This is a genomic window from Fibrobacter sp. UBA3718, assembly GCF_002371935.1.
Classification (GTDB): domain Bacteria; phylum Fibrobacterota; class Fibrobacteria; order Fibrobacterales; family Fibrobacteraceae; genus Fibrobacter.
On the sequence record NZ_DFHR01000022.1, the window covers coordinates 213,567 to 271,237 of the forward strand.

Genomic DNA, 57,671 nt, shown 5'->3' on the forward strand with positions numbered 1-57,671 from the left:
GTTGACCACGGCAAGACCACCCTGGTGGACCAGCTCCTCAAGCAGTGTGGAACCTTCCACGAAGGCGAAGAAGTCAACGAACGCGTGATGGACAGCGACAACCTGGAACGCGAACGCGGCATCACCATCCTCAGCAAGAACACGAGCGTCATGTACAAGGGCTACCGCGTGAACATCGTCGATACCCCGGGGCACGCCGACTTCGGTGGCCAGGTGGAACGCGTTCTCGGTACGGTGGACGGCGTTCTGCTGGTCGTAGACGCATTCGAAGGCCCGATGGCCCAGACCCGCTTCGTGACGCAGAAGGCTCTCGAGCTCGGACTCATCCCCATCGTGGTGGTGAACAAGATCGACCGCGACGGCTGCAACCCGCACGGCGCCCTCGACAAGGTGTTCGACCTCTTCTGCGAGCTCGACGCCAACGAAGAACAGCTCGACTTCGACAAGGTGTTCGGCTCCGGTCGCAAGGGCATCTGCAAGGCCGAGATGGAAGACCCGGACGGCGACTTCAGCATCCTCATGGACAAGATTATCGAGCGCATTCCGGCCCCGAAGGGCGACCCGGCAGCGGAACCGCTCCTGCAGATTGCATCGCTCGAATACTCGACCTTCCTTGGCCGCCTGGCCGTGGGCCGCGTGCAGCAGGGCGTGCTCAAGCCGAACCAGACCTACGCACAGGCCTTTACCGACGGCACCGTGAAGACTGTCCGCCCGCAGAAGATCCTGCGCTACGAAGGCCTCACCCCGAAGCCGGTCGACGAAGCCGGTCCGGGCGAAATCGTGCTTATCGCAGGCCTCGACACGTTCGATATCGGCGATACCATCAGCGCCGCGAACAACCCGAAGCACCTGCCGCGCATCCATATCGACCCGCCGACCATCTCCATGGTTTTCACCGTGAACACCTCGCCCCTCGCCGGCAAGTACGGTGGCAAGTTCATGACGGGTAACCAGCTCCAGGAACGTCTGGAACGCGCCCACATGGCAGACCCCGCCCTCCTCGTCGAGAAGGTCGACGGCGCCTCCACGTTCAAGGTCTCGGGCCGCGGTATTTTGCACCTCACGATTCTCGTCGAGAACATGCGCCGCGAACTTTACGAATTCACCATCGGATCTCCGCAGGTGATTTTCCACAACGACGAGAACGGCAAGCTCCTCGAACCGGTCGAAGACTTCAAGGTCGAAGTCCCGAGCGAATTCAGCGGCGCCTGCATCCAGGAAATCCAGCAGCGCAAGGGCGAAATGGTGAACATGGTCACCGACGATAACGACCGCGTGACGCTCGAGTTCATCGTGCCTTCCCGTGGCCTTATCGGTATCCGCCCGAAGCTCCTCTCGCTCTCGAAGGGTTACGCCGTTACGCAGTCCTTCTTCAAGGAATACCAGCCGTACAAGGGCGAAATCCCGACCCGCATCAACGGCGTGCTTATCGCGAAGGAACCGGGCGAAGCAGCAAGCTACGCGCTTTCGAACCTGGAAGACCGCGGCTACCTCATCATCGGACCGGGTGCGGAAGTTTATCCGGGCATGATTGTGGGCGAACACAACCGCGACGTCGATATCATCGTGAACGTCACGAAGGGCAAGCACCTCACCAACATGCGTTCCAAGTCCGCTGACGACATGATCCAGCTGACCCCGTACCGCCGCATGACTTTGGAAGAATGCGTCACCTTCATCAACGAAGACGAATGCATCGAAGTGACGCCGGAAATCCTCCGCCTCCGTAAGACCGAGCTCGACCCGATCAAGCGCAAGCAGATGTCGAAGCGCCCCGCTGAAGACGACGATTAATAACGAAAGAGGCCCCGCACTGCGGGGCCCTTTTTCTTAACTACACCAAAAACCCGAGACGCCCTTCCCCGCTCTGGAGGAATTCGTCCATGTAATTTTTTGCTATCTGGCATGCTTCCGGCAGGTCGTGCCCTAGCGCCACATTCGATAAGATTGCCGAAGAGAGCACGCAGCCCGTGCCATGTTTTCCCTTGCCGGGGAGCCGCGGGCTCGTAAACTTGTACTGTTTGTCTCCGTACCACAGCGTATCGACAGCTTCTTTCCCTTTCGCATGCCCGCCCTTCAGGAGTACTGCGAAATCCTTGCCCAACTCGACATACCCGCGCGAAGCCGCAAGCCCCAGGCCCAGGTACGCAAATTCGTCCTGGTTCGGGGTCACAAGGTCAATCGACTTCATTACAGGCAGGAACTCGTCCAGTTCCGCATCGCGCATAAAGTGGAACCCCGCACTCGCCGAAGCAATCGGGTCCCACACGATAAACGCGTCTGGAGATTCTTTACGGACAAATTCAACAATCCGCTTCAGGATTTTTGCCTTTTCCACGAGCCCGATTTTCACGTACTTGAACTTGTGCTTTTTATAGAGCGTCGCAAGTTGTGCCTCGATGCGGTCCCAGATGACCCAGCCCGGGGCGATAAACTCTTCCTCGTTCTGTTCGGTTAGGGCCGTGCACACCGCCTGGCCGTACACGCCGAAATGCGCCATCGTCTTGATGTCGGCAACAAAGCCCGCACCGGCGCTTCCGTCGAAGCCCGCCACAGTAAGCGCATGTATCAGTTTATCAGCCATGACCAACCCCCTAGACCATGTAATACCCTATCAAACCCGCGGTCAAAAGGCAAATCAGCACCACTGCAGGCAAAATCGGCTTGCGCATGGATTTCGCACCGAGCGCAAAAACGAGGGCCCCCTTGGTGAGCGTATTGGCAAGGCTTGCGAACAAAAGCGCAAGCACGAGTTCACGCACGCCGAGTCCCGACTTCAGGTTCATGTCGATAACGGAAAACGCCACCGCGTCCATCTCGGCGGCACCCCCCAGGAAGCTGCACGCAAGGAGCGCCCCCGAACCCAGGTAGACGCGAGCCGCATTCGCGACAAACATCACGCAGGTGAACACGATGCCGAATTTGATGGCGGGCAAAAGCTTGAACGGGTTCGAAAAATCCGTACTCTTCTGCCTGTGGTTGCGTGATTCCCGAATCTTGAGATAAAGCGCATACCCGAGCGCGGGCACCACCGGCAAAAGCAACGGCAGCAGCAAGGGCTTTGCCAACGCACCGCTCAAAAAGATGCAGATAAGGTAGAGGCGCACATACATCACCGCCCAGCTGAGCACGATGCCGAGCGTAAAGTCCGAAGCGTAATCCTCGTTCTCGCGGCTGCGGCCCGCAAGGTTGAGTGTAAGCGCGGTACTGCTCGCAAGCCCGCCCAGGAGTCCGGTAAGCCAGATTCCCTTGCCCGGCCCCACGACCTTGATGAGCACGTAGCCCACGAACCCGATGCCCGAGATAAACACGACGAACAGCCAGATCGTATGCGGGTTCAGCACCTCGAGTCCCGGCGGGCCGTAAGCCTGGTTCGGCAGGAACGGCAAAATCAAAGCCGAAATCACTGCGAACTTGACCGTTGCGAGGACATCCTCCTTCGAAAGTTTCTGCGCGAAAGCATGTAGCTGTTCCTTCGCCGACAGCACCCAGAGCATCACGACCATGATGATACAGGATTCAAGCAGGCGGCCGTACCAGCAGATTCCGCCGAGCAGGTAGACGATGACCAGAGCAACACTCGTCGTGATGCCGTCGCCCCCCACCGGAGTATCGCCCAGGCGCGCATCCGGACGACGGTGGCCTATCGCAAACGACACATGCATCGCCATCAGGAGCATGCCCACCACCACGAACCCCGTGATGAACGGAGCCGCGCCACCCATCTGGTCGGAGAGGAGGGCAGCCATGGCCCCCGCAAGCCCCACGAGCGTAAACGTACGCACGCCGGCCGGATGCCGATCCGACTGGTCCGAATACGTATGTTCGCGCTGCATGCCGATAATGAGACCCAAGCCTATCGCAGCCGCCAAACGGTAGAAGATGTTAAAGTCAAGCATAACAGTAATTTACACTCTACATCGCCCAAAGGGATCAAAAACCAGGCAACAGAATGTTCGCCTTTGGAGTATTAGCCCCAAATCAGCCCTACTTGTGGTCGATTCCGGGGGGCGTCGTGAGGTAATAGATGACACACGGGATTACCACGCCAAACACGGTCACCCCCGCGGTCAGGTACACGAACCACTCCCTAACGGCAATGTCGGGCGGGACGAGGAATGTCTTGACCAGCGCGAACGCCACGATTACCAAAAGGCCGGGAATAAGGAACGACATCAGCTTGTTCATACCTTAAAAATAGCACAATTTTGCCACAAAAAGCGACAAAATGCAGGATTAGCCGATAAAATGAAAAAAAATCTGGGCGAAGATAACTTTTTTATTAAAAAAAGCTTATTTTTCAAGCAAGAGAAAATATATGTTTTCAACGATTCTACCAAGGAGTATTCACATGAATCTGAAAAAATTAGCCATGATTGCCATCGCTGGGACGATGGCATTCGGACTTGCCGCCTGTACCGAAGACTCAGGCACGAACGGCAGCATCGACAACGGAAACCACGGCAGCCTCCGCGACCGGGACGGTGACGACAACACTCCTAGCACAGTCGGCCCCAACGGCTATGACTACAAGGATAGCCGCAGCTACCGCGACTACACAGCCGACCTAACCGTCGGAAGCGTGAAGCACTCCGTCGTGCGCATCGGCGACCAGCTCTGGATGGGCGAAAACCTCAACGACCCAAGCGCAGGCCACTGCTACAACGACGACGAGGATTACTGCAAGCGTTTCGGAAGGCTCTACAGCTGGGCAGAGGCGATGAACCTTGACAATCGCTATAATTATGAGGACGCCACCCTCAAGATCAAGAACAAGCACCAGGGCATCTGCCCCGAGGGCTGGCGCATCCCCACCTCGAACGACTTCAAAAAAATGCTAGACTTCATCTTCTATGACTACGACCACGGCGATATCGCCCAGGACAACGGATTCGACGAGAATGATGACATCTCGGGCATCCAGTTGAAATCGACGAACTTCGACGCCTATGACGACGTGCTTTGGAATTCCAAGAATGGAGTCCCGGGCGAAGACACCTACGGTTTCTACGGTATCGGCACAGGCTATGGAGACACCTATCTCGGAGAGGACGACTACGGCGATACCGTCTACACCTATGAATATTCCGGAATCGCTGAATTTACGAAATTCTGGACGGCTACTCCCGTCGACGGAGCCGATGGCGCCGAAGTGTTCATCCTCACGTTCGAAGACAGAACCATGTCCTCCTCTTGGGAATACAAGGAAGACCTTTACCCCGTCCGCTGCATGAAGGACTTCTAACCCGGGCCCCACAAGCATCTTTCAAAGGTTCCGCCCGCGCGGGGCCTTTTTTATTTTGTAACTTTATACTTGTAAAAATTTAACCCCAATTCATGGAATCTACTATGAGCATCAAAGATTACCTCGCCGGCGCAAAACAGGCCGGTTCCGTCCAGAAGCTGATGACCCCGGGCCTCGCCGTGGAATTTATCCAGCCCTGGTACACCCCGCTTTCTACGACCCCTTCTACCACGGGTATTGCTGTCGGCGGTATCGGCTCGACATTCACCGCCACGCCTGCTGGCACCACTCCCGTGATGAACGTGATGCCGGGTGTGCAGGTCCGCACCGAGAAGCCCTCCGACCTCCGCTTCAACAACTTCTTCTTCCGCGAATCCGTGATTGGCGCGAAGGCCGCGCTTGAAATCGGCGACTTCGCCGGCTTCACGCAGATGCTCGCCAAGTACCCGCTCGTAGACGCGAAGGGCGAAGCACTCTTCAGCGCAGCAGAACTTGCCAACCAAAAGAAGGCCGAGGCCAAGCTCAACAAGGCCATCGCCGAAAAGGATTTCTTCAAGAACAACGCAGCCGCATTTGAACGCTGGCACATCGAATGGAGCGACCGCACCGCCGCCCTCCTGAACAAGGCCGGTGCCGAACTCAACCGCAGCGCCGTCATTGACTTCTTCAACGGTGTCGTTGGCGAAAAGGTTGTGCGTCAGGGCGCACTCACCGCCGCGTGGGCAAACGACAATGTATTCCTGGGCCAGGCCGGTTACGATGCCGCCAAGATGCAGTACGCCGCCCTCTATCCGGTGAGCGAAACCAAGTACGAAGGCAAGGGCATCTCGATTACCAAGACCCAGTCCAGCTACGTGACCCCGGGTGACGAACGCCTCTCCAGCCTCCCCGTGAACGCGACCGTGTTCACTCTCGAAAATACCACCAAGGAAACCCGCGAAATCACGATTGTGCAGGTGCAGGACTGCATCGCCGGCTACATGGCCAAGAAGGACCGCCAGGGCGTTCAGGATTCGAGCTTTGTGCTCGTGCCCGCCGCACGCTTCCCGAAGGGCGTCAAGTTTGAGAAGCAGGCCAAGGACGGTCGCGAAGTCCGCGGTCTCGAATTCTACAACGAAAAGCCGCTCGCCGAAAGCGACTTCAACGGTTGCATGGGCGTGTCCGTCGCCTGGAACAAGAAGGATAACCTGAACGTTTCCGTGAAGCCGATGTTCTACCAGGATGACGCAGCCTCCGTGCTGAAGGGCGCTCTCCGCAGCGGCCGCGTTTGCGAAGCCTGGGTCAAGAACGTTTACAGCGGCCGCGAAACGATGGCCGGTGCCGTTGCCGTTACCGCGGTTCTCAAGCCGAAGCAGAAAGTCAGCTTCCAGTTCAACCTGGTGCTCGACTTCCCCGAAATCAAGCTGAACAAGCTTACTTCCGCCAAGAAGTACACCGCCTTCTTCCCCGAAGCTTATGGCCGCGTGGGCGCCATCCTCGAAGAAGCCCTCGCCGCCGACAAGAACTTTGACGCTCGCCTCAAGGCATTCGAAGCCCTCGTTCCGAAGAAGGCCGTGGCCAAGCTCTACAAGACTGCCGCCAAGCAGGACGAATTCAAGAGCCTCGCCCTCAACACGCTCAGTTTCCTCGCCGAAGCCACCGTGTGGGACAAGGACGACCGTTTCCTGGTTCGTGAATGCGCCGACTATCCGTTCTTCAACTCGCTGGACGTTTACTTCTACGGCAGCTTCAGCCTGATGGCCCTGATGCCGCGCCTCGACGGCGTGGTGATGAAGCGCTTCGGTGATGCGATTCTCGCCGTGAACGACAACCGTCGCCGTCACCACGAATACGTGAACCACCCGTTCGCCGACCTCCCGGATTCGAAACTGGAAGGCCCGCGCGCCGTGCGTGGCGCCGTAATTCACGACCTCGGAAGCCCCTTCGACGCCGAACCCGATGCCTACGACTGGCACAACGTGAAGGAATGGAAGGATCTCGCTCCGAAGTACGTGCTGATGGTTCTCCGTCATTATGTGAAGACGCAGGATATCGAAAACCTGAAGGACTGCAAAGAAGCCGTCTACGCCGCCATGCAGTACCTCGAAAAGATGGTGAACGAAGGTGAAAACTTCCCGCTCACCCACGGTACCGACGACACCTTCGACAACCTCTCCAGCCACGGCATTTCCGTGTACTGCGGTAGCCTCTGGATTGCAGGCCTCCGCGCCGCCGCCAAGATTGCCGAAATCCTCGGCGATAAGGCTCAGGCCGACACCTGGAACGCCAAGGCCGACGCCGCCAACAAGGAATTCGATGAAGCATTGTGGGACGAAGCCGAAGGCTACTACCACTTCTTCGTGACTCCGATGGAAGCGAAGGATGTGGTTGCAGACAAGCTCCCGCAACTGGCCGACGCCATCAAGGACACGCTCGTTATCGACGGCACCAACGTGAAGGCCGCCCTCAAGACCATCAACGAATGGCTCAACTCGGGCGAAATCCCGAGCGACGTGGAACTTTCGAAGAACGAACTTCGCGGCCTCAAGAAGGCTTGGCTCACCGCCCAGTGCAAGGACGCCTTTACCGCCAGCTGGAATGCAAAGATTGCAAACGACTGCGACGATGTATTTGCCGACACGATGCTCGCCGACACCTACCTCCGTCTGCTCGGCCTCAAGCCCATCAGCGACGAGAAGAAGGCGAAGGCAAACCTGCTCCGCATATTCAACACGAACTACAAGGCCAACAGCCCGCTCATCGGTGCCGCAAACCTTGTGCGCAAGGACGGCTCACCGCTCGACGAATTCAACTTCCAGGCTCACGACGTGTGGATCGGTATCCAGTACAGCATCATGTGCGCCATGATGCACCACGGCCTCGAAAAGCAGGCTGCCGACATGGGCGATTCCATGATCCGCAACCTCTACGAAGAAGCCCGCATCCCGTTTGCCGCACCGGAAGGATTCAACGGTTCCTGCCGCCTGCACCCGGAAGCTCTGGTGAAGGCCTTCGGCCTCAGCGCTACCGCCGCCGACAAGATGCACAAGGAACTCCTGAAGAAGGGCGCCCTGCTTGCAGACTCCCGCATCAGCCCGAAGCTCCCGCGCAACCTGCCCGCCTTTGTGAAGGCATTCGGCAGCATCGCGAAGGCCAACAAGGTTGAAGCAAGCGCACTGTTCATGCTGCTCCACAGCACGGCACTCAAGTACACCGCCGGTAAGTACTTTAGGCCGGGTATGGTGTTCGCCTTGCTTTACTAGTGTTTAGCTTCAGAGATGAGCTCGCACGCGAACAAGGACTTGGCCTTCGGCCTCGATTGTTTGTTTAGTGGTTTGTCTCTTCTGCATGATTACAGCAGCAAGCTCCGTTTTTTTCGGATATAAAAAAGAGGTGTCCCGAGCGGGACACCTCTTTTTATTCATTTCTACTCGAACACTTTCTTTTTGCGCTGGTCACGACCAATCAGCACGAGGCTCACGACCACACCGGCGAGCAGTGCCACCGAGGTGAAAATCCATGCGGTAGAATGTCCGCAGGTTACCTGGAAGAACAGCACCGAGAGACTCCAGCCGATAACCGTCTGGAGCACCATCATGAGCGTTCCGTAAAAGCGGCCAAGCTCGCGGAAGGCAGTCCCCATGGCAGCAAGGCACGGCACATAGAGCAAGATGAACAGCAGGTAGGCCAGCACCTGGAAACGCCCGAGATTGAAATGCGCCTGCATCGTCTTGTACGCGCCTTCATTTCCGGCACTTTCGGATTCATCAATCGCATCCTTGACGCCCAGCGGGTTTGCAATCGAGGTGAAGACTTCTACCAGGTTCGCCGGGACACTCACGAGAGCATCTTTCACCGTAGATTTCAGGCTAAAGCCTTCGTCCGCGGCGGTTTCTTCCGGAGCCGAGTCGCCCGAGCCCTCGATGGCATACAGCGAGTTGAGCGTTCCGACAATCGCTTCCTTCGCAAAAAGCCCCGTAAAGAGCGCAACAGATGCGGGCCAGTTGTCGCGTTCGACACCGAAGGGCTCGAACACCGGCGTAATCACCGTCCCCACGGCACTCAGCACCGACTTTTCGTTATTGTCGTTACCGAAACTTCCGTCAGTACCGACAGAGCCCATAAAGCCAAGCACCGTCACCATAATGAGCACGACCTTACCCGCGCGGAAAACGAATTCCTTGAGGCGGAGCCATGCGTGGCGGAAAAGGTTGCGCACCTTGGGCAAATGGTAAGGCGGCAGTTCCATGATAAACGTTGATTCCTTGCCCATGAAAACCGTATGGCGCAAGAGCAGGCCGTAAATCAGAGCAATCACGATGCCCGTCAGGTAAATTCCGAACACGAGCGTCCCTGCGCTTTCGCCGAAGAACGCCGCACCGAACAGCGCATACACCGGAAGGCGCGCGCCGCAGCTCATGAACGGCACCAGGAACAAAGTAAGGAACCTTTCGCGCTTGTTTTCGAGCGTACGCGTGCCCATGAGCGCCGGCACCGAGCAGCCAAAGCCCACAATCATCGGCACGAACGCCTTGCCCGGGAGCCCGAGGAATCGCATAAAGCGATCCGCCACGAACGCCGCACGCGACATATAGCCGGAATCCTCGAGGAACGAAAGGCAAAGGAACATGAAGAAGATGACCGGAATGAACGTCGACACCGTTTGGATGCCCGTACCGATGCCGTTCGCCAAGAGCGCCACGACAACGCCCGGCGCGCCAACCTTCGTCAGGAGTTCCGTCATGCCGTCCACGAAAATTCCACCGAACAAAATGTCGAAGAAATCAATAAACGCGCTACCGACTTTCACCGCAAACCAGAACACCAGATACATGGCAATAAGGAAAAGCGGAATTCCCAAGATGCGGTTCAAGAAGAGTTTGTCGAGCTTGTCAGTTCGCGTGCGCTTGGTAGTATTGTCGCGGATGACCGCCTTCGCGATGTCGCGTGCGTAGGAGTAGCGTGAATCGGCCAGCGCAAATTCCACCTCTTCGCCCAAATCCTCCTCAATCTTGTCGTGCGGAATTTCGACACCGAGTTCGTCGGCAAGTTCCAGCACGCGTCCGCTATGCTCCAGGTATTGCACCGCCGTCCAGCGCGGGCTTGCGCCGAGCTTGTCGGCTACGGGCTTGAGCGGCACAGAAATTTCTTCAATCAGCTTTTCCAGGACTTCGGAATGCTTGACCGCCTTCGGGAGCGGGAGTTCGCGGCTATTGTGCAGTAGCTTGTGCAAGTCGTTCACGAATCCTTCGCAGCTCTTGGGCGAAACCGCCGTGAGGCCAATCGCCGTCACGCCGAGGATTTCTTCGAGCTTGTGCAGGTCCACATGGATGCCGCGGCTCGCCGCGATGTCCATCATGTTCACCGCCAGGACCATCGGCACGCCCTTTTCCATCAGCTGGCTCGTGAGGAACAGGTTGCGTTCCAGGTTCGTAGCATCCAAGATATTCACCACCAGGTCCGCTTCGCCCTTGAGCAGGTAATCGAGAGCGGCACGCTCGTCTTCGGAGTTTGCAAACAGCGCGTAAATACCCGGCAAGTCCACCACGCGAATCGTGTGGTTATCGAGTTTGAACTGGCCCTCCTTCTTTTCAACAGTCACGCCCGGCCAGTTGCCCACAATCTGGTTCGAGCCGGTCAGCGAGTTGAACAGAGCGGTCTTTCCGCAGTTCGGGTTACCCGCAATCGCAATCGTGAAAACTTCTTTCTCGATAGGCATTAGACTCTCCTCAACTTGAGCACGTTGGCTTCTTGTTTACGGAGCGAAAGCCTGTACGAAAGCACGCTCACCTCGACCGGGTCGCCGAGCGGGGCCACCTGCAAAACCTGCAGCACCACGCCGCGCACAAGCCCCATCGATAAAAGCTTGGACTTGTACTGAGAATCACCCGTGTTGTATCCAATAATTTCGGCCTTGTCGCCTTTTTTAAGGTCCGAAAACTTCGGTTCGTTATTCATACACCAACGATTTACTTTTTCGTAGATTTAGCGGCAGTCTTCGACTTTTTCGCCGTCGCACCCGTATTGGGGGAATTCACAAATTCTTCGATTTTTTCAAGCGTCTCCGCCGAAAGAATGTGCTCCATGCAGCAGGCGTCCTTGTCGGCAATCACCTCGGACACGCCGAGCTTGATCAGGAACCCCTTCAGCAGAATGTGACGGTTCAGAATCTGAGACGCCACAAGCGCACCTTCCGACGTGAGTTCGATGCCACTGTAAGGCTCCTGCGTCACAAGGCCCAGTTTCTTGAGTTCGATTACCGCCTTGGCCACCGACGGCATCTTCACCTTGAGCGCCGCCGCAATGTCGCGGACACGGGCAATCCCGTTCGCAAGGCGCAGCATGTGCACCATTTCCAAGTAGTCTTCAAGGCTCTGGCTTAACTTTACTTGTTCCATAGGACGGCTCCGATTAGACAAAACACACCTTATATATTAGTCAACGCTAAATTTAGAAAGCCTCGGCTAATTAGTAAAGGCTAAACTCTGGGAAATGGGGGTAAAAAAGCGTAAAACACAGATTTCAACCGCCTGCGGGGGCCTTTTTTTTCAAAAATTTCTGTTTTTTCACAAATTGTCATAATATGACAATCATGAAATGTATATTTGACATCATAAACACTTTACCCCGCCTTTTTTGCTTGTAGGCGGAAGGAGATTCATGTGGAATTTGAAAAATTTGTTGCTTTATTCCCGAAATATAATTATATTATAATTATCCTAGGGGGTTCTATATGCAAATAGAATTCCAGTGGGATGAACGAAAGAACGCTCTAAATCAGAAAAAACATGGCATTTCCTTTGATGAAGCCAAAACATGTTTTGAAGATGAGCATGCAAGGGTTTTCTTTGATGTTGAACATTCTAGAAACGAGGATCGTTCCATTTTGATAGGTTTATCATCGGTTTTACGAACGCTTGTCGTTGTTTTTACGGAACGAAACGCAAGTGATTCAGAACATGTGGTGAATCGTATTATTAGTGCCCGCAAGGCAACAAAGAAAGAATTTCAGTACTATTGGAACGAGAGAAAAGGAGATGTCTTATGAAGAAAGAATATGATTTCTCGAAAATGAAGCCCGTCAAGAATCCCTATGCCAAGGTTCTTAAGAAGCAGGTTACAATCAGACTGAATTCAAATACCATCGACTATTTCAAGGAAATGGCAAAAGAAGTCGGGATTCCATACCAAGTCTTGATAGATTCTTATTTGACAGACTGCGCTGTTACCCGGCGCAAGCTAAACATACGTTGGCAATGAACGCTCGCGTTGCAAAAAAAAATGAAGAAAAAGGACCGCGGCAATGACGCCACAGTCCTTTTTTGCGCATTATATGAAGTAATTAGAAACTGAATACGGTTTCGAGACCGAAGCGCAGCGCAGTATCGTCCTCGTTATCCTGCACGGGAATGTCCACCATGCCGAAGGCCATGATTTCGAGGTTTTCCACCGGCGTAATGTAGGCGCGGGCACCGACATCGAATGTAGCGGCGGAATCATCGTCATCATCCATGGTATTGGTGTGGTATTCTACAGGAATGCCGAGCTTGATGAATTCTGCAAGCTTGAAGGCAGGCTCGGCATACACGAAGAAGTATTCCGGAATTTCGCCGTTATCAAGGTCGCTCGCATCTTCGGCGGCATCGCCCCTATCGACGATGGCATAGAAGGCGGTCGTCTTGATATCGAACATGCCCACTTCAAAAGTCGGCTCGACCAAGAAGGCATGGGCGGTAGAAGTCCAGTCCTGACCATCAACCACGTCGCCGTCGTCACCCAGATAATCAGCATGGAAGCCGTACACAGCCCTGAAACCAAAGCCACCGATATTCAGACCAGCCTCAACACCGGCATGGAATTCGTTGTGCTGAACCGTCTGGAAGCTCTTGTAGTCAACGAATGGACGCAGGTGCTGACCGGCATAGTCGAATTCGTAAGCTGCGTGAATGTCGTAGACCTTCGCGCCATCGTCATCAGCAAAGTCGTTATCGCCACGACCGAAACCGAATCCAAGCACAAGGCCCGCCAAGTCAATTTCAAGACCGCGAATATCGTGTTCCTTCATGCCCGCAGCATTGTCGGCCGGATCGTCGTAGCCGTAGTAAGCATTGAACGCGCCTTCCGAGGTGAGTTCGATGCCACTGTAAGGCTCCTGCGTCACAAGGCCCAGCTTCTTGAGTTCGATTACCGCCTTGGCAACCGACGGCATCTTGACCTTGAGCGCCGCCGCAATGTCGCGGACACGGGCAATCCCGTTCGCAAGGCGCAGCATGTGCACCATTTCCAAGTAGTCTTCAAGGCTCTGGCTTAACTTTACTTGTTCCATAGTACGGCTCCGATTAGACAAAACACGCCTTATATATTAGTCACCACTAAATTTAGAAAGCCATGGCTAATTAGTAAAGGCTAAATTACGGGAAATGGGTGGAATTTTCCTATTTATGCGATGAACGGCTTATATATACTCTTGAGTAAATAACTTTGGCATAAATATAATCTTCCACAAAAGAGCCAATCCTCACAACAAAGGGCTTGTTTGCATAGGTAGTGTCAAGGGTTTTTCGCAAAAATAGTTTGTTCCAACATCAGATTTAGGCTACATTTCCTTTCTTTCTGCTCTTTTCCAGTTCCCGTTTCAGTTCGTTTTCCTTTTCCTGCTCGTATAGGTGTTTCATGTTCAGGTACCTCTTGGTACCCCATTCCTTCGAAGCGACATGCCTTAGCCTTGCGCAGACAAGCATAAGGGCCGATTCCCCGTCCGGGAAGCAGCCGACAACACGAGTCCTTCTGCGTATCTCGCGATTCAGCCGTTCGAGGATGTTGTTCGTCCGGATATTGCGCCAGTGCTGGCTGGGGAACTCGAGGTATGTCAGCGTTTCGCCAACTCCCTTCGCGTACATGTCCGCGGCCGAGTTCAGCTTCATCTCGCGCAACTTGCGTTCAACGTCCTTGACCTTGGCTAGCGTGGCTTCGCGGTCCTCCTGGGCGTAGGTGGCCTTGAGCAGGGCGGCCACTGCGGCGAACTTGTTGCGTGGCACCTTCGTGAACACGTTCCTGAAGAAGTGAACCGTACAGCGCTGCCATTTAACATCCGGGAAGACCTCCGATGCGGACTCCAGGAAGCCCAGGTGCTTGTCCGAGGTGAACAGCCGCACCCCCTTCAAGCCGCGTTCCTTCAGGCCTAGCAGGAACGATTTCCAGCATTCCTTGCTCTCGCTCGCACCTTCCGCCGCGCCGAGGATTTCGCGGTAGCCGTCGCCGTTCACGCCTATGGCCACAAGCACCGACACGCTGGTCATTTCGCCTCCCCAGCTGCGCTTCAGGTAGATGCCGTCCACGAACACGTAGGGGTATTCGCCGGAGAGTGGTCTGTTGCGCCACTCCTCGATCTTGCCGTACACCTTCTGGTTCAGGTTGCTGACCGTTGAGGCGCTTACGCGGGAGCCCCACAGGAGTTCGGTGACGTCCTCTACGCGGCGAACGGATACGCCCGCAAGGTACATCTCGATGAGCGATTCCTCCACGGACGATTCCCTGCGCCGGTAGCGCTCTATGATGGCCGTCTCGAACGGGGCCAGGCGCAGTTTTGGTACGGCGATGTCGAGCTCTCCCGCGCCCGTGAGGAGTTTCCTGTGGTAGTGGCCGCTGCGGTAGTTCCTGCGGCCTTCGGAGCGTTCGTGCTTCTCGGCATTGCAGAGGCTTGCCGCCTCCTCGTCCAGCATCGCGTTGAGCGTGTCCTCGACAGTGCCCCGGATGAGCGTTTTCAGGTCGTCCCTGAGTCCGGCTTCGTCGATTTTGATTATATTTCTTTCCATAGGATGGTCCTTTTTTTTGTGTTTGATTTGTGGTTATTTCAAATCTAAAAATTGGAACATCCTATTTTTTTACCCCCTTAGTGGAATTTGCGAAAGAAAATATACGTTACCTTTGCATAAAAAATACAATTAGATTTTGGGGAGTCCTTGGCTTTTTAGCATAGGTATGCATTGAATATTTTTAATGAAAAACAACTTCTTTTCAATCTAAACTGATGTTGTCAAAACCAGGGATAAGAACGGTTAGAGCGGCTTCCGTTATACCACCTTGGAATTTTTCCATATTCTTCCAGCAATGATTTTTTGAACATGTCCTCCATTTCTACGTCAATAGCGACATTCCATCTGCTAATGTCCCCATTGAATTTGGAATGAACAAACATACGATACATATTTCTTACGTTCGAAACATCCCAATTACTAATGTCACCTTGAAAATCTGAATTGGCAAACATCCCTCCCATATCAGTCACATGTGAAACATCCCATTTACTTATATCGCCATTAAAATGTGAATAAGCAAATAAGCCATTCATATTTGTTACACGGGAAATATCAACGCAATTGAGATTGCATTTTTCTCCTCTTTGCGATACAATGGCATCTATCAATTCTTTCAAGTGACGCCCATTCTTGGCAACAAACAATCCTGCGGAGCCCTCTGATTTTTTTATTCTTTCAAGATGAATTTTATCCAACCATAATTTAGCTTTTCCCGACCTCTCATATCGAGAATATGCAAAAATTTGATCTATGCTACATTCGTCACTCACATTCCATTTGCCTATATCTCCATTGAATTGTGAATGGAGAAACATACCATCCATACTATATACTTTGGAAACATTCCAACAACTGATGTCCCCATCAAATTTAGAATTGAAAAACATGAACGACATTAACGTCACATTTGAAACATTCCAACTACCAATGTCACCATTAAATTGCGAACCGGAAAACATTCCATACATGTTGGTTACATTTAAAACATTCCAATGACTGATATCTCCATTAAACAAAGATGCGCGAAACATCCCCTCCATATCATCCACATTCACCACATTCCATTGGCTAATATCACCATTAAATATCGCACCATCAAACATTCCTCCCATAAAAGTCACATTTGACACATCCCAACAGCTGATATCACCATTGAACAAAGAATTGCAGAACATTCCTTCCATAGATATCACATTCGACACATTCCATTGGCTAATATCGCCATTGAATTTAGAACCAGAAAACATGCCGGACATATACTTTACATTCGACACATCCCATTGACTAATATCACCATTAAAAACAGACTCTAGAAATAATTCATTCATATCCGTAATATTGGATACATCAATAAAATTCAGGTCACATTTGGGGCCATACTTCTCAATTGCATCGTCAATCAGTTGCTTAAGGTGTGCATTGTCCTTCGCCACAACTTTTGTACGAATTGACACATAACAAGTCATATTATTTTTCGAACAGGGTTCTAAATAAATTCCGAGCCATCAGCCATCAATGGGGCTTTAATCTGGATACCATCAGCAAAAATTTTTAACTTTGGAATTATGCCTTCAATAGAATCAGTTTCATAGCTGTCACGAAGGAATTTTTCTTTGTCAGTATTATTGGGCATATTCTCGTAGGTTGCGAATTTTTCTTCCATCAAATTCTTAATTGAAAGCAATGCTTCATTTCTTATTTCCCTATAAAGGAGATTCGTCAATTCGATTGCATTTACAAAATCCAAATGTATTTCATCATCTTCATGTGGATGTTTTACCGTTTCAAACAATCCAATTAATTTTTTTGCAGAACATCCTTCACTTTGGTCACGAAGCCCTAATGTGAATGAACGGAAGCCATTCTTGCCATTTGTAAGTAAATGTGGATACTCACGTTGCCAAAATGTCGAATCAAGAATCATCCTATTTCCACAATGGGGGCAAGCATTTTCGGAAGGGCACAATACACCTATCTTTACAAAATTTAGTCGAAGATCCCCCGCTATTTCATAGAAATCTTCATTAACAGAAATAGTCTTGCTGCATTTAGAGCATTCAATGTCAACATTTTGCGACCATCTTTCCATAAGCACAACCCTTTATTTCGTTAGATAAAATTAATCAAAAATCTTTTGTGGATCTAGAATTCTATTAAAAGATTGTTTCTGCTTACTAGTTAGAATTTCATTTTGCAAAAACTTTTTAAAATCATCTTTAAAACAATCTAAATAACCGGTCAAAGCTTCTAACAGGATTTCGCTCTTATTATTCAGAGGTATGTTGCAACAGACGGGAGGAAGGCCATCTTTTGAAAAATCTATTTTATTCCCTGGTTCTTGTGTCACCTTTATTCCGAGCGCAAGATTTGAAGCAATTTTGCCGTAAGAGATGTTCATAAGAATTCCTTATCAAAAAAGTCTCCAACGGAATGTAATAATTTATCCAAAATTTCTATCCCTTTTACAATCTGTTGATATTTTGCATATTCATACTTCAGTTTGTCTTGGCAGCATTGTTTAAAGCATTCTAATGCCGGCATCAAATCTTCTGGGTAAATTTCGCACCAATCGTTAGATTTGACGGAACAATGATAGGGACGCCCTTTTTTGATAAAATCTATCGTATAATTACTCCCTCGTTTAGGAGGTTCATCACAATCAGCCATTTCCTCTATATTGCCGAACGCATAGCGCATTGCAAGCATATCATTATACAACTTCATTAGTCTAGTTTCTATTTCTTGCTCTGTCATTTTTTACTCGTTGCTACAATATTGTCTACAATCAAAGATCCAATGTCAATCCTTGATGCAACGGATAGAGCAGAGCCAACATCTCCGCTGATAACCATCTTCTCCGCGCATCATTTCACCTCCCACATGCACAAAGTCATCACCAGCACTCACAAAAGAAACTGAACTCCCATCAATAGTCACAGGCAGAATTTTAAGGCTTTCATTTACAATCGTCCAATAGACAGCTTTTTCTCCGATTGCATGAAAGCCTCCATCAGCCCAAGCTTCATCGAAACCATCATAATGCGTTTTGCCGAATCCCATATAGCCCGAAGGAACAGCAGAAAAACCAAACACATCCATCCCATCATCCCATCCTTTTTCTCGAAGAGCATCAGCTATATCATAATTCTGACCAACATACTTTGTAAGTTCCTCTAATTCATTCTTAGACGGCAAATGCCAACCAAAAGGACAAGCGTCTTCCGCAGCATCATATCGATATAACCGCCCATATCTAGCAACATTGGAGGCATCCTTGCCATACGCGCTAGATCCTCCTTTAGGCGGACGATACCGTAAGTTTTCCGCCATCCAAATTTGATTACCAATTCGACATACTTTATAAGTTTGTTCATCACGTGGATCCGTAAACGGCTTGCACAGCATTGCATTAATTTCTTCATCGCTGAATCTAGAATTAGTAAACATTCCGCTAGATTTCGGTGCAAGAGTCCATCCAGAAATATTCCTATAGAACTTAGAGTCCTTAAACATGGCGGTCATATTCTCGACCTTGGACACATTCCACTTGCTGATATCTCCATTGAAATTCGACTTCTCAAACATACTTTCCATATCGGTGACGTTGGACACATCCCACTTGGAAATATCCCCGTTGAATATTGTCTTAACAAACATCTTCTTCATATTCTTCACATTGGAAACATTCCAATTGCTTATATCACCATTGAATTTAGAACCGCAAAACATGTTATTCATTTTGACTACATTTGAAACGTCCCATTTGCTAATATCGCCATTAAATATCGACAGCGCAAAACACCCTTCCATATTACTCACATTGGAAACATTCCACTTACTTATATCGCCACTAAAATTCGATTCTTCAAACATTTGGCCCATATTTGTCACATTAGCAACATTCCAGTTAGATATATCACCGCTAAATTTTGACTTTTGAAACATACAACTCATATCCGTCACATTCGACACATCCCATTGACTGATATCACCATTAAAATCACTTTCTTGAAAGAGGTAACTCATATCCGTAATTTTCGAAACATCGAGAAAATTCAAATCATTTATTCCAAAAAGTTCCGCATCTTTCAGTATTTTTTTCAGTTCATCAAGATCCTTTGGGCTAACATTATTTCTATTACGAAACATCCTCGTTTTTATTCCGGTCATTTCTTCTTTCGAGTAGCCACTCATTTGTAACAGACTGTTTATGTCGGCAGCACTCTGAATATTCCACCCTGAGAAATCACCGATGTTGCAATCATTACAACCAAAAACATCCCCAAACATATCCTTCATTTTTGTGACCTTAGACACATTCCAATTTGAAAGGTCACATTTGTAAAGATTGCAATAAAACATCTGCTCCATATTTGTTACACTAGAAACATCCCACTTACCGACATCGCCTTTGAATTTCGAGTTTTCAAACATGTGCCCCATATCCGTCACCTTAGACACATCCCAATTACTGATATCACCATTGAATTTCGAATTTTCAAACATGTGCCCCATATTCGTCACCTTAGACACATTCCAATTACTGATATCACCATTAAACTGCGAGTTCGCAAACATGGCCTCCATATTTTCAACTTTAGAAACGTTCCAATTGGAAATATCTCCATTAAATTTTGATGCGTAAAAAAGCGTCCGCATATTGGTCACATTACCAACATCCCATTTAGAGATGTCTCCATTAAACGACGTATCATAAAACATGCTGCGCATATTGATTACATTGGACACATTCCATTTGCTGACATCACCATTAAAAGCAGATCCAGAAAAGCATTTTTCCATATTGGAAACTTTCGAAACATTCCAATTACTAATATCACCATTAAATTTAGACTTGCGGAACATGCTTTCCATAGTCGTTACGTTCGACACATCCCACTTGCTGATGTCGCCATTGAAATCACATTCTTCAAACAGGTGACTCATATCAGTAATCCGGGAAACATCAATGAAGTTCAGGTCACACCCTGTCGATTTCTTTTCAATCGTTTCCTTAATCAATTTTCCAAGTTCAGTCTTGTCTTTTGGTTGCTTTTTGAAGAGATTGCCCAAAAATGACATTATATCATTCCTTTTTGATGAGTGAATTTCGAATACTAAATCTTGATATATTTCTTATATTTTGTTAAATATTTTAAAAACAACTGGTCAAGATTATTCAATGATAATTGAGTTTGTCCAGAAACGCGATACTGTCGAGAAAAGTTCTTAAAATCATCATTTAAAAATTCTATTGTATCAAGAAACGAATTCAGCCTGTACGTAAATGAGGAATCTGCTTTGGGCAGCCGACCTATTTCCATGCATTCTTTATAGCAGTCTACCAACAAATGAATCTTTGTAGTCATTTGAGCCACTCGAAACGCCATAGAAATAGCAAACACAGCAACTGCCACCGCAATAATACTAACAATTAGCATTCCGCACTCTATCATGTTTTCCTCTTTCTACGCAACACAACTGCGTTTGTCCCGTCCAAGTTAACCAAGGACAGGACTGATCTATTAAAGACTTTTGCAAGCCTTCTGATTACCCTTTTCATCAAATGTGTAAGCAAAATTTCCCTTTCTTACCGTAACAGTGATGGAGGTAAAACCCAAAAGTTCCCCCGTTAAACATGCCGTTTGACATTTTTTTTCATTATATACATAAACAAAATTTCCTTTCTGTATGGCCAATGAAATCATGATTATTTCCTCACCGCCCTGATTAATTCACCCTTTATTACACACGGGCTATATGCACAACAAGGGAAAAAGCACTCTAACTTACTTAAGCCAAAAATTTGGTGGATTTTCTCCGGTTGCAAAGCCAACAAACGAATGAACTTTACATCCAGGATATTTCGCTTCAATCATTTTCTTTGCAACATTATGCGAACTTGTACTACCGGGAAGTTTCTCGTAAAGATTTTCCACTATACCTCCTGGACAGTTTAAAACCACTTTGCACCAAATCATACACTCTCCTTATCTTAAATCATCAATTTCAATATACATTTTTTTTTACAATATGGCGAATATCGACTCATTTCGCTCGTTTTTTTACACAGATTGCCTTTTCCACGTCAAAAACACCATATACCCGCGGAATCCTTCAAAAGGGGCAAAGCATAAATGTGTTAGGATTTGCATCTAATTTCTGCGGAAAGTTCAAGCTATCGCTTCATTTCTGTGCTTTATTCAGACTCAATATATGAAAAGAAAAATCAGATCAAATAGAGAACAATTCGATCTTTCTAGGTTTTACCAAATCCGCTATTTTTCGCAAGAATTGGTAACAGTGTGCCGAATTTTAAGCAGAGCGGTTCGCGATGAACTTATCGATATCCTGAACGCAATAGCCAAAACCAGTCGTATGCAGGGCGTCGTAATGGCGTACCAGATAATCCATCACACCGAACTTCTTGAAAAGTTCAATCGCATCGCGACCAGTTATTTTATGCCGGAACTTATACTCCTCAAGGCAGCAAATGCCGAATTCCATTTCAACACTCATGCTTCCTCCGGGTAAACAATTTTGCCGGTCGTGATTTCCTGATGCCAAAGCTCCGCCAAGGCTAGCGGGCTCAGGTGCCAAAGTTTCGTCCGTTCGCGTTCCAAGTCGCTATAGAGCCGCGACACATACAACGAATGCAGGGCGGAAAATTCATCCATGCCATATTGCTTGCAGATGGTCTCAACAACCATCGGCACAAGCATCTGCAAAGTCGCCTTGAATTCTTCGTCGGGCATATCAAACCTTTACCTGAAAGGAACGATCAAAAGATAGATATTCAATGGCCGCCATGGTTTTAAACACCAGCTGATTGTACAATTTTTTCACGCGCAAACGCTCAATAGTATCCTGCTTACTGAGAATGCCGTTCTGGTAGGCGATAAATGTCTTGAAAATGGTATCATTTGCAACGGGTCCATAAATAAAATCGTACGGCGAATCCTGTATTTTCCCGGAACGATTATCGCTGACAAAATCAAGCCATTCCTCGGTCGGGCTATCGAACCAGAGCCCCCGCTTAGTCGCTTTTAGAGCATCTAGATCGATGTTATAAACGGAAACGACTGCGTTGGATGAATGTTCCCGCTCAGCCACCTTCGAAGCAAAATTTCTTGCCTGTTCTATATTCAAGGTCGTGTAAAAACCTGCACCAAAATCAAGTGCATGCGTTGACTGGCGAAGTTCGGGAGTTTTGACTTCGACATTGCTTCCGTGATAAAGAACAGTTTCATTCGATGGCATAGCGCTAATCTATATATTTGTAATTAAAATGTCAATAGCGCTATTTGTGGCATAGCATAAAGAAAAAGGACCGCGGCAAACAGCCGCAGCCCCTTTTTATGCGTATTTTATGTGGATATTAGAAACTGAATACGGTTTCGAGACCGAAGCGCAGCGCAGTATCGTCCTCGTTATCCTGCACGGGAATGTCCACCATGCCGAAGGCCATGATTTCGAGGTTTTCCACCGGCGTAATGTAGGCGCGGGCACCGACATCGAATGTAGCGGCGGAATCATCGTCATCATCCATGGTATTGGTGTGGTATTCTACAGGAATGCCGAGCTTGATGAATTCTGCAAGCTTGAAGGCGGGTTCGGCATACACGAAGAAGTATTCCGGAATTTCGCCGTTATCAAGGTCGCTCGCATCTTCGGCGGCATCGCCCCTATCGACGATGGCATAGAAGGCGGTCGTCTTGATATCGAACATGCCCACTTCAAAAGTCGGCTCGACCAAGAAGGCGTGAGCGGTAGAAGTCCAGTCCTGACCATCAACCACGTCGCCGTCGTCACCCAGGTAATCGGCATGGAAACCGTACACGGCCCTAAAGCCAAAGCCACCGATATTCAGACCAGCCTCAACACCGGCATGGAATTCGTTGTGCTGAACCGTCTGGAAGCTCTTGTAGTCAACGAACGGACGCAGGTGCTGACCGGCATAGTCGAATTCGTAAGCTGCGTGAATGTCGTAGACCTTCGCGCCATCGTCATCGGCAAAGTCGTTATCGCCACGACCGAAACCGAATCCAAGCACAAGGCCCGCCAAGTCAATTTCAAGACCGCGAATATCGTGTTCCTTCATGCCCGCAGCATTGTCGGCCGGATCATCGTAGCCGTAGTAGGCATTGAACGCGCCTTCCGAGAAGGTCAGGTCACCCAGCTTGACGGCGAAGAAATCGGCCGGCTGGTACTGAACGTAGGCGCCGTTATAGACAGCGGCAGGGCTATCCGTTTCGCCATCGGCTTCGAGGCCCACGAACGCAGACCACTTTTCGTTGAACTTCACTTCCACATTCAGGTCGAACGTAGATGCGTAAGAATGGTTCAGGTCGTCATCGTTCAAAACGTCGCCCGTGTAGGCATCGAATTCGACTTCGCCGGAGAACTTGACTTCCATGTTGGCGGCAGAAGTTTCTTCGCTCATGCTCGCCTTGAGCATGTCGAGAGCGTTACCTGCGGCATTGGCCACTTCGGCAGGATTCGTGTTTTCGGCAGGAGCCTTTTCTTCAGCGGGAGCCGGTTCTTCGGCCTTTGCCTGTTCTGCAGGTGCTGCGGCAGGGGCTTCCTGTGCAGGGGCCGGGGCAGCTTGGGCAGGAGCTTCAGCAGCGGGGGCTGTAGCAGGGGCTTCGGCAGCAGGGGCGGCTTCCTGAGCGAATGCAGGCATCGCAAACACGGAGGCGGCTGCAAGGCCGAACAAGAGATTAGAACGAGATTTCATTGTAAGGTATTCTCCTATGAGATTGTTTTTTGTTATAAACTTTATTTATTAGACTTGTCTAACTTAAACTTCTTAATGAAGGGCTGGCAGGTTTTGGGCCCACCAGCCCAATTCACTCATCGTCATCCCCGCGCAGGCGGGGATCTATCGAAATTTAGTCTTCGAAGCGTTTTTCCTTGTTAGCCTTCATACCGAAGAGCTTGAGGAAGATTCCAGTACCCACGAGCACCACGATGGCGGCGACAATCCATGTCATGTTTCCGCCAACAGGAACCTGGTAGAGGAGCACGGCAATCGCCCAGGCAATGAGCGTCTGCACGGTCGCCATGAGGACGGCGAGACCGAGGCCGATTTCACGGGTAACCACGCCCATGGCGGCAAGGCACGGCACGTAAAGCAAGATGAAGATGAGGAACGCAAACACCTGCCAGCTAAAGCCATCCACCGGGTTACCGTTCTTGTCCGGATTGTGGAAGTAAGAGCGGAGGTTGGCGTAGATGTCGGCGGTTTCAGAAAGGTCGCCTTCTTCGAGAGCGCCCATTTCGTCTTCGGAGAGTTCGAGACCTGCGGCAGCGAGCTTAGCAAACACGGCTTCGCGAGTCTTTTCGTCCTCTTCTTCTTCGCCGAAGGTTTCGATGGCTGCATATTCTTCGCAGGTCAGCACCTTGGCGTCGGTAATCTTGTCAAGAGTTTCCTTCTTGAGTTCGGCGGCTTCCTGGCCTTCCAATTCGCCGGAGGTTCCCAGCGGGTCGGTAAGCGAACCGAAGACTTCGGCGAGGTTAGCAGGAATCGAGCCGAGGGCTTCGAGCACAGCGCCCTTGATATCGGGAGCGCCGCCTTCTTCCTCTTCTTCGGCGGGGCATTCGTCGATGCCTGCGATAAGCGGCTTTTCTTCTGCAGGAGCGGCTTCGGCAACAACTTCTGCGGATTCAGCGGCGGCAGTTTTAGCCTCTTCGGCAGGCTCAGTGATCTTGTTCGTGTCAGTTGCAGCAGAATCAGCGGCAGCAACAGTCGAATCGGCCTTCACGCTATCCGTAGCGGCAGAGTCAGCAACCGCCACTTGTTCCGGTTCCGCAGCCTTGCCATCTTCATTCGTTTCCGAATTCTGAATTCCGGATTCCGAATTGTTCTCCCCCACCATGGAATAGAGGGAGTTCATGGTACCGATAACAGCTTCCTTGGCCAACAGGCCCGTGAACAGCGACACGGATGCGGGCCAGTTTTCTTTTTCGACACCGAAGGGTTCGAATACCGGCGTAATGGCCTTACCGATTATAGAAAGCAAGCTGTTTTCGGAGTCGCCGTTACCGGCAGTGAACTCGTTTGACTTCACCACCTTGGATTCGTCAACAACGAAACCTTCGGGGAGAGCGACGTTTTCAGTCTCGCCTTCTTCATTTTCCTTGACCATCTGGTAGCCGTCTTCGGCCTGGACAATTTCGGTCGTCTTGCCGTCAACATCGACATACATCTTCTCCACAATACCAAAACTGTTGAGGAACCCGAGCACAGCAACGGCAAGCGTAATCACCTTACCGGCGCGCCAGATGTAGTCGCGCAGGCGCTGCCAGCAGTGAATCATCAAGGACTTGAACTTGGGCAAGTGATACGGCGGAAGTTCCATCACAAAGTTGCTGGCCTGGCCCTGGAAAAGCGACCTCTTCAGGAACAAACCGTAAGCGATGGCGAACAGCACACCGGCGAGGTAAAGCAGGAACACCACCGTGCCCGCCATCTTGCCGAAGAATGCCGCCGCAAACAGTGCATACACCGGGAGGCGTGCGCCGCAGCTCATGAACGGCACCAAGAAGATGGTGAGGAAGCGTTCACGCTTGGATTCCAGCACGCGGGTGCCCATAATGGCCGGCACGCCGCAACCGAAGCCCACCATCATCGGCACGAAGGCACGACCCGGGAGCCCGAGGAATCTCATGAAACGGTCTGCAACGAAAGCCGCGCGGGCCATGTAACCCGAGTCTTCCAAGAACGAAAGGCACAGGAACATGAAGAAGATGACCGGGATGAAGGTCGAAACCGTCTGGATACCGGCACCGATACCGTCGGCGAGAACTGCCGTGACAAAGGAGGGGCAGCCGAGTACATCGCCCAGCAGGTAGCCGAGGCCATCCACGAAAATCGCACCGAACAGCACGTCAAAGAAATCAATGAACGCAGAACCGATCGTCACCGCAATCCAGAACACCAGATACATGATGACCAAGAAAATCGGGAGTGCAGCCCAGCGGTTCAAAAGAACGGCATCCAGTTTGTCGGAGAATGTCTTTTTCGAGCGGACAGAAACAGTCGCCTTCCCCGCCACCTCGTGCGAAATGGAGTAGCGGTTTTCAGCCATCGCAAATTCCGGCTCTTCGCCCAGAATCTTCACGACTTCGGCCTTGTCGAGCTTTACGCCCGCTTCAGCGAATTTGTCTGCATAGCACTTCTGGTTGCCCAAGTACATGAGCGAAACCCAGCGAGCATCCGCATCCAAAAGCTTTGCGACCGGTGCCACCTTCGGTTCCAAAACCTTCACGGCCTCTTCGACCTTGTCGCCGTAAACCATCTGTTTCGGGAGCGGCATCGGGCTCGCAAGCACGTGGCCCATCTGGCTAATGAAATTGGTGACGCTCTTTTCGCTCACGGCAGAAAGCGGAATGCACGGCACGCCGTAGAAATCAGAAAGTTCGTCGAGGTCCAGCTGGATTCCGCGATTCTCGGCAATGTCCATCATGTTGACGGCAATCACCATCGGAATCTTCATGTCGGCAAGCTGGCTCGTAAGGAACAGGTTGCGTTCCAGGTTCGTCGCATCGACAATGTTGATAATCAGGCTCGCTTCGCGGCTGAGCAAGTAATCGACAGCAGCGCGTTCGTCTTCGGCATTTGCGAACAAAGCGTAAGTACCCGGAAGGTCCACCAGGCGAATCTGGCGGTCGCCCAGTTCAAAGTAACCTTCCTTCTTTTCGACCGTCACGCCAGGCCAGTTACCCACATGCTGGCGCGCACCCGTAAGGGCGTTAAAGAGAGCCGTCTTACCGCAGTTCGGGTTACCGGCAATTGCAATCGTCAAAAGTTTTCTGGCAGCCATTATACCCTCCTCAACTTGAGAACATTGGCTTCTTCTTTACGGAGCGAGAGCCTGTAAGACAGTACGCTTACTTCAATCGGATCGCCGAGAGGGGCCACCTGCAAGACTTCCATTTGAACGCCACGCACAAGGCCCATGGACAGAAGCTTCGACTTGTAACGGGAATCGCCTTCGTTATAACCGACGATTTCTACCTTGTCGCCCTTCTTGAGTTCCGAGAACTTGGGCTCGGTACTCCACTTTTTCGTTTGCGACTTTCCGCCGCAACCACAATTACAGCTCATGTTACTTTTCACCTGCTTTTTTGCCGTTTTTCGCGGCGGGTTTTAATTTTTTAGCCGACGAAATCGCGTCCGTCGGCTTCACAAAATCCTCAATCTTACCGAGAGTCTCCGCCGAAAGGATATGTTCCATGCTGCAGGCATCCTTGTCGGCAATCGCTTCGGAAACGCCCAGCTTAATCAGGAAACCCTTCAGAAGAATATGACGGTTCAAAATCATGGCGGCAACGCGTTCGCCCTCTTCGGTGAGTTCCACGCCGCTGTAGGGTTCCTGCCTCACAAGGCCCATCTTCTTGAGTTCCACCATGGCCTTTGCAACCGACGGCATTTTCACGCCGAGAGCCGCGGCAATATCCTTGACGCGGGCAAGCCCGTTCGCCAGGCGCAGCATGTGCACCATTTCCAGATAGTCTTCTAAGCTTTGAGTCAGTTTTGTATGGTCCATATCAACTAGCCTTATTTAGACGCGGCTAATATAGTTTAATAAAACTAATTAGGCAAGGCTAAAAATATTACAATAGCCATACTTTTTTAGACACATCTAACTTTGAAACAGAAAATTTACATTATTTTGGCTTTTTTGCCCTTGTTTTTGCAGTTAGATTTATCTAACTTTTAGTTAGACAAGTCTAATTCTGATTGTTGCCATAGCTCTTAGACCCGGGCTTGTCTGGTTGAAGCAAAAATCCAATTCCCTCCTTGTGTCTCTTTGGGAACGATTGCGCCCCCGCTCAAGTAGCTCTGAGCAGGGGCGTTTTTTTAGAATGGTGGTGTTTTACCACCTTTAAAATAATATTTTTGCATAAAAATCATAGAAAAGGTGGTATATTACCACCATTTTAATAGATTTTTTATTATATTAATGGTATGAAATCAAAAAATCTCGAAGAAGCCCTGGAATTATGGAATTCGATGCTGCCGCTCAGCGAGCACGATAAGCAACGTCTTGACAGGCGGTTTACGGTCGATTTCAACTACAACAGCAACCACATCGAGGGGAATACCCTCACCTACGGGCAAACCGAGCTTTTGCTCTTTTTCGGCAAAGTGAATGGCGTTGCCAAATTAAAGGATTGCGAAGAAATGAAGGCTAGCGATGTCTGCCTTAAGTTGTCTTTGGCGGAATCCCAAGAGAAAAGTTTTCCCCTTACCCAAAATTTTATACGACAACTACACAGGACCCTTCTCCGGGAGGATTATCAAGTTCACTACACACGTCCTGATGGTACAGCATCGTCCTACACAATACATGCAGGCCAATACAAGACGAGACCGAACAGCGTCGTCACTCGATACGGAGATATCTTCACCTACGCTTCACCCGAAGAAACACCCTCATTGATGAGTGACCTGGTGGATTGGTACAATATGATCGAAGAAGAGGGCTCGCTTTCGCCAGTGGACATGGCTATCCTATTCCATTATAGGTATATTCGTATCCACCCTTTCGAGGACGGTAACGGAAGAATCGCGCGACTGATGGTCAACTACATACTCGCAAAGCATGGTTACCCGCTGCTTGTAGTCCGCAGCCGTAAAAAGGACGATTATCTCGAAGCGCTCCACGAAGCAGATTTAGACGTAGGCCCCGCCCCGTCCGATGGCGCAAGGGCGACACTAAGGCAGATTCGCCCCTTCCGGAATTATTTCCGTAAAATGTATGCTAGTGAAATCATGTACAATGTCCAATTTATCACGGAGCAGGGCAAAGGAATTTGGTGGTTTGACGGAGAACGCATTCAATTCCGTAGCGAGAATTCTAGCAAGATTCTCAATCTACTCGCCGACAATCCGGACATAACATACGACGCCCTCAAGAAAAAAATTGGCATAAACATGTCCGCTATACAAAAGCAGTTGAAATCCATGATGGACAAGGGCTACATTGTCCGAACCGAAAACGGGGAATGGCGCGTGATTACCACTCAGTGATTGAGTGTGGTCATGCTCTTGGCGCAAATCGCCATGGTCGAGAGGTTGTGCAGCAGGGCCGAGGTCGAGGGGGCAAGTATCCCAAAGAAACCTGCGGCCAGGAGCGACGTGTTGAAGGCGACGATAAAGCGATAATTCGCCTGGATGCGTTCCATGAGCAGCGTACTCAGCGTGCGGAGTTCGGCGAGGTCGCGCAGGTCTTCGCTGCGGAGGGTCACGTCGGCGGTTTCGCGGGCAATGTCGCTGGCATCGCTCATGGCGACCGACACGTTCGCGGCGGCCAATGCGGGCGCATCGTTGATTCCATCGCCCACCATAATCACGCGGCGGCCTTCGGCCTTCATTTTTTCCACATAGCGGTGCTTGTCTTCGGGCAGCACCTGCGCAAAGAAGGTATCAATGCCCAAAAGTTGCGCCGTGCGTTCAGCGGCCTTTTGGCTGTCGCCGGTAATCATCGCTACATGCTTGATTCCGCGTTCACGGAGCATGCGAATGGCCTCGGCCGCTTCGTCCCGCGGAGGATCGCTAATGCAAAGCACGCCCGCAAGGTTCCCGCCAATGGCAAGGTAAATCACGGATGCGGCTCCGGCGAGTTCATCGATCTTTTTCTGTTCCACCTCGCCCACTGCAATTTTTTCGTCTTCGACGACGAAATGCTTGCTGCCGATAACGGCGCGTTCACCGTCGAGAGTCGTCGCGATTCCATGCGCCACGATGTACTTCACGTCAGCATGTTCTTCTTCGTGGTCAATTCCCCGCTCGGCGGCACCACGCACAATGGCGCGGGCCATGCTATGCGGGAAATGTTCCTCGATGCAGGCCGCAATGCGGAGGATTTCTTCTTCGCTGCGGTTTCCGAACGGAATCACGCGTTCGAGTTTCGGTTCCGCCTTGGTGAGCGTTCCCGTCTTGTCGAAAACAATGGTGTCTGCAAGCGCAAATTCTTCCAGGTACTTGCCGCCCTTCACGGTCATGTTGCGGTCAGCCGCTTCGCGCAGCGCCGAAATCACCGAAATCGGGGTGGAAAGCTTGATGGCGCAAGAATAGTCCACCATCAGAATCGAGACCGCCTTGGTGATGTTGCGCGTAAACAGGAGCGTGAGCCCGAATCCGATAAAGCTGAACGGCACAATTCCGTCGGCAAGGCGTTCGGCGCGGCTCTGGATAGAAGCCTTCAGGTCTTCGGAGCGATCGATGAGTTCGATAATTTTCTGAATCTTGGTGTTGCCGCTTACAGCCCGCACCGACACCACAATGGAACCTTCGTCTACGACGGTGCCCGCAAAAACGGACTTCCCGACCGTCTTATGCACCGCCTGCGATTCGCCCGTCATGGTCGCTTCGTTCACGAATGCATCGCCTTCGGCAACGGTTCCGTCCACCGGAATCATGCTGCCGGAACGCACACGCACGAGGTCGCCCACCTGAACATCCTGCATGCGCACCTGAACATCGACGCCGTCCTTGACGACCCACACGCGGTCCACCTTCACGGCAAGGCTTGCGGTAAGGGCCGTGCGGGTCCGGGCCTTGGTGTAATCTTCCAGAAGGCTGCTCACGTTCAGCAGGAACATGATGGTCCCTGCCGATTCGTAATTGCGCTGCAAGATGCTCGCCCCGATGGCGGCCCCGTCCAACACCTCGACAGAAAGTTTCCCTTCGCCAAGGCAATTCAGGCCCTTCGCCACAAACCTGAGGCCCCTGTAAATCAGGTGTGCCGTACGAATGGGAGTCGGAATAAACAACTTGGCAAGGTAACGCCGCGCAATCATGAACGCGAGTCGGTTCTTGAATTGCGTGTCGAGTTCCTGCAGTTGGTATTCAGTATCGGGCTCGCTCTCAGGGAGATTTGCGATGTCCAGATTCCGGACGAAATCAATCACCTGTTCACGATAGCCGTCTTCGTATTCCAGCAGAATGCCGCCGTTTTCCGAATGGACTACCGCCTTCTGGACATAAGGTACACTCACGCATGCCTTGTGGATGCGCGGTTCATGCATTTTTTCAAACGCGTAGGCCCCCGCCCGAAAGCGGATACGCCCCGGCTTATCGTAAACGATGCGAAAGTTCATGAATTACTTCGCTTCTGCTTCTTTCTTCGCGTCGTTGCAGATGTCGGCGGCTTCGTCCTTCATATCCTGGAAGGCGGCCTTGGCGTCGGCAGTAATCTTCATGCCTTCGGCAAGTCCCTTGACGGCATATTCGCGAGTCTTCGGAGCCTTGAGAATCTTCTTGATGATAGTCGGGCCAACGACACCGGCCACCACGCACCAGAACTTTTCATTTTTCCATACGGACATAGCTTACTCCTTTTGTTCCGCCCTAATGTCATCCCCGACTTGGTCGGGGATCTTCATTAAAGTTTTGTTGTTCTTTGCATAATAATCTACCTAAAATTCACTTAAAATGCAAACTACGTACAAACTAATAAACAGACTTCAAGCCCAAGTCCTGTAAGGCTTCCGTGCGACTAACATTGTTGCAAATTTGCAAATTAGTTTACGCTACACAACTTAGTTTCCGTACAAACAACTTAGTTAGCGTAATCTATCCGAAGTTAGATAAATCTACCTGAAACTGTACCGGATCTTGGTTGCAAAAGTGCGTCCCAGTTTAGATTCTCCGTACTTGTCGTAAACGGTTTCGTCCAAAAAGTTGTCAACCTCGAAACTCCAGGCGAGTTTGTTATCCCACACGGAATATTCCACGCCCAAATCCTGCGTGAACGAAGCATCAATTTTCCGGCTCTGGCGGGAACTGATTTTCCAACCGTAATAATATTCATCGGTGTAGTTAGCAGCCCACCAGAACTTGACAAAATCGTTCTTATTGAATATATCGCCCATGTGGAATTCAGCGAGGTAGTTCATGAAGAATCGCGGAATGTTCGGGATAATCGCATCTTCAAGAATACCCAGCTTCGCATTGTAATCAATGTTGCGCAAATCCTGGAATGTCCAGTTTGTCCCGAGCAACACCCACTCATTCACATCGAGCTTCACGTCGCCTTCGTAACCCCATCCACGAATCGGGTCCATGTTGAAATACGGCACCGACATCTGCGCCGTGCCCATGTAATGGATACGGTTCTTGTAGTAGGAATAAAAGACATCACCATCAAAGCGGAACCTTGCCACCAGCGGGATTTCTTGCAAATCAAGAGACAAGCCGACATTAAAATTATCCGCTTCTTCGGGCTTGAGGCTTGTGGCGGCACTCACGCGCACTCCATCGCCAAAGAGTTCATCGGGCGTGGGCAGGCGTACCGCATGCTGGTAAGAGCCCTTGACCGCAAGAGGCTTTACAATCCGGAACATCAAGCTTTCATCGTAACTAAAGTCCGTATAATCATTCTTTTCCAATACCGCTTGCTGTATCATACTGGTGGAAGTATTTGAAATTTCAGCCTTCAGGTAATGGAATTTGAAACCCAACAGGTTCTGGAGTCTCGAATCAAAGAAATTGTCTTCAAGCGAAAGACCCGTCGTCACCGAAATTGTCTTGCCAGGATAGCCTGCCGTATTGAACCCGACCATTTCGGAACCCAAGTCATCTTCAGGATCTTCCTTGTGATACCGGAAAAGCGTATTCCAGTAAACAAACTGATTTTTAATAAACTGATAATCCAGATTCAGCAAATTATTGAAGTCGTACGCCTGCACAGTGCGGAATTTCGGAAGTCCCATCGAAGAAAGTTCGCCCACATTCTTTTTGGCGGTATCGCAACTATACCAGTTGCGGCAATGGACTCGACTCGTGTCAATAATTTTATTTTCATTGTAACCAAACGAAAAATGGTCACCGAAATTCAAGTCTTTTACAAACAAATTTTTCTTATCTAATCCGAAAGTCGCTCCTAAATTATACCCTTCGGCAGTCGCTTCAACAATGCGGTTCGTTTCGCCTTGAATTTCCTTATCGAACGCACCGTAGCTTGCACCAAGCGAAACCTGGTCGAACCAAGCGTGCATCAAATTTGCAAAGGCCTGCACATTATACGAAGTATAATGGTCATGGTCACGAACGACGCTCGTGTCCTTGCCCGTAGAACTCTTCATGTAGGGAGACGTGAATTCATAATCGTTGTCGGAATAGTTGAAATAGCCCGATACCCCCACTTCTAGGCTCGCGCCACCGACAATACTATCGATTACATGGCTCGCGCTTACCGATGCCTTATGTGTATTGAAACTTGAAAGGCTGTAGGACGCATCCACCGAATTGGCGGGACGCTTCTTGGTAATGATATTGATGGCTCCGCCTGCACCATCTGTTGCAAAGCGTGCGGGAACATAGCCCTTGTAAACTTCGATGTCCGCAATCTGGTCGATAGGGATATCGTCAAGGCCCAAGTTGCCTTGCGTCTCGACTGGGACCCCATTTACAAGCACCTTGACGTTCTTGCCTTCCATGCCGCGAATGTTGATTTTACCTTCGCTGCCCATGCCGCCGGACTTGCGTACCTTAACGCCCGAGGCGGAGTTGACGGCCTTCGAAATAGTCTTACTCGTATTCTGCATCTCGGCTGCGTCAATCGTCGCAACCGATTCCGCCTTTTTGGCCTGCTTCGCCTGTTCCGCTTCTATTTCAGATTCCACCGATAGTTCGTCCAACTGCGTAACGCCCGAGGCATTTGCCGCAGATGCATCTGATTGCGCCGTCGCGCTGTTTGCGTCACCAGTTGTCGCATTTTTTTCTGGAGCAGATTCTTCCAGAAAATCGTCTATCGAGGTAATTTCATCATCTTGGGCACGGGCCGAAACCGCACCAACCGTAGCAAATATAAGGGCAAGCGTTGCCGCCTTATAAAAAATCATCTTTTTCATCGCAGCGCAATTAAGCAATTTTCAGACTAATTTTCTACTCCAAACGGGTCTTTGAAAATCCGAATGGATTTATCCTGTACCAATAACAAAATCCGCCCCCACCATTAGGCGGGAACGGACCTTCGCGTTTATGAGGACAATATGTACACCGCAGATTCGCGGCAATTTCGCTTACTTGAGCGGCACAAGCCACATCGGAATCTGCTTTATACCGGCGATCTTTTCCGCCTTTTCGGACTTGGGATCATAGCGGAAGTAGGCGTTGCCGTCTTTTTCGGTAGAGACAGCGAAAATCACGGTGCCGTCTTCATCAAGGTACTTACCGTAGCTGGCCCAGCTGGAGGAGTAATCTATCGGCAGAGCCTTCATAGTCTTCTTCGCAAGATCGATTTCCACCGGCTTGCAAGTGTTATTGTGGTAGCTATCCATATCGGTCCAAACCTGCTGCAGATCCACCATCACGTTCAAGAACGCATAGACCTTGGTGCCATTGGCATAAGTAGCGGGGCTCAAGTACTTGAAGTTATCCTTCTTGGTGATGCCGTCGATGGCGACGTCCTTGGTCACGAGCCACTGATAATCCTTGTCGAATTCGGTTTCGCCCACCTTGATGCGAAGGAACCCGTCGACCTGGCCCGGAGCGTAGCCCCAGGAGGCATTACTGTAGCAGTAAATGTAACCGTCAGCAACGATAAACGACTGGTTCTGGGAATCATCCAGGGAGCCCACTGCCGCGACGCGGTCATCTTCAGCCACGGCAATCACGGAATCCTTTTTGATGTCAATGATGGCAACCTGAGCGGTATTACCGGTAGCATAGTCGCTCACGTTCTGCAACAGGCCAACATAGAGTCGACCGTCCACGATTACGCCTGTACCCGGGCTCACCACGAGAGCATCATCGTTCTTGTATTTGGACAGGTCAATCGCGCCCGTGCGCTTCATGGTCTTCGGGTTGATGATGAGCAGCGAGTCAAGCATGCCGCCCAAGTAGGCTTTTTCTTCATTCACGAAGTAAATGTGGTTTGCCCATGCGCCAGCAAGCGAAAGTTCAGCCGTCTTGCTACCAATCTTGTTGTTTGCATCGAGACTGTAGCGTGCAATGGTTCCCACATCAAGGTCCGCAATGAACAGGGAATTGTCGTAATAGACAACGCCTGCGCGGGTTCCGACTTCGATATAGTCGGTGCCGATATCATCTGTATGGTCCAGCGACATCGTGCCGACGAACATCGTTTCGCCCGAGGCAATCGCAGTTGCAAATTCGCGTTTGTATTCGCCTTTTTCTTCCTTCTTAGAACTGCTGGAATTATCCTTGCTATCGCTAGACTTGGCATTGCTGCTGCTAGATTTGTTTTCGCTGTCACCAGACTTTTCGGACGAAGAACTGGAAAGTTCCTTTTCATCGTCACCGTTAGCAGAAGAAGAGTTGTCGTCGCCGCAAGCGACAAGCATGCTGAACGATACAGCAAGAGCCGCCAGAAAACGTGTTTTCATATATACTCCTTGATTGGGATGCGGGAAAACCGCGGTTGTTAATTTTGCGGAGCATTTTAGAAATATCGTCGGGGGCGTTCTACTCCAAAAAGGAATGAAAAAATCCAATTGGATTATAAAGCCAAAAACTTCATTTTATCAATGTTAGGCTACCATTTAACTCCATTTAGTCATTTTTCAATCCATTTAGACAGAATCGTATTCAAAATATGATAAGCCCAAAATAAAATTAGCCTTGACAAAGTTTTGCTTACTTGTTAGATTTGCCTTACTTTTTAAGATTCGGCTAACATAGTCAATCTGAATTGATTTATGAGGAAAGAATGCTAGACATCAAAGGAATTGAATGGTTGCACAAAATCGGGTGTTACCATACGACACTCGCAGGAGATCCAATTCTCATTCTTGAATTTTGCCGGAAGGGGCGCATTACCTGGGCCGGCGGAGCACTGCCCTGCAATCAGCTGAATGCAGGAGAAATGCTGGTTTATGACGCCTGGACTTCGGGTGCGCTAACGCGCTCTGCCGATTACTGCGGCGACCGCATCCTTTTCTACGAGGAATCAGCAAAATACATCCAGGAACATTTCGCAGGTTTTGCACTCGACATCAGGACTCTTGCGCAAAAAATGTGCCGTCCGGGCCGACCGTTCATCGTGCACACCAAGGAAGAGGTGGCTCACGCATTCGAGAAAATCGAGAACAAGTCCGAAAAAACGCAGGCAGAATACTGCAGACTCGCCATCTTAGAATTGCTGCTCACGTTAAAAAACTTGGACACTCAAAGAGAATACGCCTGCCGCGAGTGCAATTTATCTTCGATGCAAATAGAAAAAATCTACTGCATCCGTTCGTTTATCTGCGAAAACATGGACAGCCATTTTACCATCGAGGAACTTTCCGACAAGTTTGACATGCCGCCTACCGCAATGAAACTCTGCTTCAAGAACGTGTTCGGTTTGCCGGTTTTCACATACGCCCGCCGTGAACGTATGAAACTGGCCGCCAAGCAACTTCGCGAATGCGACCGCGGGATTCTCGAGATCGCTGGCGAAGTCGGTTACAATAACGGGAGCAAGTTCGCCCACGCCTTCCAGGACGTAATGGGCATGACCCCCAAGGAATACAGGAAAAAGTACAGACTCACGAATGTAGCATAATAGGTATGAGCAATGAGGTCGTGCTTCGCACTTCGCTCAGAATGACACATTAGCGATTAATTTATGAAAAAGACATTCTCTAAACTCTACGCATACATGGGTTCGCGAAAACCGCTGTTCCCGCTAGCATTGATTCTCTCGGCATTGAGCGCCATCGCGGGGCTCGTGCCGTTTTTACTGATGTGGCTGATTGTCCGCGAGGTTATCTCTGGCGGCGACATGACAAACATCAAGATTTTCGACTACTCCATCGGAGCGGTTCTCGCCTCGGTCGCAAGCGTTCTGCTCTACTTTGCGGCCCTCGCCTGCTCGCACTTGGTTGCTTTCAGGCTCGAAGGAGACCTGCGTCGGTTTGCCATGAAAAAACTGATGAGCGCCCCTCTCGGATTCTTTGACAAGAATCCGACCGGCAAACTCCGCAAGATTATTGACGACAACGCCGCGATTACGCACACCTTCATTGCGCACCAGATGCCCGACATTTCGGGCACCATCTTGATTCCCGTCGTGGCGCTCGTGATGATGTTCAGCTTTGACTGGCGACTCGGCCTCGCCTCTTTGGTGCCTATCGCCTACGCCATGTTCATTTTAGGCACCCTTGGCCGCAGGGGAACCAAGTTCATGGAACGCTACATGCAGGCCCTCGAAGAGATGAACTCCGAAGCGGTGGAATACGTGCGCGGGATTCCCGTAGTCAAGGTTTTCCAGCAGACCATTTTTTCATTCAAGAGTTTCTACAACAGCATCGCGACCTACCACAAGATGGTGACTGCCTATTCCGACAATTGGAAAGTTCCTTACTGCATCTACACGACCCTCGTGAACGGTTTCGTACTGTTCCTGGTGCCGACGGCAGCGCTCATTATCGGTAACGACGGCGATGTAAAACTCACCATCGTGAACATGATGATTTACGTGCTGGTGACGCCGCTGTTTTCGCAGTGCGTCATGCGCAGCATGTACCTAAGCAACGCTACGAACCAGGCGGGGCTTGCCATTGACCGCATCAACGATATTGCACGCACCAAGGATTTGGAAGTTTGCGAAAATCCCGTACCGATGCAAAAGTTCGATGTAGAATTCCGGAACGTGAACTTCACCTACCCCGATACCGACAAACAGGTACTGAGCGACATCTCACTCACGGTACCGGCGGGCCATACGGTAGCACTTGTCGGACCTTCGGGCGGCGGCAAGAGTACTATTGCAAAACTCCTGCCACGATTCTTCGATGTCGATAGCGGCGAAATCACCATTGGCGGTGTTCCCGTAAAGCAGATTGACCCGAAGGAACTGATGAAGAACGTTTCGTTCGTGTTCCAGAATACGCGCCTATTCAAGATGAGCATTCTGGACAACGTTCGCTACGGCATGCCCGATGCAACTCTCGAGCAAGTAAATAAGGCGCTCGATCTTGCGCAGTGCCGCGAAATCATTGACAAGCTGCCGGGCGGTATCGATACCGTTATCGGGAGCAAGGGAACTTACCTTTCAGGCGGCGAGCAACAGCGAGTGGTGCTTGCGCGCGCCATCTTGAAGAACGCCCCCATCGTGGTGCTCGACGAGGCGACCGCCTTCGCAGACCCTGAAAACGAACGCTTGATTCAAGAAGCTTTGCACAAGCTTGCCACCGGCAAGACCGTGCTGATGATCGCCCACAGGCTTACAAGCGTGGTGAACGCCGACCAGATTATCGTTGTGGAAGATGGCGAAATCGCCGAGCGCGGAACGCACAGCGAATTACTTGAAAAGAACGGCATTTATGCCAAGATGTGGGCCGAATACCAGCAGTCCGTCACGTGGACCCTCGACAATTCCAAGGATAACGAAGGAGGCGAAAATGTATAAGTGGGTTCAGAATACTTTTGCTCTTTCGGAAGAAGGCTCGCGCACGTTTGTCCGTGGCGTCATCTGGACATTCCTGCACTTTATTTCGCTTATGTTCCCGATGATGATGCTCTTTTATTTTTTGATGGAGCAGATGAGCATTGGTGAATTTGCTGGCAAAACTCCGCACGGGACCTTATTCTACGTAGGAATTGCGGTAGTCCTGTTTTTCGTGATGCTTGTCATTTACAGGTTCTCGTACAGCGCGACTTACAGTAGCGTGTATGACGAAAGCATGCGCCGCCGAGTCTCGATTGCCGAAAAGCTTCGCAAGCTGCCGCTCTCGTTCTTTGGCAAGAAGAACCTTTCGGACCTGACATCGACCATCATGGACGACTGCAACGCACTCGAAATGATTTTCTCGCATGCGGTGCCGGAACTTTTCGCCGCCATCGGAAGCGTCACCATAATAGGCATCATGCTGTTCTGCTACAACTGGAAAATGTCTATCGCGCTTTTCTGGGTGGTGCCCGCAGCAGCACTGCTCATTGCACTTTCCAAGAAAATTCAGGACCGCTGGTTCGAAAATTCATATAACGCCCGCCGCGCGATTATGGAAGATATCCAGGAGGGTCTCGAAAACGTGCAGGAAATCCGCTCGTATTCGGGTGAAACCGCCTACCTCAATCATTTTGACAAAGATTGCATCAAATACGAAAAATCGCAGATGGATTCCGACGTGAAGGTGGGCTCGTTCCTGAATTCGGCGCAAGGCATTCTCAAGATGGGTCTTGCCACGGTGCTGATTACAGGCGCAAGGCTTTGGACCAAGGGCGAAATCGACGTGTTTACCTACCTGGTGTTCATCGTATGCGCGGCGACTGTCTACAACCCAGTTTTCCTCGTATTCAATAACCTCGCCGAACTGTTCTTTGTGAACGTACGCCTGCGTCGATTCCGCGAAATGGACCAGATGAAACCTCAGGAAGGCGTAACGGCATTCGTTCCCCAGAATTACGATATTGAATTCAAGGACGTCGACTTCAATTACAACGAGAACAAGCAAGTCCTGAAAAAAGTTTCGTTCACAGCTAAGCAGGGCGAAATCACCGCACTTGTGGGCCCGAGCGGCAGCGGCAAGACGACTGCAGCAAAACTCGCGGCACGCTTCTGGGATATTCAAGGCGGCAAGGTAACGCTCGGCGGGCAGGACATCAGCAAGATTGACCCTGAAACGCTCCTCAAGAATTTCTCCATCGTTTTCCAGGACGTGGTGCTGTTCAACACGAGCATCAAGGACAACATCCGCATCGGCAAGCGCGATGCCAGCGACGAAGAAATCCTGAAGGTGGCAAAACTTGCGGGATGTGACGAATTCGTGCAGAAGATGCCGCAAGGCTATGACACCGTCATCGGCGAAAACGGCGAAACGCTCTCGGGCGGAGAACGCCAGCGAATCTCGATTGCACGCGCCTTGTTGAAAGACGCGCCCATCATCTTGCTCGACGAAGCGACCGCAAGCCTCGACGTAGAAAACGAATCCAAGATCCAGCGCGGCATTTCGCAGCTGGTGAAGGGCAAGACTGTCATCATCATTGCGCACCGCATGCGTACCATCGCAAACGCCGACAAGGTCGTGGTTCTGCAAGACGGTCACATCGCCGAAACGGGCACCCCTGCCGAACTCAAGGCGAAAGGCGGGCTGTTCTGCAAGATGTTGGAACTGCAAGAGGTTTCTTCGCGATGACCGCACAGCGATTGATGGATTACAAACTGGTTCGCCAAAGCGCACCGACACTTGCTGCGCGCAAGGTAGGTAGCCTCTTCTGCATGGAAAAATCGCCCGCAGAACACGAACCGCTTTGCGCCATTCTTGCCCGTTGGAACCGCGAGCTGAATCCGTCGGGCATATTCGTACGCGTCGTCGCAGAACGTTGCGGTCGTAGTTTCGTGTACGTTTACCGCCGCAACCTCTTGAAGTGTTTGTGCGAAGCCTGTGATGTCCGGCGATTCCTTGAGCAATACGATTACAAGCACTTCGACGAAGAGAAACTCATTGCAAACCTGACGTATCGCATCGGCAAGTGTCACTGCTTTCCGCACGAAATCGGGCTTTTCTTGGGCTACCCGCTCGAAGACGTAAAGGGATTCATCGCCAATGGCGGGCAAAATTGCAAAAGTTGTGGCTACTGGAAGGTCTATGGCGACGTAGAAACGGCGGAAAAACGCTTTGAATGTTTCAGAAAATGTTTTACGGTCATGAGCAACCTTTTTGAACGCGGCTACTCGCTACCGATGCTTGCCGTAGGGTAAAACTTTTAACAAACAACAGAGCCGAAGGCTCGTCAATAGGAGAATCACAATGGAAAAAATCGCAGTCATTTACTGGAGCGGAACCGGCAACACCGAACTGATGGCAAAATACGTCGCCGAAGGTGCCAAGGCCGCCGGTGCCGAAGCCGACGTGTTCAGCGTCTCGGACTTTTCGCAGGGCCAGTTGAGCGAATACGCCCGCTATGCTCTCGGATGCCCCGCCATGGGCGCCGAGGAACTCGAAGATTCCGAATTCCAGCCCTTCTACGAAGCCGTCAAGCCCGCACTCAACGGCAAGAAAGTCGCCCTGTTCGGCTCTTACGGCTGGGGTGGCGGCGAATGGATGAACCCGTGGAAGGCCGACGCGGAAGCCGCCGGGCTCGTGCTTGTAGCCGAACCGCTCGCCATCGAGAACGCACCCGATGACGCCGGCAAGGCCGCCTGCCAGGAACTCGGCAAGGCGCTCGCCACCGCCTAAAAAGACTTTTCTTTCTTATAGTGTTTTGGATTGAAGTAGCCCTGACGGAAACACACTTCGTTGGGGCTTTGCCGTTCCCCATTTTTCTATCTTTTTGCTAGTTATGCCCTATTTCGACTACACGGCAAATACCCCGGCATGCGAAGAAGTCTTGCAACGATTCTACGAAGTTGAACGCAGGTTTATAGGCAACGTCAATTCGAATCACGAAGCAGGGCGTGCGGCAAAAGCTTTCCTCGCCCAAGTGACCGATTCCATCGCGAAACTTTTGGGCGTAAACCCCGACGAAATCATTTACACCTCGGGCGCAAGCGAAAGCAACAACACCGCCATCCGTGGCATCGTCCAGGCCAAGCGCCATGTGGGCAAGCACATCATCACGAACCCGCTGGAACATTCTTCGGTAAGCGCCACGCTCACGGCTCTGCAAGAAGCAGGCTACGAAATCGAGATGGTAAAAATCGGCACCGACGGGAAAATCGACCTGGAAGACTTGCGAAGCCTGCTCCGCAAAGATACGGTGCTTGTGACGGTAAACGCGGTCGATAGCGAACTCGGGACGGTACAACCGCTGGAAGCCATCAGCAAGATTGTCCGCGAGTTCCCGAGCTGCAGCCTTCACGTGGACGCGACGCAGGCCATCGGCAAAACGCCTATAAACCTGAATTTGGCAGACACGGCAAGCATCGGCGCGCACAAGTTCTACGGGCTTTCGGGCAGCGGGCTTTTGTACAAGAAAAGCGGGATCGCCATGGAACCGCTCATTTACGGCGGAGCAAGCACCACCATTTACCGTAGCGGCACCCCGACACTCGCGTTGGACGCATCCCTCGAAACGGCACTGTCGCTTGCCGTGGAGCATTTCGATGAACGATTTGCCCGCGTCAAGGAACTGCGAAAGATTTTGCAAGAAAAACTCTGCGGCTATCCGAAAGTCCGCATCAATTCGCCCGCAGACGCTGTTCCGCACATTTTGAACCTGAGTGTCGCGGGAGTCCGCGGAAACATTTTCCAGAAAGCTCTTTCGGACAAAGGAATTTACGTGTCGGTCAAGTCCGCCTGCAGCGTAGATGCGCTCCCCTCCCGCGCCGTTTTTGCCGTCTGCCGCGACCGCAAAAATGCTTTGAACTCCTGGCGCATAAGCCTTTCGCACCTCACCACCGAAAAAGAAATCGACGAATTCATGGCCGCATTCGACAGCTGCTACAGGGAACTTTGCAAATAAACGCAAAAAAGGTAATGAAAATGGCAAGAGAACTTTCATTTGTCCAAAGTGTAGAACGGAGCATTTCGAAAACATACCGCGAAAGGCTCTGGACGCCATTCATTACCGCCATCAAGAACTACAAGCTCATCGAAGAAGGCGACAAAATCGCCGTCTGCATCTCTGGCGGCAAGGATTCCATGCTCATGGCGAAGCTCATCCAGATGCTTCACCGCCACAGCGACGTGAAATTCGACGTGGAATACCTGGTGATGGACCCCGGTTACAACGAAATCAACCGCCAGAAAATCGAAAGCAACGCAAAGCTCCTGGAAATCCCCATCACTGTTTTCGAGACGAACATTTTCGACGTAGCAAACAACACCGAACGTTCCCCCTGCTACGTTTGCGCCAAGATGCGCCGCGGCCACCTCTACCACAAGGCAAAGGACCTGGGCTGCAACAAGATTGCGCTGGGTCACCACCTTTCCGATGTCATCGAGACCACCGTCATGGCGATGTTCTACGGCTCGCAACTGCAGGGCATGATGCCCAAACTCCACAGCCTGAATTTCGGCGGCATGGAACTCATCCGCCCCATGTATTGCATCAACGAACAGGACATTATCAACTGGAAAAATTACAACGGGCTGCAGTTTATCCAGTGCGCCTGCCGCTTTACCGAAAACTGCACCGTCTGCGACAACGGCGGTGGTGGAAGCAAGCGTCAAGAAATCAAGGCGCTCATCAAACGCCTCAAGCGCGAAAATCCGAATATTGAAAAGAGCATCTTCAACAGCCTGCACTCCGTCTGCATCGAGACATTCCCCGGATTCAAGGCCAGCGGTGAACTGCATTCTTTCCTAGAAGATTACGAAAATCGCGAACCGCAGAAAGGCTAGAACATAGCGACAAGCTACTTGTTCTTCACCGAAGACGAATCATCAAACATCGATGGTTGCGGAAACTCCCCGTAAAATGAAATCGGGAACGAGAATGTCGCCCCGTTTTTCGTTTTCGGGAATTTCCAATGGCTGACAGATTCCTTGACATCTTCATTAATAGCACTAAAGGGGCTATTTTCGGCAATTGTAGTCGATTTAATTTGAACATTTTCAACTTCGCCGCTTGAAGCAATTTTCAAAGTCAAGACTATTCTTCCTTCAAATTCACTTGCTAAATCTGATCGACGCCTTACATTCTTATCGAAGATAAAGCGTAAACCATGAACTCGTTGGCGATAAACCTTTAAAAAAGTCTGAACATCAATATCACGACCTTCAACGACAACGTTTTTTGCAGACAAAGGCTTAATACGGCATCTAGGGATCACCTTGCCATCATCCCCTTTGTGAACAACATCCGGAAGGACACCATAAAGAGCCACAGTTTGATTTTGCATAAATCCACCCAAGTCGGGTTTTAGTGTTTTTACAGGAATACTATCACGATAAATTTTAGAGACTTCAACCTTTTTCAACTTTATCGGATTAACAATCGACTTTGTATCTGATTTAGGATCCTCCGCCTTTTTATCAGAATCGTTACAAGCCGACCACAACGCTGCAGCGGTCATCAAAGCGATTTTGCCAAGAAATTTGCTAAAATTTTTCACCATACACTATATATAACAAAATTATCTACTTCAGTCGCGATTTCAGCGCTTCAATTTCGCTCTTTTCCATCCCGAGCGCAAGCAAATACTTTTCTGTAGCGGACGCTAAATCTGCATTTTCGAAATCAGAGATGTCAACACCAGCCGTTTTGAACGAATTCTGCATAAGTCTGACAATAATCGCCTGAAGCAGCTCAACCTGCTTTGTTGTTAAATCAACATGTTTACCATCGACCACGTTATAAAAATTCTTGTGAGTCGTGGCGTAATCCGCCTTGATTTCACCAGCGGTTGCCCCCATCAGCGCTTCGAGCACAGCAATCGTAAACCCAGTTCGATCCATACCATACGTGCAATGCACTAGATACGAGCCGTATTTTTTGAGTCCGTCCGTTTGGAGTAGAAAAAACGGCGCTAAGGCTCTATTTTTCCCTCAAAATTTGAGGGTTTTATGCAAGTTTCTCGTGTCAACAAGTTTTTTGCCCGATTAGGGCGTTTTCAGGTCAAGTTTCGCTGGCTGATATTGCTGGCGACGGTTATTGTGACGGTTTTAGCGTGTCTCGGCTTGCCCCGGCTGCAAATGACGAGCAGCGAAGAGGAATGGTTTGACGACTGGGACAAGGTGAAGATTGACCAGGCGCACTTCAACGAAAAATTCGGCAGCGATGACGGTTACATGGTGATGGTCCGCGCTGACGACGTTTTTGCGCCGGAGGTATTGCAAGCAATCGACAGGCTTTCCCGCAGGCTCGAAAATGAGGTGCCTTATGCCGACCGCGTGGTTTCTCTGACGCACAATTTGTCGATTCCGGTCGCAAACGACGAGGGTTTCGAAGTCATCGATCCCTTCGAGGGCGGCGTTCCCACTGACCCGCAGGAACTGGAATCGAAAAAGCAGTTGATTCTTTCCCGCGAATCGCTCGTGAACAACATCGTCTCGGACGATTCGAAGGAAACATGGGTTATTCTCTCGCTGAAATCTTACGAGGGCGGCGTTGATTTCGGCAAAGACAGCATCGCGCCTTTCGCCCGCGAAGTCATTTATTCCGACGAATTCAAGAGCGATAAGTTTGAAATGCTCCCGACAGGCATGAGCTACACCGAGATGGAAGAAAACGAAGTCATTTCGAAGGAATGCGCCATGCGCATCGGTTTCGGATTTCTCGTGATGGTCATTTGCCTTGTTTTGTTTGTACGTTCGTTGCGCGGCGTGGTGGTGCCCGCGATTGCAACAGTCAGCGGCATAGCTTCGGTGCTCGGCATCAACGCTTGGCTTGGCATTATCGGCGACGAGAGCATGGTCGCGCTCCCGGTGCTTTTGGGCATGGCACTTTCGGTGGGCTATTCCATCCACTACATCAATTCATTCCGCATGCATTTTAGGTGCACGGGCAACCGCCGCGAATCTGTGATTTGCGCCGTCGAAGAGACGGGCTGGCCCATTCTCTTTACCGTCATCACCACGGTTGCATCGCTGATTTCGTTCTTATTTGCAGGCATTCGCCCCATCCGCTGGATTGGCGGGATTTCGGCGGGCATCGTCACGATGGTTTATTTGTATGTCATCATCCTGATTCCGATTCTCATGAGTTTCGGGAAAAATGCGAAGCCGGAACCCGAGATGATCAAGAGCGCGGGGGCCACCAAGGCGGACATCCTCTTTGAATTTTTCGGGCGCAAGGTGTGCAGGCACAGCATTGTTATCGCGGTGATTTCGGCGGCGGTAATGTTGCTGCAGATTCCGGGAATGATGCGCATCGACGTGAACATGGACTACACCGAAACCATGGGTGAAAAGATTCCCTTCGTGGTGCGGCTCAAGGACATGCTCAGCGGAAAGCTCGGAAGCCTTTACGACTTTAACGTGATGGTGGAATTCGATGACGCGGACGCGCTCAAAGACCCCGCCAACATGAAACGCATCGAGCAACTGGAACAGAAACTCGGAACGCTCCAGCTCACCAAAATTTCGGGCGACAAGCCGCGCGTACAATCGGTGACGCGTCTCGTGAAAGAGATGAACCGCACGCTGAACGCCGACAGTATCGAGTATTACAAGATTCCCGACGCACAGGACATGCTCACGCAATTGCTTTTCCTGTACGAGATTTCGGACCCGGAAGCGCTTTTCGAATATATGGACGAAGATTACAAGACCTCGTTCATCCACATAGAGCTTTCGGGCTACGACGCCAACAAAATCGTCGAGGACCTGGATTCGGCCAAAAGCTACGGCGCACAGATTTTCCCCGACGCAAAAGTTTCTGTCGTGGGCGAAGTCGTGAACTACGCCGAAATGAACGGCAAGCTAGTTGGCGGGCTATTGCGCTCGTTCGGCGGATCGTTCGTGATTATCGCCATCATGATGATTCTCGCATTCGGGAGCATCAAGGCGGGCCTTATCGGGATGATTCCAAACGTCGCGCCGGTACTCCTGATCGGCGGCATCATGGGCTATTCGGGCATGCCGCTCGACATGATCACGATGATTGTGATGCCTATGATTTTGGGCATCGCCGTCGACGACACCATCCACATGAACAACCACATCAAATACGGCTTTGAACGCACGGGCAGCTACAGGCACGCGCTACTGCTTTCTTACCGCGAAATCGGAAAGACCATGGGCATGACCACCTTCATCCTTTGCGCGATGTTCTTCGTATTCATCTTCAGCCCCATGGGCGCGCTCCACAACGTGGGCCTGCTCTCCATCGTGGGCCTAGGTGCCGCACTCCTTGCCGACTACACGCTCACCACGGCACTTGTTTACCTGTGCAAGCCATATGGGATATCTTCAAATTAATTCTACATTCAAATCATGGACAAGAATGTCATTGCAATTGGTTACGCGATAGCGGCGGCCGCATTTTATGCACTGAATGTTCCCTGCTCCAAAATGCTGCTGGCCCACATTTCGCCTGTATTCATGGCAGGGCTGCTCTATATTGGTGCGGGGATCGGCATTGGCAACCTCTACCTGTTCCATGTCAGGCGCGAGCCCCAATCAGAACGGCTCTGCAAAAAAGATTTCCCCTACACGCTGGGCATGGTCCTGCTCGACATCGCCGCACCCATATTGCTCATGTTCGGCGTCAAGTACGGAACGTCCAGCAACGCATCGCTGCTCGGGAACTTCGAAATCGTCGCGACAACGCTGATTGCGCTGTTCATCTTTAGAGAAAAGGTGTCTAAGCGTTTGTGGATTGCCATTTTATTTATAACGATATCCAGTTTCATTCTCTCGTTTGAAAATGTCGACGGATTTAATTTCTCGATCGGTTCCATTTTCGTTCTCGGCGCGACCATCTGCTGGGGGCTAGAAAACAACTGCACCCGCAAAATTTCGGACAAAAGTACATACCAGATTGTAACCATAAAAGGCTTCTGTTCTGGAATCGGCTCCATCGTCGTTTCGCTTACCACAGGCGAAATGCATTTTGCCGTAAAATACATCCCGCTCGCCCTGCTGCTCGGCTTTGTGGCTTATGGCCTGAGCATTTTCACCTACATCCGCGCGCAAAAATACCTGGGAGCCGCAAAGACCAGCGCCTTTTACGCATTCGCGCCCTTTATCGGCGTTCTTTTTTCTGTTGTGCTCCTGAACGAAAAAATCACGCTGCAATACATTGTCGCGTTCCTGGTCATGATCGCCGGAACCATTTTTGTTGTCTGCGATACGCTTGTCCGCTCACATTCGCACATGCATCAGCATATTTTCACGCACACGCATGGCGGCATAACCCATACGCACGTTGTTGCGCATTCCCATTTGCACAACCATGTCTTCTCCGATGCAAAGCACGGTCACAGCCACGACATCAAGGACCTAGAGAAAATCTCGACACACTGATACGCATTATGCTATCTTTCAAAGCATGAACGAGCCCATATTACAAATTGCGCAAGGTCTTGCCATCCCGTTTTTAGGGACGGTTCTCGGCGCCGCATGTGTTTTCTTTATGAAGAAGCAGATGGGGCAAAATCTCAAACGAGGCCTTTTGTCGTTTGCGGCGGGCGTCATGGTGGCAGCTTCTGTATGGAGTCTGCTTTTGCCTGCAATCAGCGCAAGCGAATCGATGGGCAAACTCGCTTTCATCCCAGCGACGGTCGGATTCTGGGCCGGCATCCTGTTCCTGTACATTTTAGACAAAATAACGCCGCACTTGCATTTGGGTAGCGCCACGCCAGAAGGCCCCAAGGCAAAACTCAAGCGCACGACCATGCTCACGCTGGCGGTGACATTGCATAACTTGCCCGAGGGCATGGCCGTCGGCATCGTTTTCGCGGGCTGGCTTTCGGGGAATGTGGCCATCACGCTTTCGGGTGCGTTTGCGCTTGCCATAGGCATCGCCATCCAGAATTTCCCTGAAGGGGCGGTGGTTTCGCTCCCGCTCCGTGCCGAAGGGGCTTCCCGCAAAAAAGCTTTTGCACTTGGCGCACTTTCCGGAGCCGTAGAACCCGTAGGGGCCTTAATCACGCTGCTTGCGGCTGAGGCGCTCTCGCCGTTCATGCCTTACCTGCTCTCGCTTGCGGCGGGCGCCATGATTTATGTCGTAATCGAAGAAATGCTCCCCGAAGTCAGCGAAGGAGAGCATTTTGATGCCGGCACCATCCTTTTTGCTGTGGGCTTCACGCTCATGATGGTGCTCGACAGCGCGCTATAATTTTTCCGTTAGAAAATCAGCAATCCGATGTGGTAGCCAATAAAGGCAAGCCCCAAAGAAAGCGCCAAATAATACCCCATGATGGTGGCTAGCCACTTGAGCGAGCCTGCCTCGCGATAGGTGGTGCCCATCGCCAGCACGCAGGGAACGTTGAACATTGAGGCAAACAGGAACGCGAGCGCTTCGGGCTTGGTGATGGTACTTGCAAGAGCCTCGCCCAGGTTTTCGCTTGCCGCCACGCGAGTCACAAGAGAGAACGCCTCGCCGGTGTGGTTGAAGAGCGTGCTCATAATGCCAAGCGAAGCTTCCTTACTGAACATACCGCCCAGATAAGAGACAAACAGTTCCCAGCGCATGCCAAAGAACATTGTCACGGGCTCAATCGCATTGCCAATCTTGTACAGGAGCGTATTTTCCACGTTGCCGTCGCCCGCGTAAGAAAGCGCCCAGAAAAGGGCCGCCACCATCAGGATCATCTTCAAGGCCTTCTTGAAAATGCCCCAGGTGCTGCGCCCCACCATCGCAGCAATCATCTTCCAGTGCGGCTTGTGATACGGCGGGAGTTCCATAATCATGCCCACGCGTTCATTCTGCGGGACAAGTTTTTTGCCGAACAGGCGCGAAGACAGGTAGAAGCTTGCAAAAATCAGCGCCACGTAGCCGATACCGAACAGCGGTGCGGCCGACCCGAAGAATGTAGACGCCAGGAACAGCACCACCGCCACCTTGCTCCCGCACGGAATCGCCCACAACAGAACGAGTGCAAGCAGGCGTTGCCCGCGGGTATCGAGCACGCGCGTGCCGCAAACCGCACCCGCCGTGCAGCCAATTCCGGAGAACAGCGGCATAATCGCCTTGCCCTGCAAACCGAGGCGAGAAAGCCAGTTGTCAAACGCATACGAGAAACGCGCCATATAGCCGATTTCTTCAAGAATGCGGAACACGAAAATGATAGCGAAAATGAAACTTGTCATACAAATTGTAATACAAGTTCCACCAACAAGCACCAAGTTGATGAACGAAATCACCACAGGCCAGACGCCAAGCGCATTGCCAGCGCGTTCTACAAGCGACTGCAATACAGGCTGTATTCCAAAACCGATTCCCATGCCCGGGAAAGCGAGAATCATGCACGCAATCAGCGAGACGACCATGATACCAAACGCAAAGAACTTGCCCTTGATATGGTGCGTCGCGATACGGTCCCACTTGCTAAAGACCTTTTCGATGGACTTGGGCGTCGCCGATTCATGCACAATCTTTGAAACCCAGCGGTACTTGGCCTCGCCGGTGAGAATTCCGCCGTCGCGCCCTTCGTCGCTATCGAGGATTGCATCAATCGCATTCTTCCTTGCGAACGGAAGCGATTCATTCACGATACCGCAAATGAGCTTGTCTTTTTCGAGAAGCTTTTCCGCAATCCAGATTCTTTCGCAAACGCCATATTCAAAATCGCCGAGGGCTGCTTCGATGCGGCTAATGATATCATCCGTTTTTTCGCCAAGCTCTCCCCCGCTAACGAGTTCCTCGCGCAGGCTCCCGCTATCCAGGCAAACAGGCGTCTTGATGGCCGAAACCATCTTCTTGAAAAATTCAGGATAACGTTCCGTTTCGGCCGCACTGAAGCCAAGCACCGGAACGCCGAGGCGCTTTTCAATCGCAGCCACGTCAATCTTCTTGCCCGCCGCTTCAGCCACATCCATCATGTTGAGCACCAGCATCACGGGCAAGCGAATGCCCACAAAATCTGCCAGCATGTAAAGGCTGCGTTCCAGCTGCGATGCATCTACCAGGATGCACACGAGGTCCGCCTTGCCGCTCTGAATGTAGTCGCGAGTCACGACCTCTTCTTCGGAGTTCGCCGAAAGCCCGTAACTGCCCGGAAGGTCGATTACTTTATATATCGTACCATCAAAAACAAATTCACCCTCGGCCTGCTCCACCGTTTTGCCGGGCCAGTTGCCCACGCGCTGGTGAAGTCCCGTAAGGTTGTTAAAAAGCGTTGATTTACCGGAATTGGGTTGCCCGAGCAAGGCAATAGTCTTGATTTCGCTCATCTTTACGATTCTACCTTGACAAAAATCTGTGAACTTTCCTTGTGGTTGACAGCGATAACCGTATCGCGGCAAAAAACGAGCACCGGCGAGCGCCCGTCGTTCTTGAGGAGCGTAAAGGCGGAACCCGGCGTAAGCCCGATGGAAACAATTCTTGAAATAAAGCGGGAATCGCCCTCGATCTGGGCGATTGTCCCGCAACGATTCTCACCCATTTCGGCGAGACTCAAACGGTCAACAAATTCAGCGTTTTTCATGCGCCAAAAGTAGCCGAAACCCGCATAAAAAACCGCTCCAAATAGACTTGCGACAATCCGGAAAGATTTGTAATCCATTCGGTTTTGCACAAAACCATTTGGAGTAGAAATTTTAGGCTCATCTCTCTACTTTTTGCTCCGCAAAAAAAGAGGATACAATGAGCCTTCCAAAAATTAACATTGAAAGAATCAACGAGCGGTTCGGCCGTTTTGGCGAATTCTTGCTCAACCACCGAGCCATTATGCTGGTGGCGTTTGTCGTTTTGCTTGCGGTTTCGATCGTGGGCATGAAAAAAATCTACGTCGAGGCGTCTTGGGACAGCTACTTTATCGAGGGCGACCCGATGCTTGTCGAAACGGACAAGTTCAAGGAAACTTTCGGTAACGACTATTTCGTGGGCGTGCTGGTCGAGAGCGACCATTCCATCTTGACGCCGGACAACCTGAAACTTTTACGCGAGCTTTCGAACGAACTGCGCGATAGCCTCTCGTATTCCGACGGCAAGGCGACTTCGATTGTCGATTTGGAATACATGCTCGGCACCGAAGAGGGCATGGAAATCACGCAGATTGTGCCCGAAGAAATCCCGACAGACGAAGCGGGACTTGCCGAAATTGAAAAGCGTCTGGCTGACAAGCCGGAACTGGCGAAGAAGTTGATTTCAAGTGACCGCAAGCAGGCCTTCATCAACATCAAGCTGCGGCCCTTCCCCGAAGATTCAGTGTGGAAGGCCGAAGGCGAAGCGAAGGGCGTAAAGGCAGAAGCGCCTGACATGCAGACAGGCCGTGAAACAACTGAAATCATCGCGAAGGAAAAGTATGCGCCGCTGCACCCGCGTGCCACAGGCATGCCCTACCTGAGTTTCCAAAAGCTGAAATACATCGGCGAAGAAATGGGCCGCATTTTCATCATGACGATTCTCTGCGCCATCATCGTGATGTTCCTCGTGACGCGTTCGCTCCGCGGAATTGTCTCTCCGCTGATTACGACTTTTGCGGGCGTCATCATGACATTTGGCCTGGTGGGTTATCTCGGACTTTACATGGATGCGACCAACATCATGGTGCCCGTGATTTTGGCCTTCGCCGTTTCAATTGCATACAACATTCACATCAACTCGTTCTTCCGCAAGAACATGATGCTTACGGGCAAGCGCAAGGAATCGGTACTTTACGCCATGCGTGAAACAGGCTGGTCGGTGCTGTTCTCGGGCCTTACCACGATTGTCGCGTTGCTCAGTTTCCTTTCGGTGATGCTCAAGCCGATTCGCTCCGTGGGCATTCTCTCGTCGATTGCGGTCGGATTCATTTTGCTTGTAGCGTTGACCATTTCGCCGATTCTCCTGAGTTTCGGCAAAGACAAGAAGCCGAACGCCAAGGTGCTAGAACGCGGCGACACGCGCATGGGAATCATTCTCGATTCTATCGGCAAGTTCGTTCTCGGGCACGGCAAGCCGATTGCGATTGTATTCGCCGTCGTGACAGCAATTTCTGCTTTCGGACTCACCAAGATAGAACCCGCCTTTGACGTGGAACGCACCATGGGCCGCAAGGTCGAATACGTGAACAAGATGCTCTATGTGGCAGAATCCGAAATCGGAAGCTTCTATTCGTACGACTTGGTGATTGATTTTGGTACAAACGACAAGGCCAAGGAAGTCGAAAACCTGAAAAAGTTGGAACAGCTGCAGGAACACGCCGGCAACTACCCGCTCACCAAGCGTTCCACCTCCATTCTTGACATCGTCAAGGATTTGGATCGTACGCTGAACGAAAACCGTCAAGAAAAATACGCCATTCCCGAAACGGAAGAAGAAGTCGCTCAGTTGCTTTTGCTCTACGAAAACGCGGGCGGCAGCGAGGCAACTTACTGGATGGATTACGATTACAGGAAACTCCGCCTGATGATTGAAATTTCGAGCTACAACTCCAACGAACTCCAGAAGGAAATCGAGGACTTGCAGAATTTCGCACGCAAGCTTTATCCGGACGCAAAGGTGACTGCCGTAGGAAACTTGCCGCAGTTCACCGCCATGCAGCAGTACCTGGAAGTAGGCCAAATGACTTCGTTCCTGATTTCTGTGGTGATTGTGGCAGTCCTTTTGATGATCGTTTTCGGCAGCATCCGTACAGGCCTTATCGGCATGATTCCGAACATTGCGCCGGGCATTTTCGTGGGCGGCTACCTCGGGCTCACGGACATTCCGCTTGACATGATGACGGCGACACTCATCCCGATGATTATTGGCCTTTCCGTCGACGACACGATTCACTTTATCAACCACGGGCATGTGGAATTCGACCGCACCCGCGATTACCGCGAGTCCATTCTCAACGTATTCCGCACGGCGGGCCCGGCTCTCGTGATGACGACGATTATCATGGTGGCGACCTTCGCGGGCTTTACTACCTCGGCCGCAACGCAGATGTTCAACTTCGGTTTCGTGGTGTTCGTGGGACTTGTTTCGGCACTGCTCGCCGACCTGTTCGTGACACCGCTTTTAATCAAGAAATTCAAGATTTTTGGAAAATAGGAGAAAAATATGAATATGAAATTCGCAAAAAAAGCCGCGACAATTATTGTCGCCTTGAGCGCCATGGTGAGCGCAGAAACTTTGACCGGCCGCGACATTGTACAAAAAGTGCATGACCGCCCCGATGGCGACACACGCAGTTCCGAACTCTCGATGACACTCATCAACAAAAGCGGAGCCAAGCGCGAACGCAAGATTACCTCGTTCGCAATGGACGTGGGCAAGGACACCAAGCAGATTATGTTCTTCCGCTACCCCAACGACGTGAAGGGCACGGGATTCCTGACGGTCGATTACGACGACATCAACAAAGATGACGACAAGTGGCTTTACCTGCCCGCCATGAAAAAGACGCGCCGTATTAGCGGAAAGAGCTCCAAGACGGATTACTTCATGGGTTCCGACTTCACTTACGACGATGTGGGCCAGCGCAACATCGACGAAGACACCCACAAGCTCCTCCGCGAAGAAAAGGTGGACGGAATCGATTGCTGGGTAGTTGAATCCGTGCCGAAAAAGGGCGACGAAATTTTCTCGAAGAAAATCTCCTGGATTCGCAAGGACTGCCTGATTGCCGCCAAGGTGGAATACTACGACAAGCTCGGAAAACTGCACCGCTCGCTGAAAGTCGAAAATGTGGTTCAGGTAGACGGATTCTGGTCTATCGCCAAGATGAGCATGGAAAACGTTCAGACCAACCACAAGACGCTCCTTGAATTCGGCGACATCAAGTTCAACATCCCGCTGGATGCGAAGACATTCACCGTGCCGAGATTGGAAAGAGGATTGTAACAATGTCTAAAATCTGGTGGTTAGCGATTGGGGTGGCGGCGGCGGCCGCTGTCGCCCAAGAAAGCCCGTTTCAATTCAACGGCTTCGTGGACACGTATCACGCCGTCCAGACGCAGCATCCGCACGATTTTACCACGTCGCGGACGCGCCTGCGCGCAGAACTTCGCGTAGATTACGAGAACGCCTATTTGTTCACCAGCCTGAATGGCGTACAAAACAGCATTCTCGAAGACCGCACCGGAGTGCAGTTGCAAGAGGCGTATTTCAACTACCAGAATGACTTTCTTGAAATACGCGCGGGCCGCCAGATTGTGGTGTGGGGCGTTGCCGACGGGCTTCGCGTTACCGACTTGATTTCGCCTGTAGACTACACCGAATTCATGTCGAGTGATTACGATGACATGCGTATGGCTGTTGACGGTTTCCGCATCAAGTACCCCGGCGAGCGCGTGAATGCCGAAATCGTTTACGTGCCCGTACCGCGATACTTCCAGATGCCCATGCAAGAAGATAACCCCTGGCGTCCTGAATTGCCCGAAAAAGCGAGCATCGATTTCCCGGATGGTCCCGATGCCAAATTCAAGAACGGCGACTTCGGAACGCGCGTCTCGTTTTTCCTCTCGAATCTAGACTTCTCTATCTCGGCACTCCATACGCATAACCAGTCGCCCGTTACGGTCGCAGGCTACGATCCCATCAAGGATTCTATTGTCATCCACGGCATTCATGAGACCATGACCATGATCGGAGGCGACCTCTCGATGCCTGTCGGCGAATTCGTACTTCGCGCTGAAATTGCGGAATATTTCGGCGAAGCGCTCGGCTATGCAAACAACCTCGATTACGCCCGCAAGAACACGTTCAATGCGCTCGGTGGAATCGACTGGTACGCCGGCGACAACTGGACTTTCATGGTGCAGTATTTACACAAGTACATCGCTGATTATTCGGACAAATTAGCCGCCGAAAAGAATTCCTCAGAAATGACTTTCCGCATTTCGAAGGAGCTCCTGAACAACACGCTCAAGCTTTCGCTCTACGGCATGTTCGACATTGACAACCTCGCTTATTACGCACGCGTTTCGGGCGATTACTCCGTCACCGACCAGGTAATGATTTCGCTTGGTTACGACCACTTTGGCGGCAAGCGCGGACAACTCGCAGGCTACGACAAGAACCGCGAAATCTGGGCGAAAGCGAAGTACTACTTCTAATAAAATCTAATGAACTTTGAAATTGAACCGACATCGCGCACGCGCAATCCCTATTCTGCATTCACGATGCGGCACGTGTTTTGCGTCGGCATTATCGTCGCAGTCTTGCTGCACGCAGGCTTTTACGCCTGGGGATTCCTGAAGCGGACGCAGGTGGTTACCACCCGCGAAGATGCCGAGGTGATTCATGTGGAGCGCTTGCTCTTGCAACCGCCTCCGCCTCCACCCGAAGTCAAGAAAATCGTGAAGAAAGTGGTCCGTGCAAAGATTACCCCGAACATCGTGCAAGATACGGTGCCGGAACCTGAACCCGAACCAGAGCCGGAACCCATTGTGGTTACGGATGCCGAACCCGTTGTCGAAGCACCTCCCGAACCTGTGGCACCGCCCCCACCGCCACCTCCACCGCCGAAACCCTCGAAGGATTCGCTGATGAAGGTAACGAAGGCCTACCTTATCGGGCTTTCCAAGGCGTTCGAAAAGCAGAAGGACTACCCCGCTACAGCCCGCCGCCTAAAGCAAGAAGGCACCGTGCGCGTACAGTTCACGGTTGCAAAAGACGGAAGCATCAGCGGAGCGGTTGTGGCAAAGCCCTGTCCGTATTCTTCACTGAACGAAAGCGCGCTTGCCGCCGTGCAAGCCGTGCCAAAGTTCGACCCGATTCCAGCGGTGCTCGGCAAGGACACCTGGAAAATGGAGATTCCAATCAAGTATAACCTGCATTAGTAGAAAGGAGATGCCCGCCTTCGCGGGCATGACAAAGCAAAGACTTTAAAAATAGGAAAGATAACTATGAACTACATCTTAGACTTTATTCAACAGGGCGGCGTTATCGCCTACGTGCTCGTGGCGATGAATTTCGTCGGTTATTCCATCATCGTATGGAAAATCATTTCGCTGATTCTCTTCAACAGGAGCATCCGCAAGCGCCTCCCGGCGAAAATCCTGCATCGCGTGGTGACGCACAATACCGATCACCACATCATTATCGAAAGCATCCGCACCGAAATTGCGCTCGCCTTCTCGCCGTTACAGAAGGGTATGACTACGATTGAAAACATCGCGAGCATCTCTCCGCTGCTCGGCCTTTTGGGAACTGTATTCGGCATCTTCAACGCCTTCAGCGTCATCGCTGTTTCGGGCCTTTCTGACGCAGGCGCATTTGCTACAGGCATCAAGCTCGCCCTCATTACAACGGTGATTGGCCTCGTGGTCGCCATTCCGCACGTTATCGCGTTCAACTATCTGAACGCCCGCATGGAATCGGAACAGGACAATGTGGAAAACGATGTACTTTTGCAGCTGGGTCGCATTCTCAAGGAGAAGGACCACAGGCGCGCCGCCGATTCCGCAAACGAGGATGCATAAATGGCCAAGCGCACACGCCGAATCCGCCCCGACATGACGCCGCTCATTGACTGCGTTTTTTTGCTACTGGTGTTCTTTCTGGTGACATCGGTGTTCAAACAAGACGAATCGGTGCTCAAGCTGATTCTGCCCGAAACACAGACCGAAACCAAGCGCGACACGCCCGAAGGCCTGTACATCGAGCTTTCGGAGACGGAACTCGCCTTTAACGGCCAGCGCGGCACGCCCGACGAACTCCGCGAAAAGGCAGCAACGGTGCAGAACAAGAAATCCCCTGTCGCCATCAAGATCGACAAGGGAACCACTTACGAACGCATCGCCGTCATCCTCGACATTTTACAGGTGCAAAAACTGTACAATATCCAGCTGATTAACGAGATGGAAAAAGAATAGCCTACTTACACGCGCCCACTTGCCAACTTCATTGAAACTATATATATTTATGCATGTATTAACATATTTGCATAAACCTCGGGTGCCGGTCCGACCCGCCCCACGGAGAGACGATGAAGATTATAGACATTCTGAAGCAAGACAAGATGAGCCTTTCGTTTGAAGTGTTCCCGCCCAAGAAAGAGACGAGCTTCGAAAACGTGAAGGCGGCCACCGAATCCATCGCGGCACTCGGCCCCGCATTCATGAGCGTCACCTACGGCGCTGGCGGCGGCGTAAGCCACTACACGCTCGATATCGCGAAGAACCTCAAGGAAAAATTCAATATCCCGATGCTCGCCCACCTCACATGCGTCTCGAGCAGCAAGGAAACGGTCCACCAGCGCATCGAG

At 51.0% G+C, this 57,671-nt stretch carries 52 protein-coding genes and 1 pseudogene (1 of these 53 only partly in view); 23 read left to right on the top strand and 30 right to left on the bottom strand.

Translation table 11 applies throughout. The features are described 5' to 3' along the window. The coding region (typA, locus tag B4A77_RS09150; RefSeq protein ID WP_290740093.1) for a translational GTPase TypA at positions 1–1,794 on the top strand (1,794 nt) is incomplete at its 5' end. A gap of 40 nt (positions 1,795–1,834) precedes the next feature. Here the strand turns inward: typA and B4A77_RS09155 are convergent. The 3 genes from B4A77_RS09155 to B4A77_RS09165 form a co-directional block, all read right to left on the bottom strand. After that, positions 1,835–2,584 (bottom strand): hydroxymethylpyrimidine/phosphomethylpyrimidine kinase, encoded by a 750-nt coding sequence (locus B4A77_RS09155; protein ID WP_290730514.1) that lies wholly within the window; start codon positions 2,582–2,584, stop codon positions 1,835–1,837. A gap of 10 nt (positions 2,585–2,594) precedes the next feature. Next, entirely contained in the window at positions 2,595–3,899 is a 1,305-nt protein-coding gene (locus B4A77_RS09160; protein WP_290730516.1) for an MgtC/SapB family protein, read from the bottom strand. 88 nt (positions 3,900–3,987) lie between these two features. Beyond that, a complete protein-coding gene (locus B4A77_RS09165) occupies positions 3,988–4,188 on the bottom strand; it encodes a hypothetical protein (RefSeq protein ID WP_173366857.1) in 201 nt (66 codons plus the stop codon). 163 nt (positions 4,189–4,351) lie between these two features. On the opposite strand from B4A77_RS09165, the gene B4A77_RS09170 reads away from it, so the two are divergent. Beyond that, complete coding sequence (locus B4A77_RS09170; RefSeq protein ID WP_290730520.1) at positions 4,352–5,245, top strand: FISUMP domain-containing protein; 894 nt, start codon at positions 4,352–4,354, stop codon at positions 5,243–5,245. A 104-nt stretch (positions 5,246–5,349) separates the two neighbouring features. Next, entirely contained in the window at positions 5,350–8,487 is a 3,138-nt protein-coding gene (locus B4A77_RS09175; RefSeq protein WP_290740095.1) for a GH116 family glycosyl hydrolase, read from the top strand. 164 nt (positions 8,488–8,651) lie between these two features. Here the strand turns inward: B4A77_RS09175 and feoB (B4A77_RS09180) are convergent, their stop codons facing one another. The 3 genes from feoB (B4A77_RS09180) to B4A77_RS09190 are packed head-to-tail and all read right to left on the bottom strand — an operon-like array spanning position 8,652 to position 11,622. Further along, positions 8,652–10,943, bottom strand: coding sequence for a Fe(2+) transporter permease subunit FeoB (feoB, locus tag B4A77_RS09180; protein WP_290740097.1), 2,292 nt, complete (start codon positions 10,941–10,943; stop codon positions 8,652–8,654). Beyond that, the gene (locus tag B4A77_RS09185; protein WP_290740100.1) at positions 10,943–11,182 is read right to left on the bottom strand and encodes a FeoA family protein; all 240 of its coding nucleotides are present in this window, start codon (positions 11,180–11,182) and stop codon (positions 10,943–10,945) included. The genes feoB (B4A77_RS09180) and B4A77_RS09185 overlap by 1 nt, the downstream gene beginning before the upstream one ends. Positions 11,183–11,193: 11 nt before the next feature. After that, the gene (locus B4A77_RS09190) at positions 11,194–11,622 is read right to left on the bottom strand and encodes a metal-dependent transcriptional regulator (RefSeq protein ID WP_290740103.1); all 429 of its coding nucleotides are present in this window, start codon (positions 11,620–11,622) and stop codon (positions 11,194–11,196) included. Between the two features lie 335 nt (positions 11,623–11,957). Between B4A77_RS09190 and B4A77_RS09195 the strand changes: the two genes are divergently transcribed. Then, positions 11,958–12,272, top strand: a complete 315-nt coding sequence (locus tag B4A77_RS09195; RefSeq protein ID WP_290740106.1) for a BrnT family toxin — start codon at positions 11,958–11,960, stop codon at positions 12,270–12,272. Next, the gene (locus tag B4A77_RS09200) at positions 12,269–12,484 is read left to right on the top strand and encodes a CopG family antitoxin (protein WP_290740109.1); all 216 of its coding nucleotides are present in this window, start codon (positions 12,269–12,271) and stop codon (positions 12,482–12,484) included. Before B4A77_RS09195 ends, B4A77_RS09200 begins: the two co-directional genes overlap by 4 nt. Positions 12,485–12,566: 82 nt before the next feature. Here the strand turns inward: B4A77_RS09200 and B4A77_RS09205 are convergent, their stop codons facing one another. The 16 genes from B4A77_RS09205 to B4A77_RS09280 all read right to left on the bottom strand — a co-directional run bounded on the left by B4A77_RS09205 (position 12,567) and on the right by B4A77_RS09280 (position 27,593). Then, complete coding sequence (locus tag B4A77_RS09205; protein WP_290740111.1) at positions 12,567–13,550, bottom strand: metal-dependent transcriptional regulator; 984 nt, start codon at positions 13,548–13,550, stop codon at positions 12,567–12,569. Between the two features lie 265 nt (positions 13,551–13,815). Continuing rightward, entirely contained in the window at positions 13,816–15,039 is a 1,224-nt protein-coding gene (locus tag B4A77_RS09210) for an IS256 family transposase (protein ID WP_290740113.1), read from the bottom strand. Between the two features lie 221 nt (positions 15,040–15,260). Further along, complete coding sequence (locus B4A77_RS09215) at positions 15,261–16,496, bottom strand: BspA family leucine-rich repeat surface protein (RefSeq protein WP_290740116.1); 1,236 nt, start codon at positions 16,494–16,496, stop codon at positions 15,261–15,263. Between the two features lie 32 nt (positions 16,497–16,528). Next, positions 16,529–17,131 carry a hypothetical protein gene (locus B4A77_RS09220; protein WP_290740119.1) on the bottom strand — a complete coding sequence of 201 codons (603 nt, stop codon included), beginning with the start codon at positions 17,129–17,131 and terminating at the stop codon, positions 16,529–16,531. A 30-nt stretch (positions 17,132–17,161) separates the two neighbouring features. Further along, positions 17,162–17,440, bottom strand: a complete 279-nt coding sequence (locus B4A77_RS09225; protein WP_290740121.1) for a hypothetical protein — start codon at positions 17,438–17,440, stop codon at positions 17,162–17,164. Continuing rightward, positions 17,437–17,796 carry a hypothetical protein gene (locus B4A77_RS09230; RefSeq protein ID WP_290740123.1) on the bottom strand — a complete coding sequence of 120 codons (360 nt, stop codon included), beginning with the start codon at positions 17,794–17,796 and terminating at the stop codon, positions 17,437–17,439. The genes B4A77_RS09225 and B4A77_RS09230 overlap by 4 nt, the downstream gene beginning before the upstream one ends. Positions 17,797–17,841: 45 nt before the next feature. Next, entirely contained in the window at positions 17,842–20,124 is a 2,283-nt protein-coding gene (locus tag B4A77_RS09235; protein WP_290740125.1) for a BspA family leucine-rich repeat surface protein, read from the bottom strand. Positions 20,125–20,159: 35 nt separating this feature from the next. Continuing rightward, positions 20,160–20,498: a hypothetical protein gene (locus B4A77_RS09240; RefSeq protein ID WP_290740127.1), complete on the bottom strand. Its 339-nt coding sequence runs from the start codon at positions 20,496–20,498 to the stop codon at positions 20,160–20,162. A 333-nt stretch (positions 20,499–20,831) separates the two neighbouring features. Beyond that, positions 20,832–21,023 carry a hypothetical protein gene (locus B4A77_RS09245; protein ID WP_290740129.1) on the bottom strand — a complete coding sequence of 64 codons (192 nt, stop codon included), beginning with the start codon at positions 21,021–21,023 and terminating at the stop codon, positions 20,832–20,834. Positions 21,024–21,357: 334 nt separating this feature from the next. After that, positions 21,358–21,561: a DUF3791 domain-containing protein gene (locus B4A77_RS09250; protein WP_097034735.1), complete on the bottom strand. Its 204-nt coding sequence runs from the start codon at positions 21,559–21,561 to the stop codon at positions 21,358–21,360. Next, complete coding sequence (locus B4A77_RS09255; protein ID WP_290740132.1) at positions 21,558–21,797, bottom strand: hypothetical protein; 240 nt, start codon at positions 21,795–21,797, stop codon at positions 21,558–21,560. Before B4A77_RS09255 ends, B4A77_RS09250 begins: the two co-directional genes overlap by 4 nt. Before the next feature lies 1 nt (position 21,798). Beyond that, positions 21,799–22,302 (bottom strand): DUF3990 domain-containing protein, encoded by a 504-nt coding sequence (locus tag B4A77_RS09260; RefSeq protein WP_097034733.1) that lies wholly within the window; start codon positions 22,300–22,302, stop codon positions 21,799–21,801. Between the two features lie 118 nt (positions 22,303–22,420). Then, positions 22,421–23,779: a hypothetical protein gene (locus B4A77_RS09265; RefSeq protein ID WP_290740134.1), complete on the bottom strand. Its 1,359-nt coding sequence runs from the start codon at positions 23,777–23,779 to the stop codon at positions 22,421–22,423. Between the two features lie 154 nt (positions 23,780–23,933). Further along, complete coding sequence (feoB, locus tag B4A77_RS09270; protein ID WP_290740136.1) at positions 23,934–26,867, bottom strand: ferrous iron transport protein B; 2,934 nt, start codon at positions 26,865–26,867, stop codon at positions 23,934–23,936. Continuing rightward, entirely contained in the window at positions 26,867–27,151 is a 285-nt protein-coding gene (locus B4A77_RS09275) for a FeoA family protein (protein ID WP_290733699.1), read from the bottom strand. The genes feoB (B4A77_RS09270) and B4A77_RS09275 overlap by 1 nt, the downstream gene beginning before the upstream one ends. Before the next feature lies 1 nt (position 27,152). Further along, entirely contained in the window at positions 27,153–27,593 is a 441-nt protein-coding gene (locus B4A77_RS09280; protein ID WP_072799375.1) for a metal-dependent transcriptional regulator, read from the bottom strand. Positions 27,594–28,015: 422 nt separating this feature from the next. Here B4A77_RS09280 and B4A77_RS09285 point away from each other — a divergent pair, with 422 nt between their 5' ends. Next, positions 28,016–29,080, top strand: coding sequence for a Fic family protein (locus B4A77_RS09285; RefSeq protein ID WP_290740139.1), 1,065 nt, complete (start codon positions 28,016–28,018; stop codon positions 29,078–29,080). On the opposite strand, the gene B4A77_RS09290 is transcribed toward B4A77_RS09285, so the two are convergent. The 4 genes from B4A77_RS09290 to B4A77_RS09305 form a co-directional block, all read right to left on the bottom strand. Next, positions 29,074–31,152 carry a heavy metal translocating P-type ATPase gene (locus B4A77_RS09290; RefSeq protein ID WP_290740142.1) on the bottom strand — a complete coding sequence of 693 codons (2,079 nt, stop codon included), beginning with the start codon at positions 31,150–31,152 and terminating at the stop codon, positions 29,074–29,076. The genes B4A77_RS09285 and B4A77_RS09290 overlap by 7 nt on opposite strands. 3 nt (positions 31,153–31,155) lie before the next feature. Next, positions 31,156–31,380 carry a DUF1490 domain-containing protein gene (locus B4A77_RS09295; RefSeq protein ID WP_173343342.1) on the bottom strand — a complete coding sequence of 75 codons (225 nt, stop codon included), beginning with the start codon at positions 31,378–31,380 and terminating at the stop codon, positions 31,156–31,158. A gap of 267 nt (positions 31,381–31,647) precedes the next feature. After that, positions 31,648–33,906, bottom strand: coding sequence for a TonB-dependent receptor (locus B4A77_RS09300; RefSeq protein WP_290740143.1), 2,259 nt, complete (start codon positions 33,904–33,906; stop codon positions 31,648–31,650). 171 nt (positions 33,907–34,077) lie between these two features. Further along, entirely contained in the window at positions 34,078–35,403 is a 1,326-nt protein-coding gene (locus tag B4A77_RS09305) for a hypothetical protein (RefSeq protein ID WP_290740146.1), read from the bottom strand. A 323-nt stretch (positions 35,404–35,726) separates the two neighbouring features. On the opposite strand from B4A77_RS09305, the gene B4A77_RS09310 reads away from it, so the two are divergent. From B4A77_RS09310 to B4A77_RS09340, 7 genes are all read left to right on the top strand, one after another. Next, positions 35,727–36,563 carry a helix-turn-helix domain-containing protein gene (locus B4A77_RS09310; protein ID WP_290740148.1) on the top strand — a complete coding sequence of 279 codons (837 nt, stop codon included), beginning with the start codon at positions 35,727–35,729 and terminating at the stop codon, positions 36,561–36,563. 63 nt (positions 36,564–36,626) lie between these two features. Further along, positions 36,627–38,411, top strand: coding sequence for an ABC transporter ATP-binding protein (locus tag B4A77_RS09315; RefSeq protein ID WP_290740151.1), 1,785 nt, complete (start codon positions 36,627–36,629; stop codon positions 38,409–38,411). Further along, the gene (locus B4A77_RS09320) at positions 38,404–40,137 is read left to right on the top strand and encodes an ABC transporter ATP-binding protein (RefSeq protein WP_290740156.1); all 1,734 of its coding nucleotides are present in this window, start codon (positions 38,404–38,406) and stop codon (positions 40,135–40,137) included. Before B4A77_RS09315 ends, B4A77_RS09320 begins: the two co-directional genes overlap by 8 nt. Then, entirely contained in the window at positions 40,134–40,703 is a 570-nt protein-coding gene (locus B4A77_RS09325) for a DUF3793 family protein (RefSeq protein ID WP_290740158.1), read from the top strand. The genes B4A77_RS09320 and B4A77_RS09325 overlap by 4 nt, the downstream gene beginning before the upstream one ends. Before the next feature lie 49 nt (positions 40,704–40,752). After that, positions 40,753–41,181, top strand: a complete 429-nt coding sequence (locus tag B4A77_RS09330) for a flavodoxin (protein ID WP_290740160.1) — start codon at positions 40,753–40,755, stop codon at positions 41,179–41,181. A gap of 103 nt (positions 41,182–41,284) precedes the next feature. Further along, complete coding sequence (locus B4A77_RS09335) at positions 41,285–42,406, top strand: cysteine desulfurase family protein (RefSeq protein ID WP_290740163.1); 1,122 nt, start codon at positions 41,285–41,287, stop codon at positions 42,404–42,406. Positions 42,407–42,426: 20 nt separating this feature from the next. Then, positions 42,427–43,287, top strand: coding sequence for a tRNA 2-thiocytidine biosynthesis TtcA family protein (locus tag B4A77_RS09340; protein WP_290740165.1), 861 nt, complete (start codon positions 42,427–42,429; stop codon positions 43,285–43,287). A 14-nt stretch (positions 43,288–43,301) separates the two neighbouring features. On the opposite strand, the gene B4A77_RS09345 is transcribed toward B4A77_RS09340, so the two are convergent. Both B4A77_RS09345 and B4A77_RS09350 read right to left on the bottom strand, forming a co-directional pair. Beyond that, on the bottom strand, positions 43,302–44,003 hold the full coding sequence (locus B4A77_RS09345) for an AgmX/PglI C-terminal domain-containing protein (protein WP_290740167.1): 702 nt from the start codon (positions 44,001–44,003) through the stop codon (positions 43,302–43,304). A 22-nt stretch (positions 44,004–44,025) separates the two neighbouring features. Beyond that, positions 44,026–44,367: pseudogene (locus B4A77_RS09350) on the bottom strand (tyrosine-protein phosphatase); the annotation flags it as partial. 84 nt (positions 44,368–44,451) lie between these two features. Between B4A77_RS09350 and B4A77_RS09355 the strand changes: the two are divergent. From B4A77_RS09355 to B4A77_RS09365, 3 genes are read left to right on the top strand one after another with little or no spacing between them, the layout of a single operon-like run. Next, on the top strand, positions 44,452–46,806 hold the full coding sequence (locus B4A77_RS09355; RefSeq protein WP_290740170.1) for an efflux RND transporter permease subunit: 2,355 nt from the start codon (positions 44,452–44,454) through the stop codon (positions 46,804–46,806). Positions 46,807–46,821: 15 nt separating this feature from the next. Then, positions 46,822–47,853 carry a DMT family transporter gene (locus B4A77_RS09360; RefSeq protein ID WP_290740173.1) on the top strand — a complete coding sequence of 344 codons (1,032 nt, stop codon included), beginning with the start codon at positions 46,822–46,824 and terminating at the stop codon, positions 47,851–47,853. A 25-nt stretch (positions 47,854–47,878) separates the two neighbouring features. Further along, a complete protein-coding gene (locus B4A77_RS09365; protein WP_163453088.1) occupies positions 47,879–48,667 on the top strand; it encodes a ZIP family metal transporter in 789 nt (262 codons plus the stop codon). 8 nt (positions 48,668–48,675) lie between these two features. Here B4A77_RS09365 and feoB (B4A77_RS09370) read toward each other — a convergent pair whose 3' ends face one another. Further along, positions 48,676–50,724, bottom strand: a complete 2,049-nt coding sequence (gene feoB, locus B4A77_RS09370; protein WP_290740180.1) for a ferrous iron transport protein B — start codon at positions 50,722–50,724, stop codon at positions 48,676–48,678. A 2-nt stretch (positions 50,725–50,726) separates the two neighbouring features. After that, a complete protein-coding gene (locus B4A77_RS09375; protein WP_290740183.1) occupies positions 50,727–50,978 on the bottom strand; it encodes a FeoA family protein in 252 nt (83 codons plus the stop codon). Between the two features lie 158 nt (positions 50,979–51,136). On the opposite strand from B4A77_RS09375, the gene B4A77_RS09380 reads away from it, so the two are divergent. The 7 genes from B4A77_RS09380 to metF all read left to right on the top strand — a co-directional run. Further along, positions 51,137–53,512 (top strand): efflux RND transporter permease subunit, encoded by a 2,376-nt coding sequence (locus tag B4A77_RS09380; RefSeq protein WP_290740186.1) that lies wholly within the window; start codon positions 51,137–51,139, stop codon positions 53,510–53,512. Between the two features lie 9 nt (positions 53,513–53,521). Further along, entirely contained in the window at positions 53,522–54,304 is a 783-nt protein-coding gene (locus B4A77_RS09385) for an outer membrane lipoprotein-sorting protein (protein ID WP_290740189.1), read from the top strand. Positions 54,305–54,306: 2 nt separating this feature from the next. Continuing rightward, complete coding sequence (locus B4A77_RS09390; RefSeq protein ID WP_290740192.1) at positions 54,307–55,518, top strand: DUF1302 family protein; 1,212 nt, start codon at positions 54,307–54,309, stop codon at positions 55,516–55,518. Between the two features lie 9 nt (positions 55,519–55,527). Continuing rightward, on the top strand, positions 55,528–56,244 hold the full coding sequence (locus B4A77_RS09395; protein WP_290740194.1) for an energy transducer TonB family protein: 717 nt from the start codon (positions 55,528–55,530) through the stop codon (positions 56,242–56,244). A 66-nt stretch (positions 56,245–56,310) separates the two neighbouring features. Then, positions 56,311–56,886, top strand: coding sequence for a MotA/TolQ/ExbB proton channel family protein (locus B4A77_RS09400; protein ID WP_173380943.1), 576 nt, complete (start codon positions 56,311–56,313; stop codon positions 56,884–56,886). Continuing rightward, complete coding sequence (locus tag B4A77_RS09405) at positions 56,887–57,279, top strand: ExbD/TolR family protein (protein WP_290724109.1); 393 nt, start codon at positions 56,887–56,889, stop codon at positions 57,277–57,279. It begins immediately after the preceding gene. A 113-nt stretch (positions 57,280–57,392) separates the two neighbouring features. Continuing rightward, positions 57,393–57,671 carry the 5' portion of a methylenetetrahydrofolate reductase [NAD(P)H] gene (gene metF / locus B4A77_RS09410; RefSeq protein ID WP_290740198.1) on the top strand. It continues 609 nt past the right edge of the window, so 279 of the gene's 888 nt are visible here — the first part of the coding sequence; the start codon lies at positions 57,393–57,395; its stop codon lies off the right edge, out of view.

Coding starts and splice junctions, on each gene's coding strand:
- B4A77_RS09155 (WP_290730514.1), bottom strand. CDS start 2,584: ATGGCTGATAAACTGATACATGCGCTTACTGTGGCGGGCTTCGACGGA.
- B4A77_RS09160 (WP_290730516.1), bottom strand. CDS start 3,899: ATGCTTGACTTTAACATCTTCTACCGTTTGGCGGCTGCGATAGGCTTG.
- B4A77_RS09165 (WP_173366857.1), bottom strand. CDS start 4,188: ATGAACAAGCTGATGTCGTTCCTTATTCCCGGCCTTTTGGTAATCGTG.
- B4A77_RS09170 (WP_290730520.1), top strand. CDS start 4,352: ATGAATCTGAAAAAATTAGCCATGATTGCCATCGCTGGGACGATGGCA.
- B4A77_RS09175 (WP_290740095.1), top strand. CDS start 5,350: ATGAGCATCAAAGATTACCTCGCCGGCGCAAAACAGGCCGGTTCCGTC.
- feoB (WP_290740097.1), bottom strand. CDS start 10,943: ATGCCTATCGAGAAAGAAGTTTTCACGATTGCGATTGCGGGTAACCCG.
- B4A77_RS09185 (WP_290740100.1), bottom strand. CDS start 11,182: ATGAATAACGAACCGAAGTTTTCGGACCTTAAAAAAGGCGACAAGGCC.
- B4A77_RS09190 (WP_290740103.1), bottom strand. CDS start 11,622: ATGGAACAAGTAAAGTTAAGCCAGAGCCTTGAAGACTACTTGGAAATG.
- B4A77_RS09195 (WP_290740106.1), top strand. CDS start 11,958: ATGCAAATAGAATTCCAGTGGGATGAACGAAAGAACGCTCTAAATCAG.
- B4A77_RS09200 (WP_290740109.1), top strand. CDS start 12,269: ATGAAGAAAGAATATGATTTCTCGAAAATGAAGCCCGTCAAGAATCCC.
- B4A77_RS09205 (WP_290740111.1), bottom strand. CDS start 13,550: ATGGAACAAGTAAAGTTAAGCCAGAGCCTTGAAGACTACTTGGAAATG.
- B4A77_RS09210 (WP_290740113.1), bottom strand. CDS start 15,039: ATGGAAAGAAATATAATCAAAATCGACGAAGCCGGACTCAGGGACGAC.
- B4A77_RS09220 (WP_290740119.1), bottom strand. CDS start 17,131: ATGGAAAGATGGTCGCAAAATGTTGACATTGAATGCTCTAAATGCAGC.
- B4A77_RS09225 (WP_290740121.1), bottom strand. CDS start 17,440: ATGAACATCTCTTACGGCAAAATTGCTTCAAATCTTGCGCTCGGAATA.
- B4A77_RS09230 (WP_290740123.1), bottom strand. CDS start 17,796: ATGACAGAGCAAGAAATAGAAACTAGACTAATGAAGTTGTATAATGAT.
- B4A77_RS09235 (WP_290740125.1), bottom strand. CDS start 20,124: ATGTCATTTTTGGGCAATCTCTTCAAAAAGCAACCAAAAGACAAGACT.
- B4A77_RS09240 (WP_290740127.1), bottom strand. CDS start 20,498: ATGATAGAGTGCGGAATGCTAATTGTTAGTATTATTGCGGTGGCAGTT.
- B4A77_RS09245 (WP_290740129.1), bottom strand. CDS start 21,023: ATGATTTGGTGCAAAGTGGTTTTAAACTGTCCAGGAGGTATAGTGGAA.
- B4A77_RS09250 (WP_097034735.1), bottom strand. CDS start 21,561: ATGAGTGTTGAAATGGAATTCGGCATTTGCTGCCTTGAGGAGTATAAG.
- B4A77_RS09255 (WP_290740132.1), bottom strand. CDS start 21,797: ATGCCCGACGAAGAATTCAAGGCGACTTTGCAGATGCTTGTGCCGATG.
- B4A77_RS09260 (WP_097034733.1), bottom strand. CDS start 22,302: ATGCCATCGAATGAAACTGTTCTTTATCACGGAAGCAATGTCGAAGTC.
- B4A77_RS09265 (WP_290740134.1), bottom strand. CDS start 23,779: ATGAAATCTCGTTCTAATCTCTTGTTCGGCCTTGCAGCCGCCTCCGTG.
- feoB (WP_290740136.1), bottom strand. CDS start 26,867: ATGGCTGCCAGAAAACTTTTGACGATTGCAATTGCCGGTAACCCGAAC.
- B4A77_RS09275 (WP_290733699.1), bottom strand. CDS start 27,151: ATGAGCTGTAATTGTGGTTGCGGCGGAAAGTCGCAAACGAAAAAGTGG.
- B4A77_RS09280 (WP_072799375.1), bottom strand. CDS start 27,593: ATGGACCATACAAAACTGACTCAAAGCTTAGAAGACTATCTGGAAATG.
- B4A77_RS09285 (WP_290740139.1), top strand. CDS start 28,016: ATGAAATCAAAAAATCTCGAAGAAGCCCTGGAATTATGGAATTCGATG.
- B4A77_RS09290 (WP_290740142.1), bottom strand. CDS start 31,152: ATGAACTTTCGCATCGTTTACGATAAGCCGGGGCGTATCCGCTTTCGG.
- B4A77_RS09295 (WP_173343342.1), bottom strand. CDS start 31,380: ATGTCCGTATGGAAAAATGAAAAGTTCTGGTGCGTGGTGGCCGGTGTC.
- B4A77_RS09300 (WP_290740143.1), bottom strand. CDS start 33,906: ATGAAAAAGATGATTTTTTATAAGGCGGCAACGCTTGCCCTTATATTT.
- B4A77_RS09305 (WP_290740146.1), bottom strand. CDS start 35,403: ATGAAAACACGTTTTCTGGCGGCTCTTGCTGTATCGTTCAGCATGCTT.
- B4A77_RS09310 (WP_290740148.1), top strand. CDS start 35,727: ATGCTAGACATCAAAGGAATTGAATGGTTGCACAAAATCGGGTGTTAC.
- B4A77_RS09315 (WP_290740151.1), top strand. CDS start 36,627: ATGAAAAAGACATTCTCTAAACTCTACGCATACATGGGTTCGCGAAAA.
- B4A77_RS09320 (WP_290740156.1), top strand. CDS start 38,404: ATGTATAAGTGGGTTCAGAATACTTTTGCTCTTTCGGAAGAAGGCTCG.
- B4A77_RS09325 (WP_290740158.1), top strand. CDS start 40,134: ATGACCGCACAGCGATTGATGGATTACAAACTGGTTCGCCAAAGCGCA.
- B4A77_RS09330 (WP_290740160.1), top strand. CDS start 40,753: ATGGAAAAAATCGCAGTCATTTACTGGAGCGGAACCGGCAACACCGAA.
- B4A77_RS09335 (WP_290740163.1), top strand. CDS start 41,285: ATGCCCTATTTCGACTACACGGCAAATACCCCGGCATGCGAAGAAGTC.
- B4A77_RS09340 (WP_290740165.1), top strand. CDS start 42,427: ATGGCAAGAGAACTTTCATTTGTCCAAAGTGTAGAACGGAGCATTTCG.
- B4A77_RS09345 (WP_290740167.1), bottom strand. CDS start 44,003: ATGGTGAAAAATTTTAGCAAATTTCTTGGCAAAATCGCTTTGATGACC.
- B4A77_RS09355 (WP_290740170.1), top strand. CDS start 44,452: ATGCAAGTTTCTCGTGTCAACAAGTTTTTTGCCCGATTAGGGCGTTTT.
- B4A77_RS09360 (WP_290740173.1), top strand. CDS start 46,822: ATGGACAAGAATGTCATTGCAATTGGTTACGCGATAGCGGCGGCCGCA.
- B4A77_RS09365 (WP_163453088.1), top strand. CDS start 47,879: ATGAACGAGCCCATATTACAAATTGCGCAAGGTCTTGCCATCCCGTTT.
- feoB (WP_290740180.1), bottom strand. CDS start 50,724: ATGAGCGAAATCAAGACTATTGCCTTGCTCGGGCAACCCAATTCCGGT.
- B4A77_RS09375 (WP_290740183.1), bottom strand. CDS start 50,978: ATGAAAAACGCTGAATTTGTTGACCGTTTGAGTCTCGCCGAAATGGGT.
- B4A77_RS09380 (WP_290740186.1), top strand. CDS start 51,137: ATGAGCCTTCCAAAAATTAACATTGAAAGAATCAACGAGCGGTTCGGC.
- B4A77_RS09385 (WP_290740189.1), top strand. CDS start 53,522: ATGAATATGAAATTCGCAAAAAAAGCCGCGACAATTATTGTCGCCTTG.
- B4A77_RS09390 (WP_290740192.1), top strand. CDS start 54,307: ATGTCTAAAATCTGGTGGTTAGCGATTGGGGTGGCGGCGGCGGCCGCT.
- B4A77_RS09395 (WP_290740194.1), top strand. CDS start 55,528: ATGAACTTTGAAATTGAACCGACATCGCGCACGCGCAATCCCTATTCT.
- B4A77_RS09400 (WP_173380943.1), top strand. CDS start 56,311: ATGAACTACATCTTAGACTTTATTCAACAGGGCGGCGTTATCGCCTAC.
- B4A77_RS09405 (WP_290724109.1), top strand. CDS start 56,887: ATGGCCAAGCGCACACGCCGAATCCGCCCCGACATGACGCCGCTCATT.